Here is a 56,760-nt window from a genome sequence, read left to right as displayed (position 1 = left end):
TGACGATCCCCTCCAGAGCGCCATATTCGTCGATGACGATCGCCAGACGCACCGGCGTCCGCTTGAACTGATCGAGTACACGGAAAATCGGCGTTGCCTCGTGAACGATCAAAGGTTCTCGGATGACCGCCATCGGGTCAAGCGTTTTGCCGTCGAGCACCTGGTCGAGAAGGTCCTTCTTCAGAATCATGCCAAGCGGTTCGTCTATCCCCCCACGGCCGACCAGAAGCTGCTCATGGCGACATTGCCGGATGGTGCGCAGAATCTCGTCAGGGATGTCGTCGGTATCGATCCAGTCGATATCGCGTCGCGGTGTCATGATGTCGGCAATGCGCCGATCGCCGATGTTGAAGACACGCTCGACCAGTTCCTGTTGCGTCTGATGAAGGAGCCCTGCCTCCTGGCTTGCCGCCACGAGCAGCTTCAGCTCTTCGGGCGAATGCAAGGACTCCTCGCCTGTGCCCGGACGCAGACCGCACAGACGCAGCACCAGATTGCCGAGACCGTTGAGAACAAGAATCGCCGGCCTGAGCAGGAACAGGAACAGACCGAGAGGGCGGACGACCCGAAGTGCCGTGCTCTCGCTGCGCTGGAGCGCCAGACTTTTCGGCGCTAGTTCACCCAGGACAATGTGTAGCGCGGTTATGATGATGAAGGCGATTGCGACGGCAATGGTGTGCGAAGCTGCCGTGGCCAGCGACCCCATCACTCCCAAGAGGAGTGGCTCGATCAGATGAGCGAGTGCAGGCTCGCCGACCCAACCGAGCGCCAGCGATGAGATGGTGATGCCGAGCTGAGTTGCTGCAAGGTTCGCATCGAGATTCACCAAAGCCCGTTGAAGGAGGCTGGCGTTCGAGCGTCCAGCTGTAGCCAATTCGTCGACGCGGCTTCGTCTAACCGCGACCAGCGCAAATTCGGCGGCGACAAAGAAACCGTTGGCGCCTACGAGTAGGAGAACCAACAGAATTCCAAGAATGTCGCGTAGACTACCATCGTCCGCAGGCATGATATCCTCTTTATGAAACAGCCACTCTCATCTCTCAAGCGCGTATGCCGTCGTGAAACCGCCGTTGGCCATCATTGCGGAGCGATCACCGCAGCTCCGCCTCTGACAATCAGGGGCAAGATAGCCAAATCCGCGCTGAGTATCCTACCCCCGCAAAAAATCCGCCGGCGCGAACCGGCGGGCCAGAAATCGGATAGAAAAAGAACCGGTCATGCCGGCCGAACTAAATGTGGCGTCTGGGTAGTCGAAGTCAATGGACCCGCCGCGTAGAGATCGCCTTTGATCCAGTGATTTAGCAATATCACCGCGATGCCGGCGAGGATCGCCAGCGCTATCATCCAAATGATCTTCTGACGGTCGCTCAATGTTCTAAACCCAAACCCGAACCACGCGTGCCGGCACTTAATGGCACGACGTCGTTAATTGCAATGTGATCCCTATGAGAATCGCTGTGGCCTTGGCGGTCGGTCAAACTTTCTCATTTCGACGAGATTTGCCAGACAGCCACGCCAGTAAGAATAAGGCCGGCGGTACCTTCGATAGTTCGCGATATCACATCGAACAGGCGCGGCCGACGGTCGAAGAAATGCACCAGCCGTTCCCGAAACAGGATCGACAGAACTGCCACGCAAGACAACGTCAGTGCCACGCCGGCCATCATGGTGATTGCAAAGAGTATGCCCGCGACCGGAACACCTCTTGAGATCGCGAAGGTCATCGCGAAGAGCGTCAATGGACATGGGATCAGGCCGGCCATGACGCCCACAACCTCGCCTTCATGCTGATGGTGATGACCGTGGCTGAGCGCCCGCCAAAGCATCCACAGACCAATTAACCCGAGCAGGCCACGACTGACATCCTCCAAAAGCGGCGCCCGGCCGACGCTGCCCAGCGCAATCGAGACCAATGGCAACGAGAGGGCTGCAATCACAACGGCAATCGTGACATGGGTGAAGGAGAGTGTCAGCGACACCAGTAGGCCGCGACGGATGCTGGCATCCGATCCGGCCAAATAGGTAGCCAGCACGGCTTTGCTGTGTCCGGGTGTCAAAGCATGCGCAGCTCCGAACAGGACACCCATCGGCAGGAAGGCAGTGAACGCCAGCCAGTCGCCCCCGGCTGACAGCAATTTGATCTGTTCGGCGAGCGCCAAGTATATCGTGCGTTGAAACTCGACCAGGGTTTGGAAAAACACGTTCTATCCGTTCCGCCGCTTCAACCGCACGTCAATTCAAGGCGTGTCGCGAATATCTTGCCGAGATCGGTTCCGGTCGGATCGCTGAAGAAGGCATCCGTCAATTTCGTCTGATTCTGTGCGATTGCGGTATTCGGATCGGGGCGGACGACTGCCCTCGTGCAATCTTTCGGTAGGCCAGCCACGGCGATCTTATCGTCATCGGTGAAATCGATCGCGGTGTAGAAGGTCGGATCGTAGACGCCGATGCTCACCTTGCCGGCGAGCGCCAACGTGTCTTTCGGCTGCGTCTCGAATTGGATGACGAGTTGATTGTTCTCGTAGCTAGTGACCAGCCTCGCCGGCGGCGTCATCGCCACGTCCTTGCCTTCCACAGTGACCATTTGGAAATAATTGTATTCTTCCAGTGAGGCATGGATGGTGAGGGCGGCGGCGTCGAGTTCTTCGGCGTCCAGAGTAAGGTCGGAATTCTTGTCGAACTCCATCAGCACCGTCGAGGAGAAGAGCTCGTCGAACCGCCAGAGATGCTTGAGCGACTTGACCGACTTGTCAGCGCCAACCGTTAGGTCCAAACGGGCTTCCGCGAAGACATGAGGATGAGCGCCGACCGCGACGGTGGAGGCGAGCAGGAGCGCCATGCCAAAAATCGTGCTGGTCAGTCGCATTTGCGCTCGCTTTCTCGTCATTGCGCGCCAACCGAGTGATCTGGCAGCGCAAGCAGGCTAAATTGGGACGCGGCCCGCGAAGCCTTTTCAATCATCGACGATCGAACTTGCTATGATGGCGTTCGCTGTGCTCCGAACGGCTGGCGACGTCAAATGCACGAGCTGCTTGCGATTGCCCGCGATCAGTATGAACAGCCGGGAAACCTGCCTGCCCTTCCTCTCCTCGCCGATTTTTTCGGCGTCGGTGCGGTGGAAGAACCGTTTTTCAAACTCGGCGCGGTCGACATCGAAAAGCTTGAGCGAGCAGGTCTGGACGGACCTGCCGTCCATGGTAGCCCTGGTCACCGCGACCATCGTTCCGGCCGGAAGGTCGTCGCCGGTGACCTGCCATCCGCGGAACGCCTTCATGGCATCCACAGGAGCAAGTGCCGCGCCGTCGACGAGCGGCGTCCATCCGCGCGTCTTTGCCAATGTCGCGGTTCGCTCGAAGTCGGGGCCGTGCGCCAGGCATGTCGCGTGGAAGGCATCCAGCGCCCGGTCGACGCCATCGGCATGCGCAAGCGGTGATGCCAACCATGCGGCCGCAAGCGTCAAGGACAAGTAGGTCTTGGGCATTCGGTAGACTCGCGTATCGAAGCAGGCCGGGATAGCCAATCGGCAAGATAGCGCCGCGGCGGCTACGCACGCAATGCAGCGCGGCCCGCGACTACCGGCCCGCGCGTGTTCCTGGCGGCGGCGCGCCCGGTCCGGTCGCCGCGGCATGCCGCGCTCAGGCAGGCAGGATCTTGTCCGTGGTCGCGCGCACATAATCGAGGTTCATGGTCCCGACGGCGCCGGTATCGTCGACCCTGAAGCCTGTCTCGACCAGTAGAGTTCCGACCGCATTCATGTCGATATGCCCGTGCCGATGGAGCCTCGGCAATCTGGATTCGTGCAGCGGCCTTCCGAAGTCGATCAGCAGCAGTCGGCCTCCCGGCTTCAGAACCCGCTCCGCTTCACGGAAGAAGGTCGATCGGTCGGGTTTCGGCAGGTGATGCAGCATGAGCGTACCGATCACGATGTCGAATTGGCCATCCTCGAAGGGAAGTTCCTGGGCCGTCGCCTGGACGAAGGTAAGATCAACGCCGGCTCGCGTAGCCTTGACGCGCGCCCTCTCGACCATTTCGACCGATGCGTCGACGCCCGTGACGCGTCCGACCGCTCCGACCAACCGTCTCGCGGCTATGGCAAGCGTGCCCGTACCGCAGGCGACATCGAGCATCGCCTCGCCGGGCTGGAGCCTTGCCAGACGCAGCATGAATTCACGGAACCGGTCCTCGCGGCCCCAAGTCAGGACGCGCGCAAGCAGGTCATAGCCGACCGCCCTATGCAGGACGATGCCGATGCCCCTTTCGCCGGCGCCATGCGCGCCGGCAGTCCGCATGTGATGGAAGCCGCCCCAGAGTGCGAATGCCGCGACCGCAGCGAGGATGAGGCCGTGGACTGCAGCCGTCCAAGCACCGGCATTGAGATAGCCGTCCCCGAAATGAAGCATTAGTAGAAAACCGCTGACCAGCGACAGTTTGACGAGCACGGCAAGCATAATAACACCCTTTCGCGAATGCTGTCCGTTTCCAGCCCGATGACCAAATTGGTGCATTTCCTTTTGCCTCCTCGTCCGTTTCCGGAGTGCTCAAGGCATTCTTGAGCTTCTGGACTCGGCGTATCATACTGGACAGATTGTCCATTAGCGCTGTTGCTGGACAACGGACCGCTGAACGTCCCAAACCGCACGGTGGAAAGAGCAATGACCATTAAAATCGAGCGGCCCGACGACAGGGGTACGATCGACCGTCGTGTCGCGCGCACGCGCGCCATGCTGCAGGACGCGCTGATTGCTCTGATCCCAGAGTGCGGCTATGCGGCTCTCACCGTGGAAGACATCTGCCAGAAAGCTGATGTCGGCAGGTCGACCTTCTATACGCACTATGCCGGCAAGGACGAATTGCGCAGCGCGGCCCTTGAGGCGCATCTGCTGTCGCTGAGCAGGCGCGTGTCGGCAGACGAAAAGACAGGCAATCGCCTGTTCGAATTCAGCCTGCCGATGTTCGAGCACGCGCGGGCGTTCCGGTCGCTTCACAAAGCGCTACTTGCGAGCAGCGGCGACACGATCCACGATCAATTGCGTGAACGCATACGGCGCGCAGTGCGAACCGAACTGTCTGGCAAGCGGATCGGCGACGCGGGCGTGCCGCTGGAATTCGTCGTCCAGTTCATATCGGGAGCCTTTCTCTCGGTGCTTGCCTGGTGGATCGCCGAGGACTCCAGCCTATCGCCGGCCCAGGTCGACGACCTGTTCCAGCGGATGGCGGGTTCAGCTCTTCCGGGGCGGTCACCCTAGCAAGACCTTCCAAATCCAGATCTCGCGCCGGTTGAGGCTAACGTTCCTCGGGCGGCCGAATCTTGCGAAACGTCATGAGCAAAGGATTTCGTAGATGGTGTTCAAGCCACCGGCGACGAGAATTGGTCAGCCGAAACCGGAAACGGCAAGCAGGGGTCCGGCGACCATCGGACTGACCGCCGAACCGCGTTCGGCCAGAGCCCCACTCGGACCGCCAATCTTCGTCGATTCAAAATCGCATGGCAACGAGTCGAGCTATTTCGGCCGGCGCTTGATCGGGGATGGCAAAGACCGAGCTGACGTTGATCTCACAAAGCACATACGTGTCTTCACCTGACACAGTCCGTGGTCCGTAGAGAAAATCGGCATCCCAAATGATCGGCAGCGACCTGGCATCGACGCCTAGCACAGCCATCATTTGCGGCGTCCACCCGGTTTCCATATTGGTCCGCAGCGACTGAAACGGTTCGGCCGTGGCGGGATGCATTATCCGCGGCCCTGGTTGCGCAGCCTCGGAATCTGGCCCTTCAGGAGGTGGCGGGATTAGGGCCTTGATGAACTGGTGGCCAAAGCCGACCACCTTGTCGGCGCCCATGTAACAGCGGATCATCCCGTCGGGTAAACGCGGTTGGAATGGCTGATCCACGATGCAGCCATCGGGTGTCAAATACACCTCGCAGCGCGCCATGAAATCCGGCAGTGCGAGTTCTTCCGGCGTACTGCCGCGTCGCGCGTGCAGCACCCGAACCGCCGGCTCTCCGCCAGGAAGCGAACCGATCAGCTCGACCTTCCATACTCCCTGGCCGCCATTGCCGCGGTTCTGCTTCAGCACCCGTGGACCGGCCGTTCGAAGCCGCTCCGGAAACGCCTCGCGAAAAGCCTCGGCGGAGCCGTAGAGGTAAGTATCGGTTCCCCATCCGAGATGCTTCGTACGGTGCAGAACTTCCTTCACGCCCATTTTCAGGATCACGTCTGGATGTGCACTCACCCAGGGGCCGCGTGCCGCCACGTCGCGCAGCAGCGGGTCAAGCACCGCACGGGTTTTTCCCTCGTGCAAGGGATCGACCCAGACCAGCACGCCGTCCGTCGCCAGGAGCTGGGTCCGAACCTCCTCGGCAAACTCTTCGTCATAAACGGCCGGTTCGGCGTGAACACCGATCGCAGCGAGTTCCTCGAACACGCGATGAAACCGGTTGTTCTGCGGTGTCGCCGTGCGACGCGCCTCCCGGTCACCGCGCCAGACCACAGCCACTCGCCTCGTGCCCATTATACCTCGCCTCCTACTTGCTCGCCCATCAGGCAGCCCCGATACGAAATAGACTGCGATGCTCGCATCCGAGCAGAAAGATCGCCCTAGACCGAGCCCGCCGCGACGCCGAAAAGCACGCCCAGGATCGAACATGCCGCTAGCATCGGGATCACGCCGACCTTGAAGCGGAATACCGCCAGCATCGCACCGAGGGTCAGTACGAGAGACGGAATGTTGAGGGAACCGAGGACTGGCACGTCGAGCCTCATGCCCAGCAAGCCGATCTCATGCAAATCGCGAAACAGGACATGAAGCGCGAACCACACCGCGAGGTTCAGGATCACTCCAACCACCGCTGCCGTGATGGTCGACAGTGCGGCTGACAGGGCCTTGTTGCTGCGCATCGTCTCTATGTACGGCGCGCCGAGAAATATCCACAGGAAGCACGGGACGAAGGTCACCCACGTCGTCAGAAGGCCGCCGAGCGTTCCAGCGACCAACGCGTTAAGAACCCCCGGCTCCCGGAATGCTCCCATGAAACCAACGAATTGAGTGACCATGATCAGCGGACCCGGCGTTGTTTCGGCCATGCCGAGGCCATCCAGCATTTCTCCAGGCTTCAGCCAGCCATAGTGCTCGACTCCTTGCTGGGCGACATAGGCAAGCACCGCATAGGCCCCGCCGAACGTCACCACCGCCATCTTGGAAAAGAAGATGGCGATGTCGGTGAAGACATTGCCTTGCCCAAGAAACAGCAACAAGAAAAGGACCGGAACGAACCATAGCAGCAGAAACACCGCCGCAATCTTCAGCGACCATTCGATGGATGGCCGGGCATGCGCCGGCATCCCTTCGCCAAGCGCCGAGTCGACATCATCGACCTGCTTGCCACCAAGCTTGCCATGTCCATTGCCTGGCTGGAATGCGGCCCAACCCATCTTGCCCCCGACGTAGCCGATCACGGCCGCAAACAGGATGACCAGCGGGAACGGTGCATGGAAGAAGAACAGGGCGATGAAGGCTGCCGCAGCGAGGCCGACCATCACATTGTTCCTGAGCGCCCTCCTGCCGATCCGCAGGACCGCTTCGAGCACGATGGCCAGAACCGCCGCCTTCAGGCCGAAGAAGAGCGCCTGGATAGCGCCAACGTTGCCGAAGATGGCGTAGATCCAGCTCAGGACCATGATGGCGACCGCGCCTGGCAGCACGAACAGGATTCCCGCGACGAGGCCGCCTTTGGTCTTGTGCATGAGCCAGCCAATATAGATGGCCAATTGCTGCGCCTCCGGACCGGGCAGCAGCGTGCAGTAGTTGAGCGCATGCAGGAATCTCGTCTCGCCGATCCAGCGCTTTTCCTCAACGACGATCCGATGCATCATGGCGATCTGGCCGGCCGGGCCGCCGAAGCTGAGCATTGCAACGCGGGCCCATACTCGCATGGCGTCCGCAAACGAAATGTCATGGTCGTGGGTTTCGGCCAGAGATGGCGGCGTCGTGACGGACTGCTCCAGATTGGCCATAGTTTGAGTCCCTGCGGTCATCCGCGTTTCTTGCGGAAATACTGATAGAGGTTGTCGAAGACAGGAGCGCCCTGCGCGATCCGCTGTTCGTCGCTCTCGTTCGCCATGGCGATGCCTGCAATCAGACTGGCAATCCCAGTCGCCTCCTCGCGACCGAACTTGTTGTCCTTGAGGTCGATGTCATGGACGATCTCGGCGATGGCCTGGAGTGCCGGATCATTGATGCCGGCGCGGGTAAGCAGAACTTCGAAGCTGCAGCGATCGCCCTCATGGGTGATTTCGCCTTCGAACATGTCGAAGCGCAATTCCCCCTCCTTTGGCACGTATCCCTTGCCCGCTACGAAGCGGATGATCGCGTCAGCATCGATGAACCGGCGGATCAGCCAACTGCAGGCGATGCGGTCGACATGCACGTCCCGGCGCGTGACCCAGATTCGGCCCTTGAGCTCGCTCGGCTCGGCGGCCTTCTTCGGTTCCTTGGTCATGGCCTTGTCCTCTGTAAGCTGTGTTTCAAGTTCGCCGATCAGTCCCTCGATCGTGAGGCGACCGCTGGCACCAAAAAAGTCGATCATCACCACTTCAGTGAGCCGCTTGCGCAAGCGACCAAGTTGCGGACGCGCTTCTGCGTGTTTTTCCGATGTCGCGTCGGCCCCAATCGCTGCAGCCAGCTCGCGCGCTTCCCCAGCGATCTCCGCATAGTCGGCATCACGGGCCGCGTCGAACATCGCCCGCACCTGCGCGTCCGACAGACCGTCGACAAGGCGCGCCTCGCAAATCATGGCCTCGCCGCCGCCGGCGACGATCTCCTTCAGAAGCCATTCGAAATCCTCCTGCATCTCGGCATTCGCCGGCAGGGCGTAAACGGTGCTTTTGACTGCGACCGCGCCGATGCCTTGCAACCGTCGCCAGATCTTCACCCGGAAATAGGCGGGCTTGCTTGGCAGCTGATAAATCAGGAGCAGCCAGCGCTGCTCCTGCAATTGCCCCTCACTCATAAGTGAACCGTATCATGGACTGAATTAGATGCAACACTTGTATCATGACTCATGCGCAAACCATACTAAATGGCCAAAATCCGCAGAGACACCATACTTCAATGCGGGCGAAGCTCATCGTCGGTTGTCGAAGCGCCCCAGCGCACTTCCGGGCGAAGAAAGAAAGCTCATGTGGCGCCCCTCGAACGTCGTCCGGCAGGAATGGAGGCCCCGGAAGTAGTGGCGACGGCACCTTCGTGTACACAGTTACGGACAATCGCATCACACGCCTCGCCATCAAGGCTGGTGTCACCGACAACGGTCGCGTCGAGGTGACCGCGGGCCTTTCGGAAGCGACATCGGTGGTGGCAACCACCCAAGGCGTGCCGCCCCTGAGGACTGCGGTTCAGCCGCAGATGGTTCGCTCCTCGTCCTTGGTGGAATACCCGGCGCAGCTGGGATCGATCCCCTCTCGCCCATAAGCGACCGGTATCAAACGTCTGAGCAAGATGCAACACTTGTATCATTTCTCGTTTGGGCATAACGTGCGCCTGCTCACGGATGGCCGTGCCGCCGAGCGAGGAAATCCAATGCCGCACCAGATCATGCCGCTGCCGTTCAAGCCGCCCAGGCTCGTCGGACTGTCCGAACGCCTGCTGGCCAGCCATTATGAAAACAATTACGGCGGTGCGGTTCGCCGCCTCAACGCTATCGAACAGCGGCTCGATGAACTCGACTGGGGCGCAGCACCCGTCTTCGACATCAACGGGTTGAAGCGCGAAGAGCTGGTCGCGGCAAATTCGGCGATCCTGCACGAGATCTATTTCGATGGGCTCGGTGGTTCCGGCGATGCCGGAGGCGATCTTGCCGCAGCACTGGAGCGCGACTTCGGCAGCGTGGCGGCATGGCGCGCCAAGTTCATGGCGTGTGCTAAGGCGCAGGCCGGAGGCTCGGGATGGACGCTGCTGACCTGGTCGGAGCGCCGCGATCGGCTGACGATTCAATGGGCGGCGGATCACACCAATTGTCTCGCCGGCGGCATGCCGATCCTCGCGCTCGACATGTACGAACATGCCTACCACCTCGATTTTGGCGCCAAGGCTGGCGCCTATGTCGACGCGTTCATGAAGAACATCCATTGGGAGCGGGTTGCCGCCCGCCACCGGCGGGCTGTCGCGCAGCGCGATCCTTCAACAGGACCTGCATCGGACAATAAGGTTCCAACTGTTGCGCCAGAGGAACTGCGGGCCCGACTCGACCAGGGCGAAGATCTGGTCGTGCTCGACGTCTGCCTGGCCGACGATCTGGCAAAACGCAGCGATATGCTGCCGGGCGCCAAGCTCCGCGCTCCCGAGACCATTGCCGATTGGGCCGATGAACTGCCGAGGGACAGGCCTGTCATCGTCTATTGCGTCTACGGCTTCCAGGTCAGCGGCGACGCAGTCGCCGAACTGCGTCGCCGCGGCGTCGATGCAACGGCGCTCTCAGGCGGCATCGCCGCCTGGCACGCCATCGGCGCGCCAACCGTCCCTCTGGTGATGAGCGAAGAAAGGATTGCGTCATGAAATGGGTTACCCGTGAACGCCCGGTCATCGACCGCATCGCCTGCCCCTGGCTGATTGCACGCTTCATCGACAAGGAACCTGATTTCTTGTTCGCGGCACCTGATCAGGTGATCCGTGTTGCCCAGGAAGCGGGCGCGACACCCTACGACGTGCCCGGCGTCGAATTCACCCATGTCGGCGACGGTTGCAGCTTCGACACCTTCGTCTCGAAATTCGGCCTCGATCGCGACCCGGCGATCGTGACCATTGCCGCGATCGTGCGCGGCGCCGACACGGATCGGCACGATCTCACGCCACAGTCTGCAGGACTGCTCGCGATCTCCATGGGGCTGCGGGACGTGACGCCCGACGACCACGAGATCCTGAAGCACGGCTTCGTCATTTACGATGCGCTTTATGCCTGGGCCTCACGACGCAAGGCGGAGACCCATAGCTGGCCACCCGTCACGAAGCCGGCGGCGGCCTGAAGTAGCGGGCAACGAGGGCAGATCAAGTCGGCACTCAAATCACCGGCCGCCGCTCGCCGTCGGCCAGGTGGCAGGCCGCGACCCCGCCATGCGGCACCGAGCGCAACATCGGCTCCTCGGTCCGGCAGACATCGATCGCCACAGGACAGCGGGTGTTGAAGCGGCATCCCGGTGGCGGCGCGCTGGGGCTTGGAGGGTCGCCCGCGAGGATGATTCGGCGACGGCCGGCCTCGATACGAGGATCCGGCGAAGGAACCGCCGAAAGCAGTGCCTGGCTGTAGGGATGGGCCGGCTCGCGAAACAGCGGCCGCGTCACGCCGGCTTCCGCGATGCGGCCAAGATACATCACCGTCACGTTTGAGCAGACCTCGCGCACGATCGCCAGGTCATGCGCAACGATGACGATGGTAAGGCCAAGCTGTTTCTGCAATGATGTGAACAGGTTGACGATCTGCGCCCGGATCGAAACGTCAAGCGCGCTGAGCGGTTCGTCGCAAACCAGGATCGATGGCTTCAGCGCAAGCGCGCGAGCGATCGAAACGCGCTGGCGCTGGCCGCCGGAAAGCGAACGCGGCAGGCGGTCGAGCACGGTCGCTGGCAGCGCCACCAGATCCAGCAGCTCGCCAATACGGCGCCGGCGCTCGGCCGGAGATCCGAGGCGATGGATCTGCAGCGGCTCTTCCAGCGTCTGGTAGACGGTCTGGCGACGGCTCATCGAGCCCAGCGGATCCTGGAAGACGAACTGGACCTCGCGGCTGAACGATTTGCGGTCCGACTTCAGCCACTGGGCGCGATCCCGCCCCGAGATCAGCACCGTACCCTCAGTCTCCTTCTGCAGGCCGACGACGCTGCGAGCCAGCGTGGTCTTGCCACAACCGGATTCGCCAACGATGCCATGGAAGGCACCACGCGGAATGGTCAGGTCGATGCCGTCGACCGCCCGCACGGCGCCTGTTCCGGAGCGGTTGGCGAAATGGACCTTCAGGCCCTTGACCTCAATCGCCGCAATGTCAGCCATGGATTGCTATCCCTTCCCGCCTCAGCACCACCGGGCATCCCACCTTGTGCGGCGTCCCGCCCGTCGAGATCGTCTGGAGCGGCGGCCGATGCACGCGGCATTCGGGCTCAACCAGTTCGCAGCGGGCAGCGAAACGGCAGCCCGGCTCCAGCCTGATCTGGTTCGGCGGCAAACCTGGTATTTCCTTGGTCGCGGCGCGTTCGTCGGCGCGGAAATCCGGTACAGAGGCAAGCAGCCCGCGTGTATAGGGATGCGTCGGCCGCGTCAGCACATCCATCGCGGTCCCCTCCTCCGCCACCTGCCCGGCATAGAGCACCATGACCCGGTCCGCGACCGAGGCGACGACGCCGATGTCGTGCGTGATCAGCACGACCGCGATGCCTTCCTCGCGCTGGATCTGGCGGATGAGCTCCAGGATCTGCGCCTGCACCGTGGCGTCCAGCGCAGTGGTCGGCTCGTCGGCGATCAGCACGCGCGGCCGGCTTGCCAGGGCCAGTGCGATCATGGCGCGCTGCAGCATGCCGCCAGACATTTCATGCGGATAGCGATCGTAGCGGTCTTCCGGGTCAGGGATGCCGGTGCGGGCGAGCAGCGAGACCGCTTCCTTGCGGGCATCCGCATGCGAGAGATTGGCAAAGCGGCGCGCCTGGCGCGCCAGTTGCGGTCCGATCTTCAGCATCGGGTTCAGCGCGCTCATCGGGTCCTGGAAAATGACGCCGAAATAGCGGCCGCGAAGGTCAGACAAGCGCCTGGACTCCATTCCGACCAGTTCGCTCGCTTCGGCTCGGGCCGATCCCTTGATGTCGACGGTGACGCCCTCGGGCAGCAGGCCGAGCGGCCCAAGCGTCATGACGGTCTTGCCCGAACCGCTCTCGCCGACGACGGCGACTGTCTCGCCGGGACGGACGTTGAACGACACCCCATCGACCGCGCGCACGGAAACGGTCGTGGCGTAGAGATCAATGACCATGTTTTCTATGGAGTAGATCGGCTCGTCGCTCATGGCGCGGCTGTTCCCGTTTCGACGGCGTTCCGCTCCGCTTCCTCAACGGCGCGCGCCTTGCGACGCTTGCGCAGCAAACCGCCGCGCACCGGCCTCGGCACCTTTTGCAACGCGAAGGTCTCGCCCAGCAGATTGAAGCTGACCACCACCAAAGTGAGCGCAAGGCCCGGAAGGACGACCAGCCTCGGGTATTCCTCAATGTAGCTCATGCCGTCGACCAGCATCTGGCCCCATTCCGGCGCCGGCGGCGCGACGCCCAGGCCGAGGAAGCTCAGCGTCGCGATGGCCAGGACAAGGGCGCCAGCATCGGCGCTGGCATAGACCACGACGAGGGCCAGGACATGCGGCAGGATATGGCGCACAAAGATCCACAGATGGCTGGCGCCCATCACCCTTGCCGCTTCGATATAGGGCTGTTGCAATTCGGCGGTGACCACGGCGCGGCTCATGCGGGCATAGTTCGCCCACCACGCCAGCGTCAGCGCCGTGATCATCGACCAGTAGCCGGTGCCGAGAATGCCGATCAGCGCCAGCGCGATCACCAAGCTTGGCAGCGCCAGCGCGATGTCGATGAGGCTGATCAACACCAGCTCGACGCGCCCGCCGACATAACCGGCGAACGAACCGATGCTGACGCCGATGGCAAGTGCGGCCACCAGCACGATCACCATCGCCACCAGCGATATGCGGGCGCCGCCGATGATGCGGCTCAGAATATCGCGGCCGAGATAGTCGGTGCCCAGCCAGTGAGCCCAGCTCGGTCCCGCAAGCGTGACGTCGTAGTCTTGCGCGCCGGGATCGTAAGGCATGATCGAGGGACCGAGCACACCGACCGCGACAAAGAAGACGACTGGCAGCAGCACCAGCCAGGGCCAGTCCTTCATGCTCCTGAACAAGGAAGTGTTCATCGGATCAAGCTCCTCTCGCCCTACGCATGCGCGGGTCGACAAACATGCAGATCACGTCAACCATCAGGTTGACGACAACGAAGAACACCACGAACAGCAACAGAACCGACTGCATGCCGACGAAGTCGCGGAAGCGGATTGCATCGATAAAGAAGGCGCCGACGCCGCGCAGCGCAAACACCGTTTCAACCACGATCGAACCGATGATCATCAGCGTGAACTGGGCGCCGAAGGTGGTCAGGAACGGGATGGCGATGTTGGGCAGAGCCTCGCGCATCAGCACCTGTGTCCTCGTGTAGCCCTTCGCGAAGCCCGTCGTGGCGAAGGGTCGCGACATGGCCTCCTGGAGGTTGACGCGGACGACGCGGCTCAGCACCGATGCCGGAAACAGGGCGATTGTCACCCACGGCAAGAGCCACGAGGTGAAGCCGCTGACGCCGAAGGTGGGCAGCCAGCCCAGCATCACCGAAAAGACGATGACCAGCAGCGCCGCCACGAAGAAGTTCGGCGTCGAGGCGCCGACCAGCGAGAAGGCGTGGAGGAACCGGTCCAACGCGCCACCATTGCTGACCGCACCGGCAACGCCGAGCGCCAGCGACAGGAAAAAGGCGAGAATGCCGCCGCCCGCAAGCAGCGCCGCCGTCATCGGGATTCTGGCGGCGAATTCCTGCGCGATCGGCTTGCCGGTGCGCAGCGAGACGCCGAGATCGCCGGTGATAGCGCTGAAAAGCCATCGGCCGTAGCGGACCGGCAGCGGATCATAGAGCCCGAGGTCCTCGCCGATCTTCTTGATCATTTCGGCATCCGCGCCCGGGCCTGCCGCACGCTCGGCCATGAGCGCGGCGACGTTGCCCGGCGCCGCGGCAACCAGGGTAAAGGTCAATGCCGATGCCGCCACGACAAGCAGACAGGCAAGCAACATCCTTCGCAGAATCGTGCGTCTCATCGGAACTCCCCCAGGAGATTCGAGGCGTTCAGGCCTTCAGCGTGATCGCCTTGAACGGCAGGTCGTAGTCCGTCGCGGGAAGCGCGAAGTTCTCGACGCGAGGATTGTGCGCCCACAGCCGCTGGCTGACAACGAGCGGGCAGATCGCCCGGTTGTCGTGCAGCCAGTCGTAGAGCGCCTGCATCTTGGCTTCGCGTTCGTCGCCGCTCGCTTCGAGCGCGGCCTTGACCACGCCATCAAGCTCCGGGGAAACATAGATCTTGCCGTCCGGCCCGCTGTCGGCGGTGGATACGAACGCGTTGCCGAGCGTGCCGTGCGGATCATAGGGCGCGCCATAGGTGGTGAAGAAGGCAAGATCATATTCGAACGCCGGGCGACGGTCGTGCATGGTGGCGTTGTCGACTGACGAGACCTGAACCTGGAAGCCGACCTCGGACAGCTGACCCTGGATCATCTCGGCGATGCGGCGCGAACCCGGCAGCGATTCCTCCGATACGAGGAAATCGATCGCCAGCGGCGCGCCCTCCTTGCTCCAGGCGCCTCCGCTTTCGCTCCAACCGCCATCGGCAAGGATTTTCCTGGCCGCGGCGACGTCGCGTACCGGCACGTTATGCCGCTTGCCCGAGGAAGGCACGTTGGCCGGAAAGAGATCCGCCGCCGGATCTGCGTAGCCTTCGAACAACACCTTGGCGATCGCGGCGCGGTCGACCGAGACATAGATGGCCTCGCGCACGGCCTTGTCGGCCATCATCTTGGCCTTCGGCGAATAACCGAGCAGCATGGTTGCGGTGCCGGCCTCGGCCACCACTTTCATGCCGTCCTTTTCAAGCGCGCGGGCGCGGCGCGGCGACAGCGTCGCCACCCAGTCGCCGCCGATCACGTCGAGGTCGCCGGAACGCAGCGCGTTGGCGCGGGCGAGTTCGTCGGGAACCACCTTCAGTTCCATGCGAGCAAACAGTGGCTTCTCGCCCCAGTATTTGTCGTTGCGCACCAGCACGGTGCCGGAGGAATCGTAGCTTTCGACGATCCACGGTCCGGTGCCGACCGGAGCGGTCTGCTTGCCGCCGGCGTCGACCGCCTTCGGCGACAGGAAGCGCACCGGACGCACTATGGTGAGCTCCAGCAAGGCGGCGGGCACCGGACGCTTTAGCTTGATCGTCAACTTGCTGGGTCCATCGGTGACGATGCTGTCGAATGCGTCGGACACACCGATCCATGAGAAATCCGCGACGCCCAGCCAGCGTTTGAGATTCCATTCGGCGGCGGTCGAATCGAAGGGCGTGCCGTCACTGAAGGCAACACCTTCGCGCAGGTCGAAGGCGATCGAAAGCTGGTCGCCGGCGACAGCCCACTTGGTGGCGAGCCCGGGCTCGAGCGCGCCGTCCTGGCCATAGTGTATGAGGGCGTCGAACACGACCGTGTAGGAACTCAGCGTGGAGACGTTTTGCAGCAGGTCGAGATCGCCGGTTTCGGCGGCAATGGCGACCTTCAACGTTTCATGCCCCTCCGAGTACGCGGCGCGTGGAAACGCGGCAATGAAGGCCAGGCCGGCTGTGGAGGCCAGGAAATTGCGGCGGTCGAGAGTCATCATGTTAGTTCCCCTTTTTGTTTGATTGGCAACGATCATGTGCACGCTTGCTAATTTGTATAGACATAAGACATAAAGTCGGAAAACCGTTTGAGAGTTTTACCCCAGCGACCCACTTGGTCGCGGTTGCGGCCTACAGCCAGTTCAGCGCCGCCGCCGAGAGCGCGAGATAGCGGCCGGCTTTCGCCATCGTGACGATCGCAACGAAGCTCCAGAGCGGCTCGCGCAGAACACCGGCCATCATCGTCAGCGGATCGCCGATGACGGGAACCCAGCTCAGCAACAGGCTCCATCGTCCGCAACGGCGGTAGCGCGCCGCGGCGCGATCGAGCGCAGTGGGCTTGACCGGAAACCATTTGCGGTCGCGAAAGCGGTCGATGCAGCGGCCGAGCAGCCAGTTGACAACCGAACCAAGCACGTTGCCGATCGTCGCGACCAGGATCAGCGCCGCCGGTGACTGGCTTCCGGTCAGCAGCAGGCCGGCCAGCACCGCCTCTGACTGCAGCGGCAGAATTGTCGCTGCGGCGAACGCGGTGAGGAACAGCGCGCCGAAGGCACCAACATCTCCCAGCATTGGGGCCGCTCAGCTCGCTTTCGGCCATTTTGGGTGCCTATCGTTAACGACATAACCATGCGCATGCTCGAAGCCTGCTTCGGTCCAGACGGCGTCCTCGAGGTGCGAATGCCCGTCAGACAGATCGTCATGGGCGTGGCTGAGAACGTCGGGATCGTGACGCGGCCACAACCACATCGCGGCAAAGAGTGCCGCGGCGCCAATGACGCCAAGCAGGAAAAAGGTGAAGGGCAGGCCCATCGCCGCGCCGACGAGTCCGGCGATCGGATAGGTGATGAGCCAGCAGGCGTGCGAAAGCGCGAATTGCGCGGCAAACAATGCCGGCCGGTCGACGGGATCGGCCGAGCGCTTGATCAGCCGCCCAGACGGGGTCTGCGCCAGCGAATAGCCGAGCCCGAGCACGAACCAGAGCGGCAAGAGCAGCTGATAGCTGATGGCAAACGGCCCTGCGAACACGCCGGCAACCAGCAGGCCGGCGCCTGACAACATCGCAACCCGATCCGGGATGCCGTCCAGCAGCCGCGGCAGGACCAGCGCCGCGATCATCGAGCCGCCACCGAAGGCGGCAAGGGCAAATGCCGTGTCGCTCTGGGAGAGGTCGAATTTTGCCTGCACCAGGACCACCGTGTTGACGATCACCATGGCGCTGGCCGCCGCGACGGCAAGATTAAGGGCCAGCAAACCGCGCAAACGCGGCGTCGTCAGATAGATGCGGATCCCGCCCGTCGTGCGTTCATAGATGCCGCGCGGCTCGGAGGGCTGCGGGCTGGGCAGCACCACGGAGACGACCAGCGCCGCTGACGCCAGGAACCCGACAACCGTGCCGGCGAACAGGCTATGGAAGCTTATGACCGAAAGCAGCGCCGCCGCGAGGAGGGGGCTGACGACGCTTTCCAGGTCGTAGGCCAGTCGCGAGAGCGACAAGGCCCGTGTGTAGTCCTTCTCTTCGGGCAGCACGTCAGGGATCGAAGCCTGGAAGGTCGGGGTGAAGCCGGCTGACGCCGACTGCAGGATGAAGATGAGAAGATATATCTGCCAGACTTCGGTGACGAAGGGCAGGAATACGGCAACCCCTGCCCTGATGAGGTCGAGCGAAACCAGCATGGTACGGCGTGGTAGGCGCTCGGCGAACGCGGCGGCAACGGGCGCCACGCCGACATAGGCGATCATCTTGATGGCAAGCGCCGTGCCGAGCACCGCGCCGGCATCGGCGCCGGCAAGGTCATAGGCCAGCAGCCCGAGCGCCACGGTGGCAAGGCCAGTGCCAATCAGGGCGATGACCTGGGCCAGGAAAAGATGGCGATAAGTGCGATTGGCAAGGACTTGCAGCATATGTCTGTCTTCTTGGAGGAGCGATGGGTCGTTGATCCGTGGCGATTGAATGGCGGGCCTGATCTCAGTGATGGTGGCCTTCCGGCTCGACCATTTTGAACGGCAGCACCTGCTCGCGACCCTTCGCGGCCAAGACCAGCCTCGCCTGGAACTCATGCGGCTCAGCAGGAGCCACGGTGCTCTCAAGGCGATGATGGTTGTCGGCGATGGGTTCGAGGCGAAGCGTCTCCGGCCCGCCAGGCCTATCGATGATCACCGTTGCCATCAGATCGTCGGCATGCCGGTCGATGGTCAGCCGCATCCGCTCGCCAGCCGGCGTGTCGACGATTTCCAATGTCCCGGCAGCCAGATCGCAGTCGACCTTGAAGGGCTCCGGCGCATGATGACCATGTGAGTGAGAGGGTTCCGTGCCCGTCGCGGCAGACCCGGCCGAACTCTCCAGACGAACATTCGCTTCAGCCAACGCCGGCAAGTGGGCGAACAGTTCCTCCTTGAGGGCTTCGGTGACGCCCATCACGTCCTTGGCCGTCGCCGCGTCGGCGACACTGATGGCGACGTCGGCATGCAGGCGATGGCCGATCCAGCGCGCCTGCACGCTTTGGACACGTTCGATACCGGACACATGCTCGGCGGCATGATGGATTTCATCGACGATGCCGGGCTCGACACCGTCGAGCATGCGCGTGAGGACTGCCTTCGAAGACTGCCAGACGATCGCGAAGATGGCCACCGTGATCAAGAGCCCGATGATCGGATCGGCCAGCGGAAACCCCAGCCATACGCCGATAGCACCCAGCACAACCGCCAGACTGGTAAAGCCGTCGGTGCGCGCATGGTAGCCGTCGGCGATCAGCGCCGCGCTGTTGATCTCGCGGCCGACCCGGATACGGAACACTGCAACGGCCTCGTTGCCTAAGAAACCTATAATGCCGGCTATGGCGACCCAGCCAAGAAATGCGATCGGCTGCGGATTGATCAACCGGTCGATCGCCTCGTAGCCGGCAACGATGGCGCTGAACAAGATGATGAGGACAATCAGAATGCCGGCCAGATCTTCGACGCGACCCAGCCCGTAGGTGAACGTCTTGCTCGGTTTGCGACGGGCCAGCATGAAGGCGACCCACAATGGGATGGCGGTGACCGCGTCGCCGACATTGTGGATCGTGTCGGCCAGCAGCGCCACGCTGCCGGAGAGGAACACAACCACCAACTGCAGCGCCGCCGTGATGGCCAGAACGACGAATGACCATTTAATCGCCCAGATGCCGCGCGTCGTCGTGGCGATCGTCGGGTCGATGACGCCATGCGTGTGGCCATGGCCGCCCTCGCCGTGATCATGTCCGTGGCCGCCCATGCCTTGCGTCATCGGGCCGAACCCGAACCAATCGCGAACTTTGTCCATCATGGCGCTTCTCACAGGTACTTGGTGATATCCTTGAACTCGTCGATCGAGCGGCGCTGCTCGAGCGCCAGCGGTCCGACGACGTCTTCAAGGCAGTGGTTGAGGTGGTCCTGGATCAGCGTCTTCTTGGCCTGGGCGATGGCCTTCTCCACGGCATGAAGTTGCTGGGCGATGTCGAGGCACGGTCGCCCGGCCTCGATCATCTCGACGATCCCGCGCAGATGGCCGTCGGCGCGCTTCAGCCGCTTGATGATGGCAGGATGGGTTTCGTGGACGTGGGGACGCTCATTCATGCCCTTGATGCTATCCCCCCCGAGAGGATATTCCAAGCCTCAAAGTGGCCTCGATTCTGGTGCATGCCACCATTCGTTAGGATTTTAGAGAATAATCGTTAAGCATGCCGAATTGGATCCCTAGCACAGCCTTTCGTCTCATCGTCGCGTTCGCGATGACTCTCGGCGTGCTGCTCTCCCCAGTGGGTAGTTCGGCCTCGCATAGCCCGATTGCGCTCGCTGCCGCCGAGGCAGCGCGTCACGCAGAGCTGACAGCACAGATCGGAAAACACGGCCACAGCCATGACGATGGCGAAGCCGATGAGCAGAGCTTTGGTCATACCCACGGCCACAATCCGGCCGACCACACCCATGAAACGGCGAGCACGCTTCCGGGCTTCGCGCAGCCAGCACCGCCGATAGGCCGGAGCTGGCTGGTTTACCCGCCTTCGTTTGCCGACCTAGAAATCCGTTTCCGGCTTGAGCGCCCTCCCAGGCAGATCGTCATCGCATGATCGCGGCCGCACGCGCGGCCATCCTCAACGACGACGATTGGAATTCTCATGCAAGGATCCTTCTACAAGGGTCCGCCACGCACGCCTTGCGCGCGCTGGCGGTTTGCCCTTCCTGTGCTCATTGCTCTCCTGACCCTCCCATTGCTTGGGTGGACTGCCCTCGCCCATGCCGTTGCCGAAGGCGACAAGGGCTATATCCAGGAGATCACGGGCATCAATCTGCTGCCCTTCATCTATCTCGGCGCCAAGCACATGGTGACGGGATACGACCACGTCCTGTTCCTGTTCGGCGTGATCTTCTTCCTCTACCGGATGAAGCACATTGGCATCTATGTGAGCCTGTTCGCGCTCGGCCATTCCACGACCATGCTGCTTGGCGTCTATTTCAACGTTGGCATCAACAGCTACATCATCGACGCGATCATCGGCCTGTCGGTCGTCTACAAGGCGCTCGACAATATGGGTGCCTTCCAGAGGTGGCTCGGCTTCCAGCCGAACACCAAGATCGCGACGCTGATCTTCGGCTTTTTCCACGGCTTCGGCCTGTCGACGAAGATCATCGAATACAACATCTCGCCCGACGGGCTCGTGCCCAACCTACTTGCCTTCAACGTCGGCGTTGAGGTCGGTCAGCTTCTGGCGCTCGCTGCTATCCTTATCGTCATGGGCTACTGGCGCCGGACCGACAGTTTCTGGCGCCACGCATACACCGCCAACACCATCATGATGACCGCCGGGTTTGTGCTGATCGGCTATCAACTCACCGGCTGGGTCGTCTCCTGAACCTCCAAGTAAAGATCAAAAAAGGAATTCTCCCATGTACAACACAGACATCCCGACCCGCGCTGAACTGCCGACATCCATGCAGCTCCTCCGATCTACCCTCATCGCCATTGTCGCGGCAGCGGCCATCCTTGTGACCATCGTGCTGCCGGCCGAATACGCCATCGATCCCACCGGCGTTGGGCGAGCGCTCGAGCTCACCGAGATGGGCGAGATCAAGACACAACTCGCCGAAGAGGCCGAGCAAGACCGCCTTCGCGAATTGCAAAACGGCACGCCGACCGCAGTGCCAGGCCAAGATCAGCAGTCGAGTCTTCTGGAGCGCGTCTTCGCTGAACTGGTGATTGGTTCCGCCTCTGCCCAGGAACTGCGGACGGACGAAATGTCGGTCACCCTCAAGCCCGGCGAAGGAGCTGAGATCAAGCTCGTCATGGCCAAGGGCGCAAAGGCAAACTACTCTTGGACAGCCAATGGCGCGGCGGTGAACTTCGACACCCATGGTGACGGCGGCGGCGAAAACATCTCATACGAGAAGGGACGCGGTGCTGCAGAGGACGAGGGCGTACTTGAGGCAGCCTTTGACGGCAATCACGGTTGGTTCTGGCGCAACCGCACCGGTGCCGACGTCACCGTGACGCTGAAGACGAATGGCGCGTACACCGACATCAAACGCATGATGTGATCGATACGGCACGTCTTATCCGGCGCCGTTTGGCGCCGGGGGAGATCAAGCAGGTGAAATAGCCAACTCGGACCAACACAGTTTGATAATATCCAACCTGTGTTGGTCCCCTTCGGATGTCGTTGGTTAGAATCAGCTCGCAATGATGTAACAGGAGCGTCGCGCTAGCTTCCTCAAAGCGTAATCACGCCGCATTGGCCGCGAGCGCGCTCAAAACCCCTTGCGGCAAAGGGCTTCAAGATCCGTCTTTGTCATGTTCTCGATGCCGAGCCCAGGAAGAATATCATTATCTCCCTTGAGATCCCGGCCATAAGCCGCCGACAATATGGAAATTCCGGATTCATGGAGAACCGCCGGATTTCCGCTGATCTTCCCCAGGACTGCGGTTGGTAACAGGCCGAACGGAACGTCCTCGAGAATATAGCGGCTCTCGATAGTCGTCGGGCCAAAGCCGCCACGACCTTGGCGATCCATCTCCAGGTTCATTTCCGAAACGGTGCTCATGGGGACGTGGAACGACAATGAAAAATGTTCCTGGACGGTACGAACCGCGATACCGAAATTGCCAGCTATGGCCAATCGTTCGGCATCCAGAGCCTCGATGAAGCGACCAACGGCAGGAGTGACATTTCCCCCCTGGCTCCATCGCTCGGCCCTCTCCATTCGTGTGAGATTGAGAAGGGCAATTCCCAGATGGTTCTGCGGATTGAGGTTGCTGAGCGCAATTGCCAGCAGACCATCGCGCTTGACGAAACGATCGCCGAACAAGGCCGTGCAAAGCTTGTACCCTTGATCGAGCGCATCGAAAGGCAGCGTCGCAACATCGAGCTTCTGGCGAATGGAAGTGACCTGGACTTCTGTTGGTCCGAGCTGGCGGCCGGTCAAGAGCGTTGTGCCCCAAACGACGATCGGCAACCTGACCTTGCGCTCGGCTAACCGCTTGGAGAGATACAGCGCGCCGAACGAACTGTGCGAACTGACGATGACAGGAATACCATCTGCCAGGTGAGGGACCGCGGCATCCATCACCATCTTGTGGCCGTAAGCGGGAAGCGCGATCACCACCACATCCGCGTGATCGATGGCATCTTTACAATCATTGGCAATACGCACCGGCACCGTCGCCTCGATATCCCCCGTCGCCTTCAATAATTCGCCAGTCGCCAACGTTCTGGTGCGGTCTCCCGACGGTGACCAAAGTGTTGGCGTATGTCCCGATTGTGCCAAATAGGCCGCAAGGCCATAGGCAATTGCTCCAGCGCCCAGAATACTCACGCGCATAACATTCCTCCTGTCGCCGGCTTTATGGTTCGAGAATCCTTGCCGTCCCCGCCTACAAGTTTTTTCATCGGGAGGATCCGAATTGAAGTCACGTCGGTTGCCATCAGCCGTTTCGATCAGGACTCCGGCTCTGAGCCGGCAAACGCCGCAACGACTATTAGTTTCCGCTTGACATATATCAAAAATGAATGAGACGATGTCAATCATACGAATTACGCATGTAGGGAGAACATGGAAACCCGGGACCTTCAGACCTTCCTTGCGGTTGCTGCCAGCGGCAGCATCACCAAGGCGGCTGACATGCTCGGGCGTTCCCAACCTTCGGTGACACGCACCATTCAGGAGCTCGAGGCCGAACTTGGCTTCGAATTGCTGCATCGGATCGGTCGACGGGTGCAGCTGTCTGAAGAGGGTGTCGCATTCGAGGAGGAAGCGCGGCGATTGTTGATGTCTTTCACCGAACTTGCAGCGCGGGCCAAGATGATCGCCGCCGGCCGTGGGCGGATCCTGCAGATTGTCACAACCTCCGCGATCGGCACCGGCTTGATCCCGGCGGCCCTGGCCGAGCTCAAGGGTGTCGAGCTTCCGCACGAGACGCATCTCGGGCAGTTTCTTCCCTCGATCGTCGCCCAGGAAGTGCGCAGCGGACGTGCCGAGATCGGGTTTTCAAGCCTGCCGCTCGATACGCCCGGTCTGGATGTCCTACGGCTCTATTCGGCGCCTGATGTTGCTGCCGTGCGGGAGGACGATGCGCTGGCTGAACTTGATGTCATACCGCTTTCGGCTTTTGCGGGTCGTCGCGTGGCTACGTTGCTCAATCCGCTGCGGTTTCAGTTGCATGTCGCCAAGGCACTCGCTGCCCGGGGCATCGACACCGGCCCGGTGATCCGGACCAATACTGCCTACGGCGCGTTGCAGATCGTGCGCCATACTGGTGTCGCGGCCGTCATCGATCCCCTCACGGCCTATGGCGTCGCCCTGCCTGGGGTCGTCATTCGCCCGATCGATGTAACCGTTCTCTTTTATTGGGGCGTTGTGGCTGCCTCAAAACGTCCCCTTCGCCCAGTCGCGCAGGCGCTGATGGATGCGGTCGAAGCGGTGGCTGAACGGTCGATCGTCGGTTTCAAGAAGCTCGATCCAGCTTTGGCCAGCCAATTGGTGAACGATCCCGCGTCGGGCACAAATAACGGAACTGGAATATGAAGCATACTCCCACCCCGGCAGCATCGACGGGCCTTGCCGCGTTGGAAGCCCAGCTTGCGCAGGATCTCGACTTTGTCGAGCTGCCCGCCAAGCCCTGGGTCCCCACACGCATGCATGAGGGCGCCCCGGTCCGTGATGTCGTGGTCATTGGCGCTGGCATGTGCGGACTTGCTGCCACGGCAAAGCTGGTGCTGGCAGGGATCACCAATGTCGTCGCCTATGATGCGGCGCCGGCTGGGCTCGAAGGACCGTGGATAACGTTTGCCCGCATGCAAACACTCCGGTCGCCGAAGACCCTGCACGGTCCGTCGCTCGGCTTGCCGCAATTGACGTTCCGCGCCTGGTTCACGGCGCAATGGGGCGTCGACGCCTGGCGGTCGCTGGACAAAATCCCCAAGGGCCAGTGGATGGATTACCTGGTCTGGTACCGCAAGGTTCTTGCTCTGCCTGTGCGCAACGGCGTGCGCATGACCGGCGTCGCACCGGTTGGTGATCTGATTGCGATCGATATCGAAGGCGCGGAATCCGGCCGGGTTCTCACCCGTCATCTCGTTCTGGCCACCGGCCGCTCTGGTCTGGGCGGTTTTGCCGTGCCCGATTTCCTCAGGGGCATCGATCGCGCTTATTGGGCCCATTCTGCGGACGAGATCGATTTCGACGCGCTGCAAGGTAAGCGTGTGGCGGTCATCGGCGCCGGTGCCTCGTCCATGGACAATGCCGCAACCGCACTCGAGGCGGGCGCCGGATCTGTGGACATGTTGATCCGGCGCAAGGAAATGCCGCGCATCAACAAGCTGACCGGAATCGGCAGTCCGGGTGTTGTACTCGGCATGCATCAATTGCCCGATGCCTGGAAGTGGAAGTTCTTCGACTACACCGCCTCAACCCAGACGCCGCCGCCGCGTTCATCGACGCTTCGCGTTTCTCGCCACCCCAATGCCCGGTTCTTTCTCGACTGCGGCATCGTCGCGGTCACGGAAGATGCGGGAGGCCTGCTTATCGAAACCACCCAGGGGCTGATGCGCTACGACTTCCTGATCGCGGCAACCGGCTTTTCAAACGACTTCAACGGCCGCCCGGAATTTGCAGCCATCGCGCCACATATCCGCACCTGGTCGGATGGCCGATATACACCGGACATGGGGCCGGCGCGTGCAGGCATGTCCGATGCACCGGACCTAGGTCCCGCCTTCGAGTTTCGTGAGCGCGTCCCCGGCTCCTGCCCGATGCTGTCGCATATCCACTGCTTCAACGACGCCGCCATGCTGACGCACGGCAAGGTCTCCGGTGATATCCCAGCCGTCAGCGCGGGTGCCGACCGTTTGGTCCGCGGCATTGCCGCATCGCTGTTTGCCGAAGATGTCGAAACCCACTTCGCCAACCTGATCGCTTACGACACGCCCGAACTTCTGGGCGACGAATGGGTCGATTCAACACCCTTGTTGGAGAAGGAGGCCGCGCTGTGATCGACGCAATGGACAAGGCCGCCGGTCTATCACCGCACGATGCGCTTTTCAGCGCGCGTCGGTTTCGGCCTGAATTCGTGCTGGGGGCCGAGGAATGTCGCCTCTCCGTCCTGCAGCCAGCAAACGACCAAGGGCTTGCGCCTAATTTGCGGGTTGCTCTGGCCCGTCGCATGGCCGCTCTGAATGCCGATCCGGTCCTGATGGCCGAATTTGATGTGCAGCTGGCTCAGCTCGATCCGACTGAGCAGCTTCTGGCCTTAGCCCAGGGGGAAACGGATTTGGAAGAGCCATTGGCGACCATCGCACGTCATGTGGACCTGATTACGCTGACACCGAAAAAGGCGGAAGCGGGCCACATCGCCCTGCTCGCCCAAGCTGGATTGAACAATCCTCAGATCGTCGCCCTTTCCGAGCTCATCGCCTTCGTCAATTTCCAGACGCGGGTGGCAACCGGCCTGCGATTGTTGAGGACGGCATGATTTCCGCGGTGCGCCTGAAGCCATTGAATTGGCATCCGTACATAGCGCCGGTCGAGCTATCCGAGGCCACGCCGGAACAGCTTGAAGCGATGAAGGTCACGCCATCAGCCAAGAAAGTTTCGGAATATGTGCGCACCCTTGCGCATGACCCTGAGAGCTACCTTGCCCGCACCATCTTGTTCAACGCCATCATGTATGTCGAAGGCGGGCTTGCCCGCCCTGACCGCGAGCTTGGTGCATTAGGTGCGTCCATCGTCAATGGCTGCAAATTCTGCGCCGTTGTTCACGCCCGCAGGCATGCAGAGCTGACCAAGAACGACGAAGTGGTCACCGCGCTCTATCTCGATAAACCTGAAGCGCTCGGCCCACGCGATGCGGCAATCTACAGTTTTGCCCGCCGCCTGTCGGCGGCCCCGTCGGAAGCGACGGCAGACGATATCGCCGCGCTTCGATCAGTCGGCATGGACGACCGCGAGATTATCGACCTGATCCACGCCATATCGATCTTCGGCTGGGCAAACCGGCTGATGCACGTTCTCGGCCATGCGGAGAGCGGGTGATGATGTCGCATGCGGTCGAAGCAGTCCGTCTCACACTTTCCGAAGGGACAACCAGCAATGCTTGAACTCAAAGATGTAAAGCTGTCTTACGGAAGCACGCAGGTTCTGAACGGCGTCAATCTCTCGGTAAAGCGGGGTGACGTGGTTTCGATCATCGGCCCCAGCGGCACCGGCAAGACCACGTTGCTGAAATGCATCAACTACCTGGCCAAGCCGTCGTCAGGAACCATCGCGTTCGATCAGATCCGGATGGATTACCAGCGTGCCGACAAGGTCGCTGTCCAGGCGATCCGGTTGCGAACGGCGATGGTCTTTCAACAATTCAACGTCTTCAAGAACATGACGGTCCTGCAGAACGTGATGGATCCACTGGTCGTCGTGCAGCGCAAGTCCGCGGACGAGGCGCGGGAGATCGCCTTGCGGGAGCTCGAGCGGGTCGGCCTCACCCCGAAGCGAGACAGCTATCCCTCCCAACTGTCGGGCGGCCAGCTCCAGCGCACCGGCATTGCGCGCGCCCTGGCAGTTCGTCCCGACGTGATACTCTTCGATGAGCCTACGTCATCGCTGGATCCAGAACTCGTCGGTGAAGTCCTGAAGGTGATCAAGGACGTCACCTCGTCAGGGATCACTTCGCTGCTTGTGACCCACGAGATGCAATTCGCAAGGAACATCTCCAACCGGATCGTCTTCATGGACCGTGGCGTGGTCGCCGCCGATGGCAGCCCGGCTGATATCTTCGACGCGCCTTCCAGCCCACGACTTGCTCAATTCCTGCAGTCAGAACTCGCTTTTCAATAATCCAACAACAAGGGAACCTAAGAAATGTCTGTAATCACATCCCGCTTTTCCCGTCGTCATGCCCTGGCTGTCGTCGGCGGCATCGCAATAGCCCTTGCAACCGCAGGAGTCAGTTATGGTCAGACCGTTCGGACAATCAAGATCGCGACGTCTGCCGAATCCAAGCCGCTGGCATGGGGCGCGATCGGCGTCGAGCCGCAAGGCTATGAGCCCGATCTCCTGAGGGCGATCAACGCAAAGCTGCCGCAATACAAGTTCGAGATGGAAGGTGTCTCTGACATCGCGCAGGAAACTGGCCTCGCCACGGGCAAGTACGACATCGCGGTGGGTGGCTACTACAAGTCGCCCGAGCGCTCCAAGCAGTTCTTCATTCCGGAAAATCCCATGGGCGCCAGCCTGATGAAGATCTACAGCAAGAAAGACAGCGGCATCAAGGAAATGAAAGACCTGGTCGGCAAGAGGATCGTTCCGACCACGGCCGGCGGTGGAACCTACAAGTTCATCATGAACTGGCAGAAAGAAAACCCGCAATACAAGCTCGATGTCACGGCATCGAGTGCAGGCATTCCCTACCCGAACCGGCTGGACGAAGTTCAGAACGGCAAGTTCGACGCTCTCGTCTTGCCGTCCAATCTCGGTGAGCAGACCGTCATCGAGCAAAAGAAACTCGATATCGTGGCGTCCGAACCAGTGTTCAGCAACAACACCTACATGCTGATCCACAGATCAGACGAGAACAAGGTTCTGGCTGACGATGTGAACAAGGTTCTCAAGGAATTGAAAGACGACGGCACGATCGAGAAGCTCTCGCAGAAGTGGTTCGGCGAGGGCATCGTCCAGTACATGAAATAGCACGGCCGTTGAGGGCCATATTCGCTAGTCAGCGGCAAGGCTGAATTGCAAGAAGGAGCGTTTCAAAGTGGATGTATCTGCTATGATTCCCGAGTTGCTAACGGCACTGCCGCTGACGCTCGCCATCACGTTTACGGCCCTCATTTCCGGGTTCTGTCTGGCTCTCATCGCGACAACACTCCGTGTTCGCAGGGTGCCACTGATCAGTCACCTGGTGGACCTCTACGTGTCCTATGCCCGGAGCGTTCCTGTCGTCCTGCAGCTGTTCGTCGCGTTTTATGGGCTTCCGCTGTTGGTGATCCTGTTCGGCGCCAAAGATTTTATTTCGCCGACGATGGCTGCCATGGTGGGGTTGAGCCTCTACCATGGAGGATATCTGTCGGAAGTCATGCGGCCTGCATATCTTGCCGTCGATCGCGGCCAGCACGATGCGGCCGATAGCCTTGGATATACGTTCCGGCAGAAAATTACTCGCGTCGTCGGCCCGCAAGGGGTGCACTTCGCACTACCGGGCTACGGGAACTCCGTCATCTACCTGATCCATAACGTTGCGCTGGTCATGTACATCGGCGCCGCCGACGTCATGGCGACTGCGCATTTGATCATGGAGCGCGACTACAACCAGTTCCAGTTCGAAACCTACCTCGTCCTGGCGGTCATCTATTCGCTGATGTGCCTGGTCGCATGGCTCATCGTGCGCTTCTTCGAGCTTCGATCACCGATGCAAGCGCCAGAGGCAACGACAACAACTCAGATCAAGAACGAGCTCCTCGCGAGCGTCTGACGTAAGGGTATTCAACCATGTTTGATACCGATATTTTGCTCCAGGACACGCAGGAAATTCTGAGTGCCGTACCCGTGACCGTTGGAATGGCACTCTTGATTTTCGTCCTGTCGACGATAGTCGGCAGCATATTCGCGCTGATCGAATACAGACGGGTGCCGGTTCTGCGAGAGCTCATCATGACTTACAAGATCGTCTTCAAGGGCGTTCCAATGGTCATCGTGATTTTCCTCGCCTATTTCGGTCTGCCGCCCGCATTCCAGTTCCTGTTCTCGTTGCTCGGGATCAACTTCAACGCTCACGAAACCCCCAATTGGGTCATTCTTGTCGTTGCGATTACCGGCTGTGTCGCCGCGTTCCAATCCGAGATTATCAAGGGAGCCCTGAATGCATTCGACACCGGTCAGTCGGACGCGGCCCATTCGCTCGGCTATACGGGCGGCCAACTGTTTCGACGTATCCTGTTTCCCCAGGTGGCCCTCACGGCAATTCCCGACCTGACGACTTCGATGATGGTCATCATGAAGGCGCTTTCTCTCGGATTCGCCATCGAGGTCGTCGATATCTTCGCCCAGTCCCAGCTGACCGCCGCCCTGAACTACTACTACCTCGAAGCCTTCGTGATTGCCGTCGTGATCTACATGGTGATTGCCTATATCGTCACACAGATTGCCGACAGGCTGGAGCAGGCGTTGAGGGTGCGGACGTGAGGCGAATGTGGGATAGAATCGTCAAGCTTCGGATATCGAGCCGCACCTGGGAGGCAATTCTTTCGGGGATGAAAAGCTTGAGGAGAAACCCAAGTAGCCGATGCATGTACCGCTGAATGCCGACTGAAGCACCGATCGCGCCGACGCAACGTTGCGACTGTGCCGACCAGAGGAATCCGGTCTCCGGCTACTGGCATGGAGATCCCCAAGCCGTATTCGGCGCCGCGAGTACGCATCAATATTGGAGAACCTGGGCCTCTCCGTCTCCCACGCCGGTTTATCCGACTTGTCTCACGTCGTATTCCTGCAGGATACCCGCTTTGATCCGACCAGCGAAATGACAACTTGCGAGATTCGATTCCGACAAGCTGTTGACCGGAGGCGATGTCTCACAAACACTTTGCACGGCAGGGCAGCGCGTACGAAAACGGCATCCGGTCGGCGGATTCACAGGGCTTGGCACATCTCCCTTTAGAATGATCCGCTGACGTTCGCGCTCCTCAACTGGATTTGTCGACGGGACCGCGCTGAGCAGCGCCTGTGTATACGGATGTGCGGGCTGGCTATAGAGCGCGCCGCTCTCACCTTCTTCCATGACGCGGCCGAGATACATCACGTAGACGCGCTGTGCGGCCTGGCGAACGATGGCCAGATCGTGCGCAATGAGAAGACATGACATTCCGAAATCATCGCGCAGCTTCAGAAACAGGTTCATGATCTGCGCTCTGACCACGCATGCGCATCGGCTTCACCCCTCGGGAGATTTGCGCTCGCTTGTCGGGCCTTGCCTTCGATCTCGATCTTGCTCCGCGCTTGAAGATCGAAGCGCACCGTTACGGTGCGCATGCGTGCATGCAGCACATCGTCCAGCGTGCCGCGCATTTCATGCAGATAGGTCAGAGACGACTTCCCAACCTTTTCGACAACCGAGCGAATGGTGACCAAGGTTCCAACCGCGGTTTCGTGCGCATAGTCGATCTCCATCCTGACGTCCGCCCAGCCGAGAGTCGGCGTTAGATTGGGAGCGGCAATCCTGCCCAGCAGTTGAAAGCTGGCATCATCGAACATGGCGACGTAGTGACGAACGTTGAGATGGCCCATCGCGTCGCACATCCAAGGGTGCACGACGCCGACATAGGTTTCAATGCCGGGCGCGGTCAAAACCCGACCTCGTTGCCACCCTTGAGATCCAGCAGCTGCCGCGCCTCTTCGGGCGTCGCTATTTCAAGCGAGAGTTCGCCAAGGATTCGCTTGATCTTGGCGACCTGCTCGGCATTGCTCTTGGCAAGCGCGCCCTTGCCGACATAGAGACTGTCTTCCAGCCCAACCCGCACATTGCCGCCCATGATCGCTCCCATCGTGCAAAGGTTCATCTGATGCTTGCCGGCTGCAAGGATCGACCAGAGATAGTCGTCTCCGAACAGTCGCTCCGCCGTCCTGCGCATATGCATCATGTCTTCGGGGTCAGAGCCGATTCCACCTAGAAGTCCGAAGATCGTCTGGACGAAAAGCGGTGGCTTCAGCAGCTTGCGGTCGAGAAAGTGCGCCAGCGTGTAGAGGTGACTGACATCATAGCACTCGAACTCGAACTTCGTCCCATAGGCCTGGCCGACCTCGACGATGATGCGCTCGATCTGCTGGAACGTGTTGGAGACGATGCCGTTCTTGGTGTCCTCGAGATAAGGCTTTTCCCAGTCGAACTTCCATTCGGTGTATTTTGGCGCGATGTGGTGCAAGGCAAAATTCATCGACCCCATGTTGAGCGAGCAGAGTTCGGGCTTGGCGGCATGAGCGGCTTCGAGACGTTCGTCGAGCGTCATCTTGAGGCCGCCGCCGGTAGAAATGTTCATCACCGCGTTGGTTTGCTGCTTGATGCGCGGCAGGAAGTCCATGAAGAGCTTGGGATCGGGGGTCGGTTTGCCCGTCTCGGGGTCGCGGGCATGCAGATGGATCACCGAGGCGCCAGCTTCGGCTGCGCCGACGGCGGCATCGACGATCTCTGACGGCGTTATGGGCAGATGCGGGCTCATCGTCGGCGTGTGGATCGAGCCGGTGACCGCACAGGTGATGACGACTTTCGGCGATTTCTTCATGGTTAGAGTCTCCCTTGTCTGCCTTTTGTTGTTATCTATCGAGCGCGAGGCAATCCTCACGACCACAGCCCAGCCGGATCGCCGTACCTGGATCGAGCTTCGGCTGAGACGATGAAGTGGCTAGCTTGACGATGAATTTCTGGCCGCTCGCGGTCGCGGCGACGAGCCGGACATGATCGCCGACGTAGATTGATTGAACGACCGTCGCCGGAATCTCGTTGAGCGCCGTGACGCCGTCCTGCAGAACGGACAGGCGCTCGGGCCTTATCGACAGCGTCACCCTGACACCCGCAGAAAGCGCAGCACCGCAGGACATGGCGTTCAACACAACGTCGCCGTCGTCGAGGCGGACGGATACGCCGCCATCCTCGCTCCCGGCCAGCACGGCACCCAACATGCGGTTGCTCTCGCCGATGAAACTTGCGACAAAGCTCGCCGCGGGACGCTCGTACAGTTCGCGCGGCGTCGACAGTTGCTCGATGCGGCCGGCGCTGAACACTGCGATCCGGTCCGACATGGTCAGCGCTTCAGTCTGGTCGTGCGTGACGTAGACGAAGGTCACGCCCAGCCGGGCGTGAATATCCTTGATCTCGAACTGCATCTGCTCGCGCAGCTGCTTGTCGAGGGCGCCAAGCGGTTCGTCCATCAAGACAAGATTTGGTTCGAAAATCAGGGCCCGGGCAACCGCCACGCGTTGTTGCTGCCCGCCCGAAAGCTGCGCTGGCCGCCGATTGCCGAATTCGGGCAACTGGACCATGTCGAGAACGTTCCCGACACGTCGCCTGACCTCCTCGCGGCCAAGTTTGCGGACCTCGAGCGGGAAAGCCAGATTTTCGGCGACCGTCATGTGCGGGAAAAGCGCGTAGTTCTGGAACACCATGCCGATGCCGCGACGATTGGCGGGAACGTTGTCGATGCGCTGACCGTCAATGAGAATTTCGCCCTCGGTCGTATCTTCGAATCCTGCCAGCATCATCAACGCCGTCGTCTTGCCGGACCCGGAAGGGCCTAGCAGCGTCAGGAATTCGCCGCGCATGATTTCCAGGTCGAGCTGGCGCACCGCTTGGACCGCATGCCCGTAGCGCTTGCTGACGCCGCGAAACTCGACGTGAACCGGCCCACGCGGAGATCCGCCCATCACCGAGCCTGCGCCTTCGGATCACGGCGCACCGAAGTCGAGCGCTTTCGAGCAGGCTGCGCCTCAGCCGCCGCCGCGGCGCGAAGAATGATGTCGGCGGCCTCGCGCAGATCGGCCACCAAGGCCTTGCGCGCAGCCGCGCCATCGGCGCGACGCAGCGCCGCGAGCATTTCGTCGTGATGGTCCAGGCCCAGGCCGTAGGTCACGTCCGAGCGGACGATGTTCAAAAACGGTCCTGCCTGCAGCCACAATTTCTCGATGATCTGCTGGATGAGAGGTGACCGCGCGGCATGGTACATCGTGAAATGGAACCGCCTGTTCAGGCCGAGATAGTTAGCCATGACGTTGCTCTCGACGCACTCGCGCATCAGGCTGTTCAGCTTCGCCAATTCATCGAGTTCTTCGGGCGTGATGGTCGTCGCAGCCCATTCGGCCGCGGTCCCTTCGACGCTGCAGCGCACACGCACGAGATCCGAAATACGCGCCACCGTGGCCTCGGGGACGATGACGCCCCGGTTTGGGTGGTCGAACATCGCCTCGTCGCTGACGAGTTGCCGCAATGCCTCGCGCACCGGCATGGCGCTGGTCCGGTACTGTTCGGCAAGCTGTCGCACGACCAGTCTTTGGCCGGGCAGGAAGTCACCGTTCATCAGTGCTTCCTTCAAGCCCGTATGGACACGAACATGAGCTGTCTTTTGCGCGGCCGAGCCGGCGGTGGCATCCTTGCGATCGAGCATCAGTTTGTCCGGCGGGGCAGTATTTTGAGGTTGCTCGACAGGAAATCGTCGAATGCGGCGGCGAAGCCGTCGAGTTCGGCGTCGCCAAATGGCAGTGACAACGCCAGCATGCCGCGCGGCGTCACGTAGTACCCTCGCAACAGCATCTCGATATGCCACAGCGCAATCACCGATGGATCGGCATCGTCGAGCCGCGCCGGCTTGTCCACCGGCCCCCTGACGAAATGCAGGTTCATCAACGACCCGCGCCCTATGACGATGCCCTCGACGCCATGTCGTTCAAGGGAGACGTTCATCGCTTCACGCAAGCGATCGCCGCGCGCATTGATGGCGCGGCTCGCCTCTTGCGTCAGCACCTGCGTCAGACCGGTGAAACCAGCAGCCATGCTGAGAATATTGTTGTTGAACGTCCCGCCATGCGAGAACGCACCAGGCAAAGCCGGATCGAAGCGGTCGACGAGGTCGGCGCGTCCACCGAATGCGCCAAAACTCGCACCGCCGCCGATGTACTTTCCGAGCGTCACGAAATCGGGAAAAATTTCATGCGCACCATGGAGCGCTCGATAGTCGAGGCGCGAGGTCATGACCTCGTCGAAGATCAGCAGCGCGCCGGTCTCCTTCGTCGCTGTGCGCAGCGCCTGCAGGAACTCGCGTGTCGCCGGGATGCAGCCGCCGCCGCCCATCATCGGTTCGACGATGACGGCGGCAAGCTCGTCGCCCTGTTCCTTGATGAGCGCCACGGCGCCTGCACTATCGTTGTAGTCGGCGAAAACAAAGGGGAAAGGCAAATTGAGCGGTGAGCCGCCATGCGCAAAGGTCAGTACGCCGCCGTGATAGCCTTCCCGGAAGGCGAGTATCTTCGAACGCTTCGTGATGGCGCGAGCGGCGGAAATCGCCATGATGTTCGCCTCGGTGCCCGAGTTGCAGAAGCGCACGCGCTCGATGGCTGGAAAACGCTCGACCACCGCCGCTGCCAGGCGCGCCTCGTAGCGGTTGGGTGCACCCAGCATGATGCCGCCCTGTATGACGTCCACAAGGGCCGCCGAAATCGCCTTGTCGGAGTGGCCGTAGAAGCCGGCGCTGTATTCCGAGACCAGGTCGACATAGGTATGGCCGTCCAGATCGGTCACCCTGCAGCCCTCGCCGGAGACGAACGAAACAGGGAATGGCGGGTACCAAAGTACAGCCCTCGTATTGCCGCCCGGCAACGATGCCGCGGCCTCGTTCTGACGCGCCAGGCTGTTTGGGTTGGCGTCAGCGAAACACTGTCGCGCCTCGTCCAGAACAGCAGCGAGACTGACATTGGCGCGCACGTCTCTAGTGCCTTGCAGCATTCGATCAAATCCCCTTGTCTTTTTAACTTTTTTGCACCCTATCGCAAATTCCTGTTGCTAATCAATCCATTTTGCGTTTGAAATTTGATCAAATCCGCAACGATAAGAAAGGGGAACTGCGATGAGGACTTATCTGCAAGCCGTATCTGCCGCCGCTATCTGCCTCGCGACCTCGACTTTTGCCGCGTCCGCGGCCGATCCCGTCACGGTGGTCGGCTGGGGTGGTACATGGGACAAGGCCTACAAGGATGGAGTCTGGGACAAGTATACCGAAAAGACGGGCGTCCCGATCATCATGGAAGAGTGGGGCGGCGAGGTCGCCAAGGTGCGTGCCCAAGTGCAGGCGGGCAACATTACCTACGACGTCGTCTCGGTGGAAGCGCCCGCCATGGAGGTCGGCTGCGCCGAAGGCCTGTTCGTCCCGCTGACGCCCGAGATCACCGGCGACGCGGCGAATTATCTCCCAGGCACCCTGCATGAATGCGGTGTCGCGTCCGACACATGGGCAACGGTTCTTGCCTACAACACCGATGTCTATAAGGGCGACGCCGCGCCAAAGAGTTGGGCGGACTTCTGGAACGTCGAGAAATTTCCAGGAAAGCGCGGCCTCTACCAGCAAGCGCAGTTCACGCTGGAAAACGCGCTCATGGCCGACGGCGTGAAACGCGAGGACATGTACAAGGTGTTGGCCACGCCGGAAGGTGTCGACCGGGCTTTCGCCATGCTCGACAAGATCAAGCCGAACGTCGTCTGGTGGTCCACCACGACGCAGGGCATCCAGAACCTCGACAGCGGCGAAGTGACGCTCAGCGACGCGTTCAATGCACGCATCACCAACGAAGCCATCAACGAGAAGAAGCCCTACGCCATCGCGTGGGACGCCGGCTTCTTCTACGGCACCGACTACTGGGCCGTGGTGAAGGGCGCACCGCACCAGCAAGGCGGGCTGGATCTCCTCAAGTGGTTCTCCATCCCTGAAAACCAGGCCGGCTTCTCCAAGCTCTATGCCTATGGCACCGGCCGCAAGGAAGCCGCCGACCTCATTCCCGCGGACTGGAAGGCCAACCTGCCGACGTCGCCGGAGCACCTCCAGTACGGCGCCGCCTATGACAACGACTTCTGGACCGAGCACAAGGAAGCGTTGGAAGAACGCTTCAAGGCCTGGCTCGCGAAGTAACTTGGGCATGTTGGTCGGGACAAAACCGGCTATGAAGCGACGCCAACGGGGCGGCATGCTCGCCCTATTGACGGCTCCGCTTATATTATTCGTCGTCATTCTGTTTCTGTGGCCGGTGGCGCGCTTCCTCGCTCTGGCCGTCGACAACTCGGATTTCTCGAACAACCTGCCGCGCACCATTGCCGCTCTTGCCGGCTGGAAAGCAGAGAGCGGCCTGCCTGGCGAACCCGTCTTTGCAGCACTCGTCGAGGACCTGGCCGACGCGCGGCGCGCCGGGAAGGAAGGCGTCCTGGCGCAACTCGTGAACCAGCGCGTTGTCGGTAGCCGTTTCCTCGTCATCAAGACGGCAAAGGATGCGGCCGACGGCAAGCTCGGCATGCGCCCCGTGCGCGACGAGGTGCTCGCCAAACAGGCCGGCTGGAAAAACATCGATCTCTGGCAGGTCATAGCGCGTCAGCAAAGCGCGCGAACGGACTATTATCTGCTTGCGAGCCTCGACCTGAAGCGCGGCGCGGACAATTCGATCGAAGCCGTTTCGGCCGACCGCGCCATCTTCGTCGACGCGCTGCTGCGTACGATCTGGATCAGCATCGTGGTGACGGTCATCTGCGCGGTGCTCGCCGTGCCGCTGGCGCAGGCGATCGTCAGCGCGCCGCCTGCCTGGTCGAAGCTGATGTTCGCGCTGATCCTGTTTCCGCTCTGGACATCGCTGCTGGTGCGCACCGTCATCTGGATCATCGTGCTGCAGAAGAACGGTCCCGTGAATTCCACACTGCTCGGATTGGGTATCGTCAGCGAACCCCTCGACCTCATCTACACCCGCTTTTCGCTGTATCTGGCGATGGTTCAGGTTCTGCTGCCCATGATGGTCCTCTCCGTCGTCGCCGTCATGCGGCGGGTTCCGACCACCTACATGCGCGCGGCGCTGTCGTTGGGGGCGCCGTGGCTCACGGCGTGGCGCCGCGTCCAGTTGCCGTTGATCCTGCCCGGGATCCTGTCCGGCGGGGCGATCGTTTTTGTCTTCGCGCTCGGCTATTACATCACCCCGACGCTTGTCGGCGGGCCGACAGACCAGATGATCTCCAGCTACATAGCCTTCTACACCAACAGCACGCTGAACTGGGGCATGGGCGCAGCGCTTTCCCTGCAACTGCTGATGATCCTCGTATTGTTTGCGTTCCTGTTCTGGACGGCATCCGTCCTCTTCCGCAGCAAGGCGCATGTCGCATGAGCGCCGACCGCTTCCGGAAAGGGCTGATGTATGCCTATGCGGCGACGTTGCTGGCTTTCATGATCCTGCCCCTGCTGATCGTGGTCCCCATGTCGCTGACCTCGAGCAATTCGCTGGCATTTCCGACGCCGGGCTGGTCGTTGCGCTGGTATGCCGAACTGTGGATCGACGAGCGCTGGCCGAACGCGCTGTGGAACTCGGTCGTCATCGGGCTATCCACCACGGTTCTGGCTTTGCTGCTCGGAATACCTGCGGCGATCGGGCTCGCCTGGGGTGATTTTGCCGGGAAACGGATCCTCTACGCGATCATCGCCGCGCCTTTGGTGACGCCGGTCGTCATCGTCGGCGTCGCGGCCTTTTCATTCTTCGCCACGCTGGGACTCGTTGGCAACAAGCTATCGATCATTCTGGTGCACACGGCGATGGCCGTGCCTGTGATGCTAACCACCGTCGTCGCCAGTCTTTCGACCTTCGACCGGACGTTGGTTCGTGCGGCGGCATCGCTGGGCGCCGGCGCCATGCGCACCTTCTTCAAGGTGGTGCTGCCGCTGATAGCGCCGGGCGTCGTTACAGGGGCCATCATCGCCTTCATCATTTCTTTCGACGAAGTCGTCGTCGCAAGCTTCCTCTCGACGGGCGCGGAGCGAACCTTGCCCCGCATGATATTCTCCGGGGTGCGCGAGTCCATCAGCCCTGCCATCGCGGCTGTCGCCGTGCTGCTGATGGCTTTCTCGGCGATCCTGCTTGGGCTCATCGCTATCCTGCAGAGCCGCTCGCAAGCTCTCCGCGCAAAGGCATCGGCATGAAACTGGTTCCGCCGGTGCAGCAACTCGAGACCGAGATGACGGCGTGGCGGCGGCATCTCCATGCCAATCCCGAGCTCGGTTTCGAAGAGTTCGAGACGGCCCGTTTCGTGGCGGACAAACTGCGCGCGTGGGGCATCGAGACGACCGAAGGCGTCGGACGCACAGGTGTCGTCGGCACGCTCAGGGGCAGGCTTGGCGCTGGTCGCAGCCTTGGCATCCGCGCCGACATGGATGCCCTGCCGATGACTGAGGCACGGCCGCTGGCGCATGCGTCCCGCACCCCCGGGCGGATGCATGGCTGCGGCCATGACGGCCATACCACTATGCTGCTCGGCGCAGCCTCGGCGCTTGTTCGCTCGCCCGACTTCGCCGGCACGGTGCATTTCATCTTCCAGCCGGCCGAGGAGGGTCGAGGTGGGGCGCTTGCCATGCTGAACGAGGGCCTTTTCGAGCGTTTCCCCTGCGATGAAGTCTACGCGCTGCACAATTGCGAACGGCCGCTCGGCGAGATCGCCGTCCACCGCGGAACGGTGGCCGCGGGGGCCGATCGCTTCGAGATCGTCGTCCACGGAAGGGGCGGCCATGCGGCGATGCCGCATCTGGCGATCAATCCACTCCCCATCGCCGCGCGCATCCTGCTGGCAATCGAAGCCCTGCCCGGCCGCGTCACCGATGTGCATTCTCCCGCAATCGTCACCGTTGGCAGCCTGCGCGCAGGCGAAGCCTTCAACACCATCCCCGATACGGCGTTTCTGACCGGCACCGTGCGCACCTTCGACCACCAGGTTCAAAAGGCGCTGGAGACGGCAATCCGCCGCATCGCGAAAAACGAAGCTGAAGCTTTTGGCGCCGGCGTCGACCTCCGCTACGAAACGCCCTTCGCACCGACGATAAACACTGCGGCGCAAGCCGACGCGATGATCGCGATTGTGAACGAGGTGATGGGACCGGCAAGTCTCGTCATCGATCCGCCTCCCGAGATGGGTTCTGAAGATTTCTGCTACATGCTGGAACAGCGGCCCGGCTGCTATTTCCTGCTCGGCCAGGCCGACGATGCGCACCAGGCCGCGGCTCACGACACCAACTACGATTTCAACGACGCAATCCTGCCGATTGGCGCGAGCCTTTGGGTCAGGCTCGTGGAGCGCCGCCTATCAGCCAGAGGCGCATCGTGATGCAACTGACGGAAAAGGACATCGTCTGGCGAAGCCATTGGCTGCGGCAGGCCCTGCCCGAGGACCCAGACCTTGCGCCTCCGCTCGAAGAGGCGACGCAGGCTGACATCTGCATCGTCGGCGGCGGCTATCTGGGCCTGTGGACCGCTATACGCCTCAAGGAGCACAATCCCGCCTTCGATGTTGTCATCGTCGAGCGCGACATTTGCGGCGGTGGCCCGAGCGGCCGCAACTCCGGCATGGTGCTCTCGGCATGGACGAAATACAGCGCGCTCGCCGCGCTGCGCGACGGAAACGATGCACTTTCGATCATCAAGGCATCCGAAGCCGCAATCGGCGGCATCGAGGCTTTCTGCAAGGCCGAGGGAATAGACAGCTGGTTTGATCGCATCGGCTGGATCTGGGGTGCGACGTGCGAAGCCCAGCTTGGCGCCTGGGACGACGCGTTGAACAAGCTGGCGGCGCATGGCTACGTGCCGGCGCGACGAGTTTCGCGCGACGAGATCGCAGCGATAGCCGGCACGACGAGCCACCTCGGCGGCGCGTTCGATGCGTCGTCGGCAACCGTGCATCCCGGTTTCCTCGTGCGCGGCCTGCGCCGGGCAGCACTAACACGCGGCGTGCGCATCTATGAAAAGTCGCCGATGACGCGGTTTTCGCGCGACGGCACGCTCAAGGTGGAGACGGGGAGAGGCACTGTGTCCTGCGGCAAGATTGTGCTTGCCATGAATGCATGGTCCGGCGCCATTCGAGAACTGGCGCCGGCAATCTTCAACATCTCCAGCGACGACGCCATGTCAAAACCCATTCCAGACCTTCTCGACAAGATCGGCTACCGCCGCGCGCCGCTGATGATCGATTCCCGCGTTTTCGTCGGCGGTTGGTCGCCGACGCGCGATGGTCGGCTGTCTGTCGGCGTCAGTGGCGGCGTCATCGGCCTCGGCGGCATCGTCGACAGGCGGTTTCATGGTCTATCGCCACGGGTCGCCGACATGCGCCGCGCGTTGCGGGATGGTCACCCGGCGCTCGCCGACTTTCCGCTCGATACATCATGGAACGGCCCGATCGATCGGACCGTCAGCGGCGTGCCACTGTTCGGCGCCCTGCCCGCCAACCGCGACATCGTCTACGGCTACGGCTTCTCCGGCAACGGCACGACGATGGCCTATCTCGGCGGCAAGATCCTGACCGGCCTGTTGACCGGCGGCGAATCCGAGCTCACCCATTCGGCGCTCGTGCGCCCAGTGACGCGAGGCTTCCCATCCGAACCATTCCGGTTCGTCGGCGCGCATTTCGTTCGTGGCGCGGTGCGGCGGCGCGACGATCTCGAACATGCCGGCCGAAAACCCGACCTCTTGACCAGATGGCTCGCGGGACTGGCCCCGTCCGGCGTCACCCCTTCGAAAGCCAACCTCCGCGCAAGGAAAGGATAAACGGTGTCCAAGGCCAAGATCTTCAAGCACAGCGAATTGACCCTGAAGCCGTCGGTCACACCGACTGGCACATCCTCGATTGCCCGCGTCATCAATGCCGATATAAGTCGGACCATGGGCGGCGGCATCGAGTATCTCGAGAACGCCTCGATCGACTGGACCGTGACCTACGACGAGGTGCTGTTCATCCACGAGGGCACCTTGACGATCGAACTGGACGACGGTCGCCATGAGTGCAATCCCGGCGATATCGTCTGGCTGCCAAACGCCACCCACCTGAAATACATCGCCACCGAGCGTACCGGCTATTTCTATTGCCTTTACCCGTTCGACTGGGCAGCGCGGCAGGGAACGGTAGAACCCTGAACTGACAGGCACTCCTTTTCCATGCGTTGGCCATCCGCAGCGCAGTTCCGAACCCGGGGCGTCCAGACATCGACTCCGGCTCACACTCCTTGGGTTGTCACGTTCATCATATGTCATGCTGGCGCGCATGTCTGGCGGGAGATTGCAGCGACACAGCTCAGCCGCAGCACCTAAGCAGGAACCGGTAGTTCGACGAGTGGGCGGAAAGGCGGTAGCGCTCTCCCGCTACCAGCCTACCTTAAGCTACTGAAATTATAGAAAAAACGCCGACCTATGGTAGCGCCCTGTCCGAAAAAATCTTCAATGATTTTCAGGACCTAGCCTGCTACCGTTGTGACGCCAACGAACGTGTTGCAACGCTTCGCAGACGACAAACTGCGCCTCGAGAGACGTGATTTGCGGGAATTGGCTGAAGTCTGCACCTGCGGACCCATTCGGTCCCGATTCCGAGGCGCAATCGACGCGGATTTTCGAATGGCGCGCCCATGTCGCACGCCAGCCCTCAACGCTCGGCGGCTTATGCCCAAGTTATCCAGCTAAATTAAGCAGTCTCATCGGGCGGGCGCTCTGGATTCGCCGACGCCAATCCGCGTGAGCGTACGCGGATCGTCTGACAGATACGATCAGCGAGAGAAGCGAGCGCGCCCTGCACAGTGCGTGCCCCAAGAACGGATTGGAGGGTAACGGCCTGTGTTGCAAACCTATGTTTGAAGGCCTCTCCGCCACAGAGGAAATCGACCAATCCCAAGCCGTGATCAAACGACCACTGTATATACTCCGTAATCAGGACCGCACCCGGCGACGCTCGGCTAAAATCAGGGTCGTAGGTGGTAACGAATGCCATCATGACGTTGTGCTGGACGATGTTGATGGAAACCGCGACCATCGCACCATTGCATTCAAGTACGAAAATGCGCAGCACACCGGCGCGTGACAGCGCGTCGACCAGAGCGGCAAGAACCGGCTCGCCCTCTTCGAAAAGGTCGGATTCACGCGTGTGCTTTTCCAGCCATCTGCGCTTCAGCGCCGATAGTCGCTCCAGCAATGGCTGCAGCGGCTCGTCGGCCGACAGGAGGCGGAATTTCACTTCGCCTGTTTCTTCCAGTATCTTGATGCCGCGCCGATAGTTCTGGCGCATCTTTTTCGGCTGGTCCGCCAGCCACGCTGCTCCGCTGGCCCACTGTCCAGCGACGCGATAACTGACTTCCTCCCGGTGATTGGCGCGAAGCTTGACGCCGCTGGAAGAGGCCGGTGTAAAAATCCTGCGGGCTGCCGCATCCGGAGACAGACGATTGATAAAAGCAAGATCGAAGCCACCTGCCGAACAGATCCGGTTCCAGAGGTTCTGGAGGGCCGATAGGGAGCATTCCGGCGCGACAAGAATATCACCATAGTCCGTATAGCTATTGGCGGCCCATTCGAGGAGCCGAAGTCCTTTTCGTCTGCCGATCGCCAGGGGAATGACAGCGACCAGCCTGTCATCGCTCCATACCAGGCCGATCCGCAGCGAGCGCCGGTCGCGGTCACGCACGGTGCTCCACCATGCCGAAACCCAGGCATGGCTCTGAAAGATCAGTGCATGGGTACGATGCCATAGGTCTACCCATTCGGCTTCGATGGCGGCCAGGCGATCCGTCGAACTGACGATTTCCAGTCGCTCCGCACCAACAGCGTCAATCGAAGCCATTTTGTTCATGGTTGGAGACGGTCCTGCGGCTGCGCGACATCGATGCGCTTTTGAAAAAGTCGCATGATATGGTTTGCCATTTTCTTGAGCGGCAGCACGTAAAGTCCGAAAAGCGACTGATAGTCGCGTACGTCGCGATCTATCAGTCCAAACTTGAGGTCTTCGTCCGGATCCGGGATGAACTGCGTTCCGAATATGCGATCCCAGAATGAAAAAAGCAGCCCGAAATTCTTGTCGTAGTGGCGAGGGTCGACACTGTGATGCACCTGGTGCCAGTGCGGACACAAGATGACGCCGTTCAACCGGCCGAAGGAAATCTTCAGATGCGTGTGGCGAACAAAGTCCATCATGAGAATGTTGCGAATGACATAGACGTTGATGCCAAATATGGCGATCTCGACCGGATCAAGCGCAATCAGGCTCCACAAGCCGAAACTGATCCCCGGTATGACGCCGTCCCAGATCCGGTTCATCAGATCGTCCAGGGGGTGAACCCGGTCCTTGGTGATCCCAACCATCACTTCGGCCGAATGATGCACCTTGTGCAATTCCCACAGGAACGGGAAACGGTGCTGGGCAACGTGATATAGGTAGTAGGAGATATCGTAAGCAACGAGCATGGTTGCGGTGAAGAGGATGATCGTCACTGGGCCGGCGGGGCCGGGTATCAGCGGTTGCGAGATGCTGAAGAGCCAGCCGACTGCCTGGTTTGTTGCATATCCCGTGGCGGCAACGAAGGTGACACCGGCGGGAATGAGCAGGAAGGGCATCACCAGCCTTTTCGTGATCCAGAACAATGCGTCCGCTCGCGCCGATGGGTGCATGATGACTTCCGCGGGAAAGGCGAAGTCGAAAAAGTCCCGGAAGGATTTCTGTTCGACCGTTCGCCAGTAGGCGACCACCGCGCTCCCCAGCGCCGTGAGCAACAGGAGACCGAGTGTCAGCAGATCGATGTGTGAGAGTTTTTCCACGATCACTCTGGCGAATTCCGAAAACATCGATGCAGTGGCTCCTAGGTGGTGAAATGGTGATCCGGCTCGTCGCGAAGCACATATTGCCAGGCCTATCATATGCTGCCCGCAACTGTGTATCGGGATGCGACTGGCAGAACAATCATGGCCAAATTAGCAGATCAACGGTGTCAAAACCGCTAAATATCTGAACGTAATTAATGTCGAACGCTGCGCCTGCAACCTGCCCGTTATCGGGTCTGCGGCGGACTTGGCGCGAGCCGGATGACTACTCCCTTTTCGCCTACTTGGCCACGCCATGCGAGGCGTTCGGCTGGCTGCCTTGCACCAAAACGCGGCGAAACCCAGCCGCCCTGGCCCGGTGTGTCGCCGCCGGAACGGATGTGGATCGCTGCGTCTGGAAAGTGGATAGTCATCAAAGGTTCAGCGCCGCGCAATATCGTGACAATGTTTCCATCCCTGTTGGCGTGGAGGTCGGCGGCGAGTTGGAAGACGATCTCAGCGACGCGGCTGCCGCCGAGCAGTTGGTCGGTCACGAGGATGCCGTCGCCATCGCGTGTCACGGCGCGTTGATGCACAACGCCGAAGCGGCCTTTGTACCCGTCATGTCGGGCACACAGCCTCCAGTGCGGCCCCGGCTCGCTCTCCACCAATGTCGCAACCGCCTTGTGCGACCAGTTGAACGCCCCGGAGATGATGCTTTGGCTTTTACCCTCTAGGTTCAGCGTGTTGTGCGCCGGCGTCGAGCGGAACCAGTCGCGCCAGCCTCCCCCCGAACCATAGAGCCATGTGCCGGGGTCGACCAGCACCGGATCGCCGTCAATGCACAGGGTGAGCGACAGCGCGTCGGCATGACCGTGCGCCGCTATCGAAAGGTAGCCCAGCGGGCCGTGGTCGTATGTCAGATGGACGTTGCGACCATTCATCTCGCCGCGCCAGACGGAGAGCCCGCCTTGCGTGAATGTATGCAATCCATTCGGCACCGGCGCCGGCCGCGGTGGCGCGCCGAAGAAAAGCGCACGAAAATCGCCAGGCTCCGGTGCGCTGCCCGGCATCCGTAGAAAACCACGGATGGCGGCCGCGACCGATCCGACATAATCGGTTTCGCCCCCCAGCGTGATCACGCGGCCTTCATCATTGTCGCCGAAGCCGCTGGTTTTCGGCGGGAGCCAGCCTGCGAAATTGGCGAAAGCGGCCAAACGCGCTTCGACGGGCTGGGGAAAAGGCAGTCCGGCCTGGCGCGCCGCCGCAGCGCACAGCAGGAAAAGTTCGGCACTGAAGGCGGCGTAGGTCGGGGTCTGCTCGGCCCCGGCGCCATCGGCCAGGATCTGTTTGAGCACCTCAGCCAGGAGCGACTCGCGAGCCACCTCGGCCCCGAAAGCCAGACCGATCAAATATTCGCCAGCCAATTCCGCGATGAGATGGTTGTTGGCGGACGAAAAACGGGAGGGAAACCGCGGCAGCCAATAGGCGCTTGCCGCCAGTATTTCACCGACTTTTTCTCGCGTCGCCGCGCCAAGCCGGTCGCCGACGAGGTCGAGCGTGACAATCAGGCTGATGGCTCGTAGCGCGACCTCGATGCCCGAGGCCCAGCCAACGCCCCGAAATGGTGGGTTGGCGAAATGCCAGCTCTCGATCGCCGCCTCGATGGCCGCACGGGATTGATCATCGCCGGTGAGAAGCAGATGGGCAGCCAGTGGCGGCAGTTGCTGCAGCCGGTTGATTTCCCAGACATATTTTACATCGCCACGGCCGGTGGCATGGCGAAAATCGATATCGAAAGTATGGGTCTTGGGGCCTGGCCAAAGCCGGCCGGTCACCGGATCAAGGCGCCAGAGCTCGGGTGGAAAGAGAGTATAGGGGTCTCGCTGTGGCCAGGTCTGCCCAAGTGCTGAAAACTGGCCCCGAAGAGTGTTTTGCGCAGCCGCCTCGATAGCTTGCCGCTGGGCTGGTGTCGCAGCGGCCGGCACAGCATTCCGCAATCCGTGCAGCACCGGGTGCAACTGCGGCGACGCATAGCGCTGCCAGCCGTTGTCGCGGCGGCGCGAAACGGTCCTCCGGCGCTGCTCGTCCAACCGATGCAATATCTCGGCCAACTCCATGCTGCGCAATCGGTTGAAATACCACCCGACCCTCATCCGCGCTCCGCCAAGATTTTGATCCTCATACACCATCCCGTCGAAAAAGCGTGTGGCGGCATCCTCTTTTCCGTTCCCGCGGTTAATATCTTCGGCCATGACGCGGAGTTTTGCGATGAGAAAAGTTGTCTACGCCATAGCGTGCGCGCTTGGCATGGCTTTGTCAGCCGAGGCGGCGCCGATCCCGCTTGAGCGCGGCGTTGGCGTCCATGAATGGCTCAACTGGTCGCCGGTGGAGAAAGATGGTTCCTACAAATGGCCGCCCTATCGCAGCGAGAAGGAATGGCTTGCGGGCGGCAGGCCGCTCACCGATTGGCCGGACGGCGACCAGTTTGGTCGCATTCGATCCATGGGCTTCGACTTTGTCCGGCTGAGTGTCGACCCTGGCCCTCTGCTTGCCAGCGAGGGCGCCAAACGACAACAGGCGCTGGACATGCTTGCCGCTGCGGTGCAGCGGGTGGTTTCAAGCGGGCTCAAGGTGGTTTTCGATCTGCATGGCGTCAGCCAGGTTCCGGCCTACAGCATGGAAATGATCCATGGCGGGGCCGACAGCGAGGGTGTTGCCCGCTATCGCAAAATGGTAGTGGCGGTGGCTGCCATGCTGATCAAAATTGGCGCCGACAAGGTCGCCCTCGAGCCCTATAACGAGCCCGCCTACTACCCTTGCGATTCAAGCGGCAGCGATGACTGGCAGCGGATCATGGCAGGCACGGTTCGCGATATTCGCGCCGTCAGCAGCGAACTCACCATCGTCGCGACCGGCGCCTGCGGCGGGAGCATCGCGGGACTGGTCAACCTGGACCCCAACTTCGACGACCCCAACGTCTATTACAGCTTCCACATGTATGATCCGCACAGCTTCACGCACCAGCGGGCCGATGACAAGAACGCTTTCTCCTCCGGCCTTCCCTGGCCTGCCGACGCCAGCACGCCCGAAGTGGTCGCCGAAACCCTCAAGGCGCAGATGGACGCCGCCGGCTTGAGCCAGATCGAAGAGGTGATGAACATGGCCTCGGCGCGTGAAACGATCGCCCGATACTTTGAGCAGAATTGGGGGCAGAGCCAGCTCGAAGCGGGTTTCCGTCAGGCGGTCGACTGGGCTGAAGCCCATGGCATAGCGAGCAGACGCCTGTTCGTGGGCGAATTCGGCGTTATCCTGATGTCTGCGGATGGCCGCATGGGAGCTTTCGATGCTGATCGCCTGCGCTATCTCATGGCAGTGCGCAGAGAGGCGGAACGCTTCGCGATGCCGTGGTCGGCCTGGGAATTCTCCAATCCTTACGGAATGAGTGTTATCCAACCCAAGGGGCCTGCGATCCCGGACCGGGAGATGTTGCGGGCACTGGGCCTGCCATAACTCGTCATCGGGTCAGGATCGGTTCGAGCGGTCTGCCTGGTTGCTGGCGATCAATCGCGTGAAACCCAAGGACTGTCGTCTCCAGTTGCAGCCGAGAGGGCCTGATCGAACCAAATCAGGCTCAGTTTTAAAATCACTCCACCGAGCAGCTATTTAATATATTCGCTGTAGATTGGTGTCCTCGATCATACGCAAACAAGGGAAAGAGGGCCAAGGGAAAGAATGTGCGGAATTGCCGGCTGGATTGGGCGCAGGGTCGAGAAGCCACAAGATCGGGCCGCCGGGATGTCGAATGCCTTGCAGCATCGTGGTCCCGATGCCGAAGGCATCGAACTCCTGGACCTGAACACAGGCGAGGACCAGTTGGCATTGGTGCATCGCCGCCTGGCGATTATTGACTTAAACGCCGATTCAAATCAGCCGATGCAGACCGAGGACGGACGGCTCCGGATTATTTTCAACGGCGAAATATACAACTACATCGAGTTGCGTGAGGAGTTGATCGGTCTCGGCCACCGTTTTCGCACACGCTCCGACACGGAAGTGCTGCTCAGGGCTTATGACCAGTGGCGCCTGGCCATGTTCGACCGATTGAGCGGGATGTTCGCTTTTGCGCTGTGGGACGCTCAACGGCGCGAATTGATCCTCGCTCGCGACCCCTTTGGAAAAAAACCCCTTTACCTCATGCAAGGCAGAAATTTGCTGTCGTTTGCCTCGGAGATCAGCGCGTTGTTGTCTGCGCAGCCAGATGGCCAGCAGCTCGATCTGGATGGAGTGCGCGAGTATCTGACCTGGCGTTACGTGCCTGGACCGCGGACGCTTTTCAAACAGATCCGCAAGCTCAACCCGGGAAGCTACGCTGTGTGGTCGCAAGGGGAAGTAACGGAAACGCGCTACTATGCGCCCCCGGATCAGACCGATCTGACAGCGGATATCGATCCAGGAACCGCCAAGCGGCGATTTCTGGAATTGCTCGACCGTTCTGTCGAGATCAGGATGCGCAGTGATGCGCCGTTTGGCGCCTTTCTGTCCGGGGGCCTCGACTCGTCGGCAATCGTTGCCCTGATGACCAGGCACAGCGACAACCCCATTCGTACGTTTTCGGTCGGTTTCAGCGAACAGGCTTACAGCGAGCTTCCATTCGCCCGGCGCGTCGCCGATCATTTCAAGACCGATCATTGCGAAATCGTCATCCAGGCGGATGACCTGATGAATCATCTGCCCAAGATGGTCCGCCATCGGGGGGCACCTGTTTCACAAAGTACGGACATTCCAATTTACCTGATGTCGGTTCGAGCCTCGCAGGACGTCAAGATGGTGCTTACGGGCGAAGGTGCGGACGAGATACTCGGCGGCTACCCCAAACATCGCGCAGAGTCTCTGGCGGGTGTCTACCGGTCACTTGTTCCAGCGTCGCTTCACAACAATCTCCTCGCCCCTTTGATGCGCGCATTGCCCGGCGCATCGGCCAAGTTCGATACATTTGCCCGAAGCGCGGGTGAACGGGACTTTGCCACCCGGATGATCTCCTGGTTTGGAGCCATGACGGCGCGGGAACGCGATTCGCTCCTCGGTGGGTTGGCCACTTGCGGCCATGACTGCAACGATTTCCCGTTCTCTTCGAGTGTGACGGAATCTCATCTGCGCCGTGTGTTGTTTTTTGATCAGACATCGTGGTTGCCCGACAACCTCTTGGAACGGGGCGACCGAGTGATGATGGCCGGTTCAATCGAGGGGCGAATGCCATTCCTTGATCGCGATCTGGTTTCCTTCGTCAGCCAACTGCCCGATCGTTACAGGCTGGGCTTCCTGCACAGCAAACAGATCCTGCGCGACTGCATGGCCGGCATGGTTCCCGACGAGGTCCTCAACCGCCCAAAGATCGGCTTCAAGGTGCCCGTCGCCGAATGGTTCCGCGGGCCGATGAGCGATTATGTACGGGACCATCTGTGTTCGTCCCATTCGGTCATCCGTCGCTATTTGAGCGCCAAGAAGCTGGACCAGATTGTCAGGGAGCACGCCGAGCGCGCCGCGGACCACGAAAAACTGATATGGGCGCTTTTGAACCTGGAGATATTCCACCGCGAATTCGCGCTTGGCCCGCCGCAGTGACGACAATGAAGGACAGCGTCAGCGCTTGACCGATCGCGCCTCGGACGCGACCGATCTCCAGACATCGCAGATCGCGTCGACAAACGGTGCAAGCTCAAGCCTTTCCCGGTGCACCGCCATGGCGGCGGCGCCAAGCCGCGCGCGCAGCGCCGTATCCTCGACCAGCCGAGTTAACGCCTCGGTCAACGCCGCCACATCGCCGGGCGGCACCAACAGACCGGATTGTTCGTGGGTGATGATGTCCTCGACCGCGCCAACCGGGGTGGCCACGACAGCCAGGCCGGCCGCCATGCCTTCGATCACCGACATTGGCAGATTTTCGGCGAACGAGGGGAGCACCAGAATATCGGCCGAAGCGATCAGTGATGCGACCTCGTCAGGTCCCACCCAGCCCGGAAAAGCAATACGGTCGGCAATCCCTAGAGCGACCGACCTCGCTCGTGCCGGCTCGACCTCACCATCGCCGGCGATCGTGGCACGCCAACCCCTGAGATGTTTCATCCGCTCCAGCGCCTCGCCCAACTGCGGCACGCCCTTTCGCTCGCCGATGCGGCCGAGGAACAGGATGTGCACGTGATCGCCTCCGCCGACATGCGCCAGGGAAGGAACTGCCGTGGCGTTGGGAACGATGACAATATTGCCGCCGTTCGCCGGTGCCCGGCTGGCGACGAAATCGCGCCAAAGCCCCCCCAGGACAATCACCCGGCCGGCATGCTCGAACAGAGCCCTGATACGGCGGCTCATGAAACTATGATCATCTTTCCAGAATGTCTGATACTGCGCCCCATGCAGATGAAGGACATATGGTATCGACAACAGCCTGGCGCAGGCGGCGATCATCATCTTGCGATAGGTGCTGCCGGAGACCGATATATTGATGTGAATGACGTCGGCGCGTCTGTCGAGGCGGGCCGCAAGCATCCGCGCGCAAAAACCAAGCATGTAGAAGATCGAAAGCCCGACATGTCCCGGGCCACGGCTGGAAAGAAAGCGCAGATCGATGTCGGCGATCTCTTGCCGTTCGAACTCCTGCTTCAGCGCCCCCATGATCCGGTCGATGCCGCCTTGTCCCGAAACGCCCGAGGGCGTTGCGACCAAGACATGTATTTTTCTATTGTGGGCGAGACGCTGCAACATGACACCATTTGGATTGCGGATGCCGGGTGACCGTAAAGCAAAGGTTCCAAAAAAGATTTACGACAAATCTTTTGGTTCAAACTGTATCCGTTCACCCTTTGCCGTCATCGTGCTGGAATTCCCGTCGGTCAACGATTAATCGACGGCAAATTTTCCGGGAACAACCCTTTGCTGCTCCGTTCCACACTCATCTATGGCCCAGCTATTCTGCTGACGCGGGTTTCCGCTCTGCTCCTGCTGGTCGTCATGACGCGGCTGATCGACCAGACGGAGTATGGCCTGCTGACCCTGGTGGTCACCGTGGGCGAAATGACGGATGTTGCCGTTACCAACTGGCTGCGCATTGCCTTGTTGCGGCTTGGCGGAAAAGGCGACGTCAGCCGTGGCAGCCTGATGCTTGCCGGACAGGTATTGCTTGTCACCACGGTGCTGGCCCTGATCATATCCGTGATCGCCTCGGCGGTGATCGTGCCGGAGCGCTGGATCGAATTTGCAATCGCCGTCTGCAGCTATCTGATTGCCGGCTCCATCAGCCGGTTCGCGTTGACGGTGCTGCAAATGCAGCAGCGTCATTCCCTCTATTCGATGCTTGAATATCTGCGCGGCCTGCTGCAACTCGCCTTGCCGATCGCCGCCATCCTTATCTTCCAACGCTCGTTTCTGACGGTATCGCTCGGCTCGAGCCTCGCCGTGCTGATTGCCGGCATCGTGGCGTGCGTGGTGGCATCCGGGCGCGTTATTGGCGGCCCGCCGCGCTTCACCCACAAGGAGTTTTTTGCCCTCGGCGTGCCCCTGGTCATCATGGCGCTGGTCGGTTTCGGTCTCAACAGCGCTGAACGCGTCTTCCTCAAGCTCTACTACGATGCCGGCGCGGTGGCCGTCTTCGCAGCCGCCTACGCATTGGCTCGGCAGCCGATCGATATGGTCGCCAACGCAATCAACATGGGCGCATTTCCAGAAGTGGTCAGCCGCTTCGACGAAGAGGGATCCGAGGCGTCCGGGCGGTTGTTGTCGCAACTCATGGCCTTGATGATACGCCTTTGCCTGCCGGTCGCAGCAATGCTTATCGCGCTCAGCGGCGACATCACGCGACTCCTGCTGCCCGCGGAATATCATGGTCGCTTCGGCCTGCTGTTCCCGATCATCGCCTTCAGCGTTCTTTGTGCCAATCTCACAAGCTTCGTTTATGGCGTCGTGGTGCACGCACATAAGCGGCCGTGGTTGCTGATCATCGCCAATTCCTTCGGCTCGGTGGCAACGATTTCACTGTCTTTTCTGTTGATTCCCACCATGGCGGAGGTTGGCGCGGCGTTGGCGTTGGCGGGCGGATCGCTGGCAGGTCTTGCAGCCTGCATCGTCATCGCCGAGAGGCTCACGCCGGTGCCGGTGCCCTGGCGCGACATCGCTGTCTCAATCATAATTTCTATCTGCACCGGATTGGCCGCCAGCCTCGCCAGCACTGCGCTGGGCTATATGCCGGCGATCTTTCCGCTCGCGGCGGGCGGCGTCGCCGGCGCTGCGGCTTTCCTGGGACTGACCTGGTTGTTTCACCCCGCGGCCGTGACGCATTTCATCGGCAAGCTAAGGGCACGGCTCCGGATCGCATAAATCCCGCGCTATGAGGCATGCTTGTCTGAAAGTCGCGAGCTTACGGATTGACGTTTCGGCGTCCCCGGCGAGACCAGAACTCACGCCACAGCAGCAGTGCATAGGCGGTGTTGGTATCGTAGTAGCGGCGCCACAAGCGTCGCGGCTCCTGCGCCACGCGGAACAGCCACTCCAGGCCGGCCGCCTGAACCAGTTTCGGTGCCCGGGCGACCTTTCCACCATAGACGTCGAAGCTGCCGCCCACGCCCATGACGAAACTCGGAGCGAGTACGTCGCGATAGCGCTTGAGAAAGCGCTCCTTGCTCGGCGTCGGCATCGCCACAAACAGGCAGTCGGCACCTGAAGCGTTGATGGCCTCGACGATCGCGGCCTCTTCCTCCGCCTTGAAATACCCATTGCGCCGGCCGGCAATGGCCAGGCTCGGATGATCTCTGGCAAGTCGGCTTTCAACTGCGTCGAGAATGTGCTGTTCAGCGCCTAAAAGGTAGGGGCGATAGCCACGCTTGGCGCACAGCGCAAGCAGGTTGATCATGACGTCGACGCCGGTCACACGCTCCGGCAACTCGACGCCGCAGAGCCGCGCGCCCCAAAGCACGCCTTTGCCGTCGACATTGACCATATCCGCCCCGACGACATCCTCGCGCAGTTCGGCATTCTTGCGCATGTTCACAAGCTTGGCGACGTTCACGACAACATGATGAAGCGGTCGCCGCGTCGCCATCGCCTCGTCTGCGATGGCCAGCGTCTCGGCCATGGTCAGCGCATGGATGGTCGCACCGAGAAACTCGCGGCGGCGTGATGCCAATAGAGAGTGTTGCGCCCATGCCGGGTCATGCGAGTTCATGCCGCTTCTCCGGTGCGAGCGAGAGACTGCGAGCGTTCCATTTCGGATTTCTTGCCTTCGATGCGGGCGTCGGGCTTGCGCGCCTTGCGCCAGGTCCACAGGCCCCGTGTGTCGACGAGCTTCTTGTCCTTGAGCGCTTCGGGATCGATCAGATTGAATTGTCGATGGTCGACCAGCAGGACGACGATATCGGATTGGTCAATAGCGGAAAGTGCATCGGTGAACATGACGCCGCTGCCCTCGAGCTCGTGTGGCAACTGACGCGCATTGGGCTCGGCAGCGACGATCTTGATATTGGGAATCTTGGACAGAAGCTTAACAACCTCGACAGCCGGGCTCTCGCGCATATCGTCGATATTGGGTTTGAAGCTGAGGCCAAGACAGGCGATCGTCTGCTTGCGGGTCGGGTCGAGCAATGCCTCGATGTCCCTGACCACCGACAAGGGTCGCTCGGAATTGATGCGCCGTGCCGAACTGATCAGCCGCGTATTGTTCGGTGCGGCGTCGATGATAAAATACGGATCGATCGCAATGCAGTGGCCGCCCACGCCCGGGCTCGGCTGCAGGATGTTCACGCGAGGATGCCGGTTGGCGAGATCGATTACCTCCCAGACGTTTAGCGACAGATCCTGGCACACCGCCGCAAGCTCATTGGCGAAGGCGATATTGACATCGCGGAACGCATTTTCAGTCAGCTTAACCAGTTCCGCGCTTTCGGCCTGGGTTATGAACAGGTCGCCGGCGACGAAGCTTGAATAGAGTGCCGCTGTCCGCTCCGAAGACTTTCGGGACAGTCCGCCGATCGAGCGATCATTGTTGATCAGCTCGGTCAGCACCTTTCCCGGCAGCACGCGCTCGGGAGAGTAGGCGACCAGGACGTCAGCTTCCTCGCCATGCGCAACGGGAAATTTGAGATCGGGTCGCAGTTCCGCGAGCAGCGCTGTCATGACACGCGTCGTACCGACCGGCGATGTTGATTCCAGCACCACCAGGTCGTCCCGTTTTAGCACCGGAGCGATGCTTCGCGCTGCCGCAAGCACGTAGCTGACATCCGGCTTGCGGTCCGGGGTGATCGGAGTTGGAACGGCGATAATATAGGCATCGGCCGGCTGAGGCGTGCTGAATGCCTTGAGCTTGCCATTGGCGACAACTTTCTGGATCAAACCATCCAGGTCCGGTTCGATGATGTGGATTTCGCCGCGGTTGACCTTCGCGACCACCGCCTCGTTGATATCGACACCGATGACATCGAGTCCGCGGCTGGCAAAAATGGCACAGGTCGGCAGGCCGATATAGCCCATGCCTATAACGGAAACGGTTTTGATTTCAGCCATGATTCAGCAATTCCTCAACGATCCGGCTCGCAGCTTGGCCATTGCCGTATGGATTGTGCCTCTCCGCCATGCCGCGATAGACGCTCTCATCATCGAGCAGGCTATTGGCATTGGCCAGAATTTTTTCGATATCGGTGCCGACCAGCCGGGCAGTACCAGCGGCGATCCCTTCGGGTCGCTCCGTGTTTTCCCGCATTACCAGCACCGGCTTGCCGAGTGAAGGCGCCTCTTCCTGCACGCCGCCGCTGTCGGTCAACACCAGGTAGCTCTGTTTCTGCAGGTACAGGAACGGCAAATAGTCCTGCGGGTCGATCAGGTGGATGTTCGGCACCGTCCCGATTTCGGCCTCGACCACGGAGCGCACATTCGGGTTGGGATGGACCGGGTAGATGATCTGCACATCCCTGCGCGCCGACAATGCCTTCAGCGCGGTGCAGATTCTCTGGATGCCGCCATCGAAATTCTCACGGCGATGACCGGTGACGAGTATCATTTTCTTGGTCGGATCGATGAAGGGGAAACGAGCGGCGAGCTTGGCGTTCATCAACTTGTCGGCATCGATCTCGCTGGAGAAATGCAGCAGCGTGTCGATCACGGTATTGCCGGTTACGAAGATGGTGTTCGCAGCCTTTCCTTCGGCGATGAGATTGTCGCGCGCCTCGGTGGTCGGCGCAAAATGCCAGGTGGCGATGTTGCCGGCAATCTTGCGGTTCAGTTCCTCCGGAAAGGGAGAGTTGATGTTGTGGCTGCGCAATCCCGCCTCGATATGGGCAACCGGAATGCGCTTGTAGAAGGCAGCTAGAGCCGCGGTCATTGCGGTGGTTGTGTCGCCCTGGACGATGACGACGTCCGGCTTCGCCTTCTCCAGCACCCCCGCCATTCCGAGGAGCACGCGCGAGGTCACGTCGAACAAAGTCTGACCTGGTTGCATGATGTTAAGATCGTAGTGCACCGGCAGGCCCGTCAGTTCAATGACCTGATCGACCATCTCGCGATGCTGGCCCGTCACACATATTTCCGTGGTAAAGCCTGGATGGGCGAGCGCGGCGCGCGCCACCGGAAAACATTTGAGCGCCTCCGGCCTCGTGCCGAACACGATCAGCAGTTTTCGCCTTGAGGGCAAGTTCGGATGTGAAACGGCGTTCATGGTTGACCCTGGTCACCGAAAGCGTGGGCGCCCGGCTGACATGTGCTTTCAGCCTAACAATAGCGCCCTGAACCGCCTTCGTATTCAAAAAAATTAACGTATGATTAACGCTAGAGTCCGCAGCCCCCCTTGGGCAACCCTTGCCAGGAACTGTGGGGAAAGATACCAGAGCAAAGCCATTTTTTGCTTTAACGAGAATAACTTGGGTTGACTAATATTCTAATCATCGGCCACGCCGTCGCATCCCGGCGCTGGGAAAATGAGCTTTTTATGCGGTTGGGTGCGGCAGGTTATGTGGTCTCGAGTTGCCACGCGCCGGCGCCGGCGCCAACCGCTCGGGGGCTGGACACTGTCTTGGCGATCGAGAGCCGGCGTTTCGGTCCCTCGCTGGCGGGCCGGTCCGAGCCGTTGCCGCCCATCGATCGCGGCCCTCCGGACCTCGTCATAGATCTCACTGCCAGCGCAACGGGGCAAGACGCGCCAGTCCTGAGGCTCGAATTTTGCGGTCGCAACAGCTTTCCAGCCGGCGTTGCCGCGATGTTGGCGAGCGGACAATTGCCTGAACTTGGCGCTCGCCTCGATGGCGTTGTCGTGGCCCAGGCTAGACCGATGCTGGCAGACAGGCTCTGGCTATCTCGAAGCTGCAACGACCTGCTCGCCGGCGCCATGTCGCTGATCATGCAAACCGTCGCCCGCTTCTTTGCGGGCAAGCTTGTGCCGGTAAGCGACAACCCGGTGCCGATCCTGAAGAACGACAG

The 56,760-nt window shown here is 61.0% G+C and carries 56 protein-coding genes (2 of these 56 running past the window's edge); 25 read left to right on the top strand and 31 right to left on the bottom strand.

Annotated features, from left to right (window positions below):
- The 5 genes from NKI64_RS06275 to NKI64_RS06255 form a co-directional block, all read right to left on the bottom strand.
- On the bottom strand, positions 1–1,006 hold the 5' portion of the coding sequence (locus tag NKI64_RS06275) for a hemolysin family protein (protein ID WP_023669895.1). 338 nt of this gene lie to the left of the window's left edge; only the first 1,006 of its 1,344 coding nucleotides appear in the window; its start codon is at positions 1,004–1,006; its stop codon lies beyond the left edge, outside the window.
- Between the two features lie 478 nt (positions 1,007–1,484).
- Positions 1,485–2,201 carry a HoxN/HupN/NixA family nickel/cobalt transporter gene (locus tag NKI64_RS06270; RefSeq protein WP_023669894.1) on the bottom strand — a complete coding sequence of 239 codons (717 nt, stop codon included), beginning with the start codon at positions 2,199–2,201 and terminating at the stop codon, positions 1,485–1,487.
- 20 nt (positions 2,202–2,221) lie between these two features.
- Entirely contained in the window at positions 2,222–2,866 is a 645-nt protein-coding gene (locus NKI64_RS06265; protein ID WP_460221597.1) for a DUF1007 family protein, read from the bottom strand.
- An 87-nt stretch (positions 2,867–2,953) separates the two neighbouring features.
- A complete protein-coding gene (locus NKI64_RS06260; protein ID WP_156940642.1) occupies positions 2,954–3,628 on the bottom strand; it encodes a hypothetical protein in 675 nt (224 codons plus the stop codon).
- Positions 3,629–3,635: 7 nt separating this feature from the next.
- On the bottom strand, positions 3,636–4,448 hold the full coding sequence (locus NKI64_RS06255; protein ID WP_050588535.1) for a class I SAM-dependent methyltransferase: 813 nt from the start codon (positions 4,446–4,448) through the stop codon (positions 3,636–3,638).
- 153 nt (positions 4,449–4,601) lie between these two features.
- On the opposite strand from NKI64_RS06255, the gene NKI64_RS06250 reads away from it, so the two are divergent.
- A complete protein-coding gene (locus NKI64_RS06250) occupies positions 4,602–5,246 on the top strand; it encodes a TetR/AcrR family transcriptional regulator (RefSeq protein WP_023669890.1) in 645 nt (214 codons plus the stop codon).
- A 229-nt stretch (positions 5,247–5,475) separates the two neighbouring features.
- Here NKI64_RS06250 and NKI64_RS06245 read toward each other — a convergent pair whose 3' ends face one another.
- From NKI64_RS06245 to NKI64_RS06235, 3 genes are all read right to left on the bottom strand, one after another.
- A complete protein-coding gene (locus NKI64_RS06245; protein ID WP_352667032.1) occupies positions 5,476–6,513 on the bottom strand; it encodes a Cj0069 family protein in 1,038 nt (345 codons plus the stop codon).
- An 86-nt stretch (positions 6,514–6,599) separates the two neighbouring features.
- Positions 6,600–8,015 carry a chromate efflux transporter gene (gene chrA / locus NKI64_RS06240; protein ID WP_352667029.1) on the bottom strand — a complete coding sequence of 472 codons (1,416 nt, stop codon included), beginning with the start codon at positions 8,013–8,015 and terminating at the stop codon, positions 6,600–6,602.
- A gap of 17 nt (positions 8,016–8,032) precedes the next feature.
- Entirely contained in the window at positions 8,033–9,010 is a 978-nt protein-coding gene (locus NKI64_RS06235; RefSeq protein WP_352667026.1) for a chromate resistance protein ChrB domain-containing protein, read from the bottom strand.
- A gap of 236 nt (positions 9,011–9,246) precedes the next feature.
- On the opposite strand from NKI64_RS06235, the gene NKI64_RS06230 reads away from it, so the two are divergent.
- The 3 genes from NKI64_RS06230 to NKI64_RS06220 all read left to right on the top strand — a co-directional run bounded on the left by NKI64_RS06230 (position 9,247) and on the right by NKI64_RS06220 (position 11,021).
- Complete coding sequence (locus NKI64_RS06230) at positions 9,247–9,471, top strand: hypothetical protein (RefSeq protein ID WP_031207872.1); 225 nt, start codon at positions 9,247–9,249, stop codon at positions 9,469–9,471.
- A 108-nt stretch (positions 9,472–9,579) separates the two neighbouring features.
- Entirely contained in the window at positions 9,580–10,554 is a 975-nt protein-coding gene (locus tag NKI64_RS06225; RefSeq protein ID WP_023669886.1) for a Fe-Mn family superoxide dismutase, read from the top strand.
- The gene (locus NKI64_RS06220; RefSeq protein ID WP_023669885.1) at positions 10,551–11,021 is read left to right on the top strand and encodes a chromate resistance protein ChrB domain-containing protein; all 471 of its coding nucleotides are present in this window, start codon (positions 10,551–10,553) and stop codon (positions 11,019–11,021) included. Before NKI64_RS06225 ends, NKI64_RS06220 begins: the two co-directional genes overlap by 4 nt.
- A 34-nt stretch (positions 11,022–11,055) precedes the next feature.
- Here the strand turns inward: NKI64_RS06220 and NKI64_RS06215 are convergent, their stop codons facing one another.
- The 9 genes from NKI64_RS06215 to NKI64_RS06175 form a co-directional block, all read right to left on the bottom strand.
- Positions 11,056–12,039: an ABC transporter ATP-binding protein gene (locus NKI64_RS06215; RefSeq protein WP_023686257.1), complete on the bottom strand. Its 984-nt coding sequence runs from the start codon at positions 12,037–12,039 to the stop codon at positions 11,056–11,058.
- Complete coding sequence (locus NKI64_RS06210) at positions 12,032–13,042, bottom strand: ABC transporter ATP-binding protein (protein WP_023669883.1); 1,011 nt, start codon at positions 13,040–13,042, stop codon at positions 12,032–12,034. The genes NKI64_RS06215 and NKI64_RS06210 overlap by 8 nt, the downstream gene beginning before the upstream one ends.
- Positions 13,039–13,950 carry an ABC transporter permease gene (locus NKI64_RS06205; protein ID WP_023669882.1) on the bottom strand — a complete coding sequence of 304 codons (912 nt, stop codon included), beginning with the start codon at positions 13,948–13,950 and terminating at the stop codon, positions 13,039–13,041. Before NKI64_RS06205 ends, NKI64_RS06210 begins: the two co-directional genes overlap by 4 nt.
- Positions 13,951–13,954: 4 nt before the next feature.
- Positions 13,955–14,896, bottom strand: a complete 942-nt coding sequence (locus NKI64_RS06200; RefSeq protein ID WP_023703912.1) for an ABC transporter permease — start codon at positions 14,894–14,896, stop codon at positions 13,955–13,957.
- Between the two features lie 28 nt (positions 14,897–14,924).
- Entirely contained in the window at positions 14,925–16,487 is a 1,563-nt protein-coding gene (locus NKI64_RS06195) for an ABC transporter substrate-binding protein (RefSeq protein ID WP_023713971.1), read from the bottom strand.
- 130 nt (positions 16,488–16,617) lie between these two features.
- Positions 16,618–17,058, bottom strand: a complete 441-nt coding sequence (locus NKI64_RS06190) for a YqaA family protein (RefSeq protein WP_031197584.1) — start codon at positions 17,056–17,058, stop codon at positions 16,618–16,620.
- Between the two features lie 9 nt (positions 17,059–17,067).
- Positions 17,068–18,390 (bottom strand): MFS transporter, encoded by a 1,323-nt coding sequence (locus NKI64_RS06185; protein ID WP_352667018.1) that lies wholly within the window; start codon positions 18,388–18,390, stop codon positions 17,068–17,070.
- A 64-nt stretch (positions 18,391–18,454) separates the two neighbouring features.
- Entirely contained in the window at positions 18,455–19,795 is a 1,341-nt protein-coding gene (locus NKI64_RS06180; protein WP_023713973.1) for a cation diffusion facilitator family transporter, read from the bottom strand.
- Positions 19,796–19,803: 8 nt separating this feature from the next.
- Complete coding sequence (locus tag NKI64_RS06175; protein ID WP_023669876.1) at positions 19,804–20,085, bottom strand: metal-sensing transcriptional repressor; 282 nt, start codon at positions 20,083–20,085, stop codon at positions 19,804–19,806.
- Between the two features lie 104 nt (positions 20,086–20,189).
- Here NKI64_RS06175 and NKI64_RS06170 point away from each other — a divergent pair, with 104 nt between their 5' ends.
- The 3 genes from NKI64_RS06170 to NKI64_RS06160 are packed head-to-tail and all read left to right on the top strand — an operon-like array spanning position 20,190 to position 22,044.
- Positions 20,190–20,579 carry a hypothetical protein gene (locus NKI64_RS06170; RefSeq protein ID WP_023696825.1) on the top strand — a complete coding sequence of 130 codons (390 nt, stop codon included), beginning with the start codon at positions 20,190–20,192 and terminating at the stop codon, positions 20,577–20,579.
- A gap of 48 nt (positions 20,580–20,627) precedes the next feature.
- On the top strand, positions 20,628–21,362 hold the full coding sequence (locus tag NKI64_RS06165) for a HupE/UreJ family protein (protein WP_023713974.1): 735 nt from the start codon (positions 20,628–20,630) through the stop codon (positions 21,360–21,362).
- Between the two features lie 34 nt (positions 21,363–21,396).
- Entirely contained in the window at positions 21,397–22,044 is a 648-nt protein-coding gene (locus tag NKI64_RS06160) for a hypothetical protein (RefSeq protein WP_023669873.1), read from the top strand.
- 210 nt (positions 22,045–22,254) lie between these two features.
- Here NKI64_RS06160 and NKI64_RS06155 read toward each other — a convergent pair whose 3' ends face one another.
- Positions 22,255–23,325 (bottom strand): NAD/NADP octopine/nopaline dehydrogenase family protein, encoded by a 1,071-nt coding sequence (locus tag NKI64_RS06155; RefSeq protein ID WP_031197587.1) that lies wholly within the window; start codon positions 23,323–23,325, stop codon positions 22,255–22,257.
- A 231-nt stretch (positions 23,326–23,556) separates the two neighbouring features.
- On the opposite strand from NKI64_RS06155, the gene NKI64_RS06150 reads away from it, so the two are divergent.
- The 8 genes from NKI64_RS06150 to NKI64_RS06115 all read left to right on the top strand — a co-directional run bounded on the left by NKI64_RS06150 (position 23,557) and on the right by NKI64_RS06115 (position 30,177).
- Complete coding sequence (locus tag NKI64_RS06150; protein ID WP_023669872.1) at positions 23,557–24,528, top strand: LysR family transcriptional regulator; 972 nt, start codon at positions 23,557–23,559, stop codon at positions 24,526–24,528.
- Positions 24,525–25,994 carry an NAD(P)-binding domain-containing protein gene (locus tag NKI64_RS06145; protein ID WP_023669871.1) on the top strand — a complete coding sequence of 490 codons (1,470 nt, stop codon included), beginning with the start codon at positions 24,525–24,527 and terminating at the stop codon, positions 25,992–25,994. The genes NKI64_RS06150 and NKI64_RS06145 overlap by 4 nt, the downstream gene beginning before the upstream one ends.
- Positions 25,991–26,473, top strand: coding sequence for a CMD domain-containing protein (locus NKI64_RS06140; RefSeq protein WP_023669870.1), 483 nt, complete (start codon positions 25,991–25,993; stop codon positions 26,471–26,473). Before NKI64_RS06145 ends, NKI64_RS06140 begins: the two co-directional genes overlap by 4 nt.
- Positions 26,470–27,033, top strand: coding sequence for a peroxidase-related enzyme (locus NKI64_RS06135; RefSeq protein ID WP_023669869.1), 564 nt, complete (start codon positions 26,470–26,472; stop codon positions 27,031–27,033). Before NKI64_RS06140 ends, NKI64_RS06135 begins: the two co-directional genes overlap by 4 nt.
- Before the next feature lie 57 nt (positions 27,034–27,090).
- Complete coding sequence (locus NKI64_RS06130; protein ID WP_023669868.1) at positions 27,091–27,831, top strand: amino acid ABC transporter ATP-binding protein; 741 nt, start codon at positions 27,091–27,093, stop codon at positions 27,829–27,831.
- 24 nt (positions 27,832–27,855) lie between these two features.
- A complete protein-coding gene (locus NKI64_RS06125; RefSeq protein WP_023669867.1) occupies positions 27,856–28,683 on the top strand; it encodes a transporter substrate-binding domain-containing protein in 828 nt (275 codons plus the stop codon).
- A gap of 67 nt (positions 28,684–28,750) precedes the next feature.
- Entirely contained in the window at positions 28,751–29,467 is a 717-nt protein-coding gene (locus NKI64_RS06120) for an amino acid ABC transporter permease (RefSeq protein ID WP_023669866.1), read from the top strand.
- Positions 29,468–29,484: 17 nt separating this feature from the next.
- Positions 29,485–30,177, top strand: a complete 693-nt coding sequence (locus tag NKI64_RS06115) for an amino acid ABC transporter permease (RefSeq protein ID WP_023669865.1) — start codon at positions 29,485–29,487, stop codon at positions 30,175–30,177.
- Positions 30,178–30,454: 277 nt separating this feature from the next.
- Here the strand turns inward: NKI64_RS06115 and NKI64_RS06110 are convergent, their stop codons facing one another.
- The 6 genes from NKI64_RS06110 to NKI64_RS06085 are packed head-to-tail and all read right to left on the bottom strand — an operon-like array spanning position 30,455 to position 35,479.
- On the bottom strand, positions 30,455–30,892 hold the full coding sequence (locus NKI64_RS06110) for an oligopeptide/dipeptide ABC transporter ATP-binding protein (RefSeq protein ID WP_050592897.1): 438 nt from the start codon (positions 30,890–30,892) through the stop codon (positions 30,455–30,457).
- Positions 30,889–31,338, bottom strand: coding sequence for an acyl-CoA thioesterase (locus tag NKI64_RS06105; protein ID WP_023669863.1), 450 nt, complete (start codon positions 31,336–31,338; stop codon positions 30,889–30,891). The genes NKI64_RS06110 and NKI64_RS06105 overlap by 4 nt, the downstream gene beginning before the upstream one ends.
- Complete coding sequence (kce, locus tag NKI64_RS06100) at positions 31,335–32,270, bottom strand: 3,5-dioxohexanoate:acetyl-CoA acetone transferase (protein WP_023713977.1); 936 nt, start codon at positions 32,268–32,270, stop codon at positions 31,335–31,337. The genes NKI64_RS06105 and kce overlap by 4 nt, the downstream gene beginning before the upstream one ends.
- 31 nt (positions 32,271–32,301) lie before the next feature.
- Positions 32,302–33,408, bottom strand: a complete 1,107-nt coding sequence (locus NKI64_RS06095) for an ABC transporter ATP-binding protein (RefSeq protein ID WP_031197590.1) — start codon at positions 33,406–33,408, stop codon at positions 32,302–32,304.
- Positions 33,408–34,145 (bottom strand): GntR family transcriptional regulator, encoded by a 738-nt coding sequence (locus NKI64_RS06090; protein ID WP_023713979.1) that lies wholly within the window; start codon positions 34,143–34,145, stop codon positions 33,408–33,410. Before NKI64_RS06090 ends, NKI64_RS06095 begins: the two co-directional genes overlap by 1 nt.
- Complete coding sequence (locus NKI64_RS06085; protein ID WP_023713980.1) at positions 34,145–35,479, bottom strand: aspartate aminotransferase family protein; 1,335 nt, start codon at positions 35,477–35,479, stop codon at positions 34,145–34,147. Before NKI64_RS06085 ends, NKI64_RS06090 begins: the two co-directional genes overlap by 1 nt.
- 121 nt (positions 35,480–35,600) lie before the next feature.
- On the opposite strand from NKI64_RS06085, the gene NKI64_RS06080 reads away from it, so the two are divergent.
- Genes NKI64_RS06080 through NKI64_RS06055 form a run of 6 tightly spaced genes read left to right on the top strand, consistent with a single transcriptional unit; the run spans position 35,601 to position 41,667 of the window.
- Positions 35,601–36,656, top strand: a complete 1,056-nt coding sequence (locus NKI64_RS06080; protein ID WP_023696855.1) for an ABC transporter substrate-binding protein — start codon at positions 35,601–35,603, stop codon at positions 36,654–36,656.
- 31 nt (positions 36,657–36,687) lie between these two features.
- Entirely contained in the window at positions 36,688–37,887 is a 1,200-nt protein-coding gene (locus NKI64_RS06075; RefSeq protein WP_023686279.1) for an ABC transporter permease, read from the top strand.
- Entirely contained in the window at positions 37,884–38,693 is an 810-nt protein-coding gene (locus NKI64_RS06070) for an ABC transporter permease (protein WP_050588874.1), read from the top strand. Before NKI64_RS06075 ends, NKI64_RS06070 begins: the two co-directional genes overlap by 4 nt.
- Positions 38,690–39,868 carry a M20 aminoacylase family protein gene (locus NKI64_RS06065; protein WP_023713984.1) on the top strand — a complete coding sequence of 393 codons (1,179 nt, stop codon included), beginning with the start codon at positions 38,690–38,692 and terminating at the stop codon, positions 39,866–39,868. Before NKI64_RS06070 ends, NKI64_RS06065 begins: the two co-directional genes overlap by 4 nt.
- Complete coding sequence (locus NKI64_RS06060) at positions 39,868–41,301, top strand: NAD(P)/FAD-dependent oxidoreductase (protein ID WP_023713985.1); 1,434 nt, start codon at positions 39,868–39,870, stop codon at positions 41,299–41,301. Before NKI64_RS06065 ends, NKI64_RS06060 begins: the two co-directional genes overlap by 1 nt.
- A gap of 3 nt (positions 41,302–41,304) precedes the next feature.
- A complete protein-coding gene (locus tag NKI64_RS06055; protein WP_023671808.1) occupies positions 41,305–41,667 on the top strand; it encodes a EutQ-related cupin domain-containing protein in 363 nt (120 codons plus the stop codon).
- A 541-nt stretch (positions 41,668–42,208) separates the two neighbouring features.
- On the opposite strand, the gene NKI64_RS06050 is transcribed toward NKI64_RS06055, so the two are convergent.
- From NKI64_RS06050 to NKI64_RS06040, 3 genes are all read right to left on the bottom strand, one after another.
- Positions 42,209–43,363: a GNAT family N-acetyltransferase gene (locus NKI64_RS06050; RefSeq protein WP_023747195.1), complete on the bottom strand. Its 1,155-nt coding sequence runs from the start codon at positions 43,361–43,363 to the stop codon at positions 42,209–42,211.
- Positions 43,360–44,352, bottom strand: a complete 993-nt coding sequence (locus NKI64_RS06045) for a sterol desaturase family protein (RefSeq protein WP_023686296.1) — start codon at positions 44,350–44,352, stop codon at positions 43,360–43,362. Before NKI64_RS06045 ends, NKI64_RS06050 begins: the two co-directional genes overlap by 4 nt.
- Positions 44,353–44,555: 203 nt before the next feature.
- Positions 44,556–46,562 (bottom strand): heparinase II/III family protein, encoded by a 2,007-nt coding sequence (locus tag NKI64_RS06040; RefSeq protein WP_352667001.1) that lies wholly within the window; start codon positions 46,560–46,562, stop codon positions 44,556–44,558.
- A gap of 55 nt (positions 46,563–46,617) precedes the next feature.
- Between NKI64_RS06040 and NKI64_RS06035 the strand changes: the two genes are divergently transcribed.
- Both NKI64_RS06035 and asnB read left to right on the top strand, forming a co-directional pair.
- The gene (locus NKI64_RS06035; RefSeq protein ID WP_023671804.1) at positions 46,618–47,820 is read left to right on the top strand and encodes a glycoside hydrolase family 5 protein; all 1,203 of its coding nucleotides are present in this window, start codon (positions 46,618–46,620) and stop codon (positions 47,818–47,820) included.
- Positions 47,821–48,042: 222 nt separating this feature from the next.
- Entirely contained in the window at positions 48,043–49,932 is a 1,890-nt protein-coding gene (asnB, locus tag NKI64_RS06030) for an asparagine synthase (glutamine-hydrolyzing) (RefSeq protein ID WP_352666998.1), read from the top strand.
- A gap of 18 nt (positions 49,933–49,950) precedes the next feature.
- Here the strand turns inward: asnB and NKI64_RS06025 are convergent, their stop codons facing one another.
- Complete coding sequence (locus NKI64_RS06025; protein WP_023671802.1) at positions 49,951–51,069, bottom strand: glycosyltransferase family 4 protein; 1,119 nt, start codon at positions 51,067–51,069, stop codon at positions 49,951–49,953.
- Positions 51,070–51,237: 168 nt separating this feature from the next.
- Here NKI64_RS06025 and NKI64_RS06020 point away from each other — a divergent pair, with 168 nt between their 5' ends.
- Entirely contained in the window at positions 51,238–52,677 is a 1,440-nt protein-coding gene (locus NKI64_RS06020; protein ID WP_023671801.1) for a lipopolysaccharide biosynthesis protein, read from the top strand.
- A gap of 40 nt (positions 52,678–52,717) precedes the next feature.
- Here NKI64_RS06020 and NKI64_RS06015 read toward each other — a convergent pair whose 3' ends face one another.
- The 3 genes from NKI64_RS06015 to wecB are packed head-to-tail and all read right to left on the bottom strand — an operon-like array spanning position 52,718 to position 56,002.
- A complete protein-coding gene (locus NKI64_RS06015) occupies positions 52,718–53,521 on the bottom strand; it encodes a WecB/TagA/CpsF family glycosyltransferase (RefSeq protein WP_023725122.1) in 804 nt (267 codons plus the stop codon).
- Entirely contained in the window at positions 53,518–54,855 is a 1,338-nt protein-coding gene (gene wecC, locus NKI64_RS06010; RefSeq protein ID WP_023686301.1) for a UDP-N-acetyl-D-mannosamine dehydrogenase, read from the bottom strand. Before wecC ends, NKI64_RS06015 begins: the two co-directional genes overlap by 4 nt.
- Positions 54,848–56,002 (bottom strand): non-hydrolyzing UDP-N-acetylglucosamine 2-epimerase, encoded by a 1,155-nt coding sequence (wecB, locus tag NKI64_RS06005; protein WP_023754977.1) that lies wholly within the window; start codon positions 56,000–56,002, stop codon positions 54,848–54,850. Before wecB ends, wecC begins: the two co-directional genes overlap by 8 nt.
- Before the next feature lie 735 nt (positions 56,003–56,737).
- Here wecB and NKI64_RS06000 point away from each other — a divergent pair.
- Positions 56,738–56,760 carry the 5' end (the start) of a glucosamine inositolphosphorylceramide transferase family protein gene (locus NKI64_RS06000; RefSeq protein WP_245261280.1) on the top strand. Its footprint extends 892 nt past the window's final position, so the window shows 23 of its 915 coding nt (coding positions 1–23); it begins with the start codon at positions 56,738–56,740; its stop codon lies off the right edge, out of view.

The organism is Mesorhizobium sp. M0478, assembly GCF_040321305.1.
Taxonomy (GTDB): Bacteria; Pseudomonadota; Alphaproteobacteria; order Rhizobiales; family Rhizobiaceae; genus Mesorhizobium.
Note: the sequence above shows the minus strand (reverse complement) of the source record. Positions and strands in the feature narration are given on the sequence as shown.

Bases quoted from the DNA above. Each gene is read 5' to 3' on its own strand.
- NKI64_RS06150 (WP_023669872.1), top strand. From the start codon at position 23,557: ATGGAAACCCGGGACCTTCAGACCTTCCTTGCGGTTGCTGCCAGCGGC.
- NKI64_RS06075 (WP_023686279.1), top strand. From the start codon at position 36,688: ATGAAGCGACGCCAACGGGGCGGCATGCTCGCCCTATTGACGGCTCCG.
- NKI64_RS06220 (WP_023669885.1), top strand. From the start codon at position 10,551: ATGAAATGGGTTACCCGTGAACGCCCGGTCATCGACCGCATCGCCTGC.
- NKI64_RS06265 (WP_460221597.1), bottom strand. From the start codon at position 2,866: ATGCGACTGACCAGCACGATTTTTGGCATGGCGCTCCTGCTCGCCTCC.
- NKI64_RS06015 (WP_023725122.1), bottom strand. From the start codon at position 53,521: ATGAACTCGCATGACCCGGCATGGGCGCAACACTCTCTATTGGCATCA.
- NKI64_RS06080 (WP_023696855.1), top strand. From the start codon at position 35,601: ATGAGGACTTATCTGCAAGCCGTATCTGCCGCCGCTATCTGCCTCGCG.
- chrA (WP_352667029.1), bottom strand. From the start codon at position 8,015: ATGGCCAATCTGGAGCAGTCCGTCACGACGCCGCCATCTCTGGCCGAA.
- NKI64_RS06065 (WP_023713984.1), top strand. From the start codon at position 38,690: ATGAAACTGGTTCCGCCGGTGCAGCAACTCGAGACCGAGATGACGGCG.
- NKI64_RS06040 (WP_352667001.1), bottom strand. From the start codon at position 46,562: ATGGCCGAAGATATTAACCGCGGGAACGGAAAAGAGGATGCCGCCACA.
- NKI64_RS06135 (WP_023669869.1), top strand. From the start codon at position 26,470: ATGATTTCCGCGGTGCGCCTGAAGCCATTGAATTGGCATCCGTACATA.
- NKI64_RS06185 (WP_352667018.1), bottom strand. From the start codon at position 18,390: ATGCTGCAAGTCCTTGCCAATCGCACTTATCGCCATCTTTTCCTGGCC.
- NKI64_RS06200 (WP_023703912.1), bottom strand. From the start codon at position 14,896: ATGAGACGCACGATTCTGCGAAGGATGTTGCTTGCCTGTCTGCTTGTC.
- wecB (WP_023754977.1), bottom strand. From the start codon at position 56,002: ATGAACGCCGTTTCACATCCGAACTTGCCCTCAAGGCGAAAACTGCTG.
- NKI64_RS06155 (WP_031197587.1), bottom strand. From the start codon at position 23,325: ATGCGCGTGAGTATTCTGGGCGCTGGAGCAATTGCCTATGGCCTTGCG.
- NKI64_RS06060 (WP_023713985.1), top strand. From the start codon at position 39,868: ATGCAACTGACGGAAAAGGACATCGTCTGGCGAAGCCATTGGCTGCGG.
- NKI64_RS06215 (WP_023686257.1), bottom strand. From the start codon at position 12,039: ATGGCTGACATTGCGGCGATTGAGGTCAAGGGCCTGAAGGTCCATTTC.
- NKI64_RS06175 (WP_023669876.1), bottom strand. From the start codon at position 20,085: ATGAATGAGCGTCCCCACGTCCACGAAACCCATCCTGCCATCATCAAG.
- NKI64_RS06070 (WP_050588874.1), top strand. From the start codon at position 37,884: ATGAGCGCCGACCGCTTCCGGAAAGGGCTGATGTATGCCTATGCGGCG.
- NKI64_RS06160 (WP_023669873.1), top strand. From the start codon at position 21,397: ATGTACAACACAGACATCCCGACCCGCGCTGAACTGCCGACATCCATG.
- NKI64_RS06130 (WP_023669868.1), top strand. From the start codon at position 27,091: ATGCTTGAACTCAAAGATGTAAAGCTGTCTTACGGAAGCACGCAGGTT.
- NKI64_RS06255 (WP_050588535.1), bottom strand. From the start codon at position 4,448: ATGCTTGCCGTGCTCGTCAAACTGTCGCTGGTCAGCGGTTTTCTACTA.
- NKI64_RS06205 (WP_023669882.1), bottom strand. From the start codon at position 13,950: ATGAACACTTCCTTGTTCAGGAGCATGAAGGACTGGCCCTGGCTGGTG.
- NKI64_RS06115 (WP_023669865.1), top strand. From the start codon at position 29,485: ATGTTTGATACCGATATTTTGCTCCAGGACACGCAGGAAATTCTGAGT.
- NKI64_RS06145 (WP_023669871.1), top strand. From the start codon at position 24,525: ATGAAGCATACTCCCACCCCGGCAGCATCGACGGGCCTTGCCGCGTTG.
- NKI64_RS06035 (WP_023671804.1), top strand. From the start codon at position 46,618: ATGGCTTTGTCAGCCGAGGCGGCGCCGATCCCGCTTGAGCGCGGCGTT.
- NKI64_RS06090 (WP_023713979.1), bottom strand. From the start codon at position 34,145: ATGCTCGATCGCAAGGATGCCACCGCCGGCTCGGCCGCGCAAAAGACA.
- NKI64_RS06210 (WP_023669883.1), bottom strand. From the start codon at position 13,042: ATGAGCGACGAGCCGATCTACTCCATAGAAAACATGGTCATTGATCTC.
- NKI64_RS06180 (WP_023713973.1), bottom strand. From the start codon at position 19,795: ATGATGGACAAAGTTCGCGATTGGTTCGGGTTCGGCCCGATGACGCAA.
- wecC (WP_023686301.1), bottom strand. From the start codon at position 54,855: ATGGCTGAAATCAAAACCGTTTCCGTTATAGGCATGGGCTATATCGGC.
- NKI64_RS06190 (WP_031197584.1), bottom strand. From the start codon at position 17,058: ATGCTGGGAGATGTTGGTGCCTTCGGCGCGCTGTTCCTCACCGCGTTC.
- NKI64_RS06245 (WP_352667032.1), bottom strand. From the start codon at position 6,513: ATGGGCACGAGGCGAGTGGCTGTGGTCTGGCGCGGTGACCGGGAGGCG.
- NKI64_RS06050 (WP_023747195.1), bottom strand. From the start codon at position 43,363: ATGAACAAAATGGCTTCGATTGACGCTGTTGGTGCGGAGCGACTGGAA.
- NKI64_RS06045 (WP_023686296.1), bottom strand. From the start codon at position 44,352: ATGTTTTCGGAATTCGCCAGAGTGATCGTGGAAAAACTCTCACACATC.
- NKI64_RS06085 (WP_023713980.1), bottom strand. From the start codon at position 35,479: ATGCTGCAAGGCACTAGAGACGTGCGCGCCAATGTCAGTCTCGCTGCT.
- NKI64_RS06125 (WP_023669867.1), top strand. From the start codon at position 27,856: ATGTCTGTAATCACATCCCGCTTTTCCCGTCGTCATGCCCTGGCTGTC.
- NKI64_RS06235 (WP_352667026.1), bottom strand. From the start codon at position 9,010: ATGAGTGAGGGGCAATTGCAGGAGCAGCGCTGGCTGCTCCTGATTTAT.
- NKI64_RS06225 (WP_023669886.1), top strand. From the start codon at position 9,580: ATGCCGCACCAGATCATGCCGCTGCCGTTCAAGCCGCCCAGGCTCGTC.
- NKI64_RS06260 (WP_156940642.1), bottom strand. From the start codon at position 3,628: ATGCCGCGGCGACCGGACCGGGCGCGCCGCCGCCAGGAACACGCGCGG.
- NKI64_RS06170 (WP_023696825.1), top strand. From the start codon at position 20,190: ATGCCGAATTGGATCCCTAGCACAGCCTTTCGTCTCATCGTCGCGTTC.
- NKI64_RS06025 (WP_023671802.1), bottom strand. From the start codon at position 51,069: ATGTTGCAGCGTCTCGCCCACAATAGAAAAATACATGTCTTGGTCGCA.
- NKI64_RS06195 (WP_023713971.1), bottom strand. From the start codon at position 16,487: ATGATGACTCTCGACCGCCGCAATTTCCTGGCCTCCACAGCCGGCCTG.
- asnB (WP_352666998.1), top strand. From the start codon at position 48,043: ATGTGCGGAATTGCCGGCTGGATTGGGCGCAGGGTCGAGAAGCCACAA.
- NKI64_RS06165 (WP_023713974.1), top strand. From the start codon at position 20,628: ATGCAAGGATCCTTCTACAAGGGTCCGCCACGCACGCCTTGCGCGCGC.
- NKI64_RS06095 (WP_031197590.1), bottom strand. From the start codon at position 33,408: ATGGGCGGATCTCCGCGTGGGCCGGTTCACGTCGAGTTTCGCGGCGTC.
- NKI64_RS06110 (WP_050592897.1), bottom strand. From the start codon at position 30,892: ATGAACCTGTTTCTGAAGCTGCGCGATGATTTCGGAATGTCATGTCTT.
- kce (WP_023713977.1), bottom strand. From the start codon at position 32,270: ATGAAGAAATCGCCGAAAGTCGTCATCACCTGTGCGGTCACCGGCTCG.